The sequence below is a fragment of the Alcanivorax sp. MD8A genome (genome assembly GCF_002888555.1).
Taxonomy (GTDB): domain Bacteria; phylum Pseudomonadota; class Gammaproteobacteria; order Pseudomonadales; family Alcanivoracaceae; genus Alcanivorax.
This window is the reverse complement of record NZ_AQOQ01000001.1, coordinates 115343-173013: the sequence shown is the minus strand read 5'-3', so window position 1 is coordinate 173013 and position 57671 is coordinate 115343. Positions and strand designations below refer to the sequence as shown.

Annotated in this window: 56 protein-coding genes and 1 tRNA gene (1 of these 57 cut by a window edge); 27 read left to right on the top strand and 30 right to left on the bottom strand. The window is 58.3% G+C overall.

Annotated elements, in window-relative coordinates:
* Nucleotides 1-130: 130 nt before the first annotated feature.
* A complete protein-coding gene (gene hmpA, locus A15D_RS00705; protein WP_102790367.1) occupies nucleotides 131-1348 on the bottom strand; it encodes an NO-inducible flavohemoprotein in 1218 nt (405 codons plus the stop codon).
* A 114-nt stretch (nucleotides 1349-1462) separates the two neighbouring features.
* Here hmpA and A15D_RS00700 point away from each other — a divergent pair, with 114 nt between their 5' ends.
* From A15D_RS00700 to A15D_RS00640, 13 genes are all read left to right on the top strand, one after another.
* On the top strand, nucleotides 1463-1900 hold the full coding sequence (locus tag A15D_RS00700; protein ID WP_102790366.1) for an Rrf2 family transcriptional regulator: 438 nt from the start codon (nucleotides 1463-1465) through the stop codon (nucleotides 1898-1900).
* Between the two features lie 228 nt (nucleotides 1901-2128).
* Complete coding sequence (gene rnk, locus A15D_RS00695; protein WP_158245769.1) at nucleotides 2129-2509, top strand: nucleoside diphosphate kinase regulator; 381 nt, start codon at nucleotides 2129-2131, stop codon at nucleotides 2507-2509.
* A 70-nt stretch (nucleotides 2510-2579) separates the two neighbouring features.
* Nucleotides 2580-3110, top strand: a complete 531-nt coding sequence (locus A15D_RS00690; RefSeq protein ID WP_102790364.1) for a sigma-70 family RNA polymerase sigma factor — start codon at nucleotides 2580-2582, stop codon at nucleotides 3108-3110.
* Complete coding sequence (locus tag A15D_RS00685) at nucleotides 3111-4094, top strand: FecR domain-containing protein (RefSeq protein WP_102790363.1); 984 nt, start codon at nucleotides 3111-3113, stop codon at nucleotides 4092-4094.
* Between the two features lie 143 nt (nucleotides 4095-4237).
* On the top strand, nucleotides 4238-6625 hold the full coding sequence (locus tag A15D_RS00680; protein WP_102790362.1) for a TonB-dependent siderophore receptor: 2388 nt from the start codon (nucleotides 4238-4240) through the stop codon (nucleotides 6623-6625).
* Nucleotides 6626-6796: 171 nt separating this feature from the next.
* Complete coding sequence (locus A15D_RS00675; RefSeq protein ID WP_102790361.1) at nucleotides 6797-7369, top strand: sigma-70 family RNA polymerase sigma factor; 573 nt, start codon at nucleotides 6797-6799, stop codon at nucleotides 7367-7369.
* On the top strand, nucleotides 7369-8346 hold the full coding sequence (locus A15D_RS00670; protein ID WP_102790360.1) for a FecR domain-containing protein: 978 nt from the start codon (nucleotides 7369-7371) through the stop codon (nucleotides 8344-8346). Before A15D_RS00675 ends, A15D_RS00670 begins: the two co-directional genes overlap by 1 nt.
* A 219-nt stretch (nucleotides 8347-8565) precedes the next feature.
* On the top strand, nucleotides 8566-10791 hold the full coding sequence (locus A15D_RS00665) for a TonB-dependent receptor (protein ID WP_233191989.1): 2226 nt from the start codon (nucleotides 8566-8568) through the stop codon (nucleotides 10789-10791).
* Nucleotides 10792-11106: 315 nt separating this feature from the next.
* A complete protein-coding gene (locus tag A15D_RS00660) occupies nucleotides 11107-12804 on the top strand; it encodes a PepSY domain-containing protein (protein WP_199175718.1) in 1698 nt (565 codons plus the stop codon).
* Complete coding sequence (locus A15D_RS00655) at nucleotides 12801-13115, top strand: iron transporter (protein WP_102790359.1); 315 nt, start codon at nucleotides 12801-12803, stop codon at nucleotides 13113-13115. Before A15D_RS00660 ends, A15D_RS00655 begins: the two co-directional genes overlap by 4 nt.
* Complete coding sequence (locus A15D_RS00650; RefSeq protein ID WP_102790358.1) at nucleotides 13112-13939, top strand: DUF3325 domain-containing protein; 828 nt, start codon at nucleotides 13112-13114, stop codon at nucleotides 13937-13939. The genes A15D_RS00655 and A15D_RS00650 overlap by 4 nt, the downstream gene beginning before the upstream one ends.
* Nucleotides 13936-14271, top strand: coding sequence for a hypothetical protein (locus tag A15D_RS00645; protein ID WP_102790357.1), 336 nt, complete (start codon nucleotides 13936-13938; stop codon nucleotides 14269-14271). Before A15D_RS00650 ends, A15D_RS00645 begins: the two co-directional genes overlap by 4 nt.
* Nucleotides 14272-14425: 154 nt before the next feature.
* The gene (locus A15D_RS00640) at nucleotides 14426-14845 is read left to right on the top strand and encodes a hypothetical protein (RefSeq protein ID WP_102790356.1); all 420 of its coding nucleotides are present in this window, start codon (nucleotides 14426-14428) and stop codon (nucleotides 14843-14845) included.
* A 151-nt stretch (nucleotides 14846-14996) separates the two neighbouring features.
* Here the strand turns inward: A15D_RS00640 and A15D_RS00635 are convergent, their stop codons facing one another.
* Nucleotides 14997-15425 (bottom strand): hypothetical protein, encoded by a 429-nt coding sequence (locus A15D_RS00635; RefSeq protein WP_102790355.1) that lies wholly within the window; start codon nucleotides 15423-15425, stop codon nucleotides 14997-14999.
* Between the two features lie 316 nt (nucleotides 15426-15741).
* On the opposite strand from A15D_RS00635, the gene A15D_RS00630 reads away from it, so the two are divergent.
* The 3 genes from A15D_RS00630 to A15D_RS00620 all read left to right on the top strand — a co-directional run bounded on the left by A15D_RS00630 (nucleotide 15742) and on the right by A15D_RS00620 (nucleotide 20355).
* The gene (locus A15D_RS00630; protein WP_102790354.1) at nucleotides 15742-16791 is read left to right on the top strand and encodes an AraC family transcriptional regulator; all 1050 of its coding nucleotides are present in this window, start codon (nucleotides 15742-15744) and stop codon (nucleotides 16789-16791) included.
* Between the two features lie 565 nt (nucleotides 16792-17356).
* Complete coding sequence (locus A15D_RS00625) at nucleotides 17357-18979, top strand: parallel beta-helix domain-containing protein (protein WP_199175716.1); 1623 nt, start codon at nucleotides 17357-17359, stop codon at nucleotides 18977-18979.
* Nucleotides 18980-19068: 89 nt separating this feature from the next.
* The gene (locus A15D_RS00620) at nucleotides 19069-20355 is read left to right on the top strand and encodes an SO2930 family diheme c-type cytochrome (RefSeq protein ID WP_102790352.1); all 1287 of its coding nucleotides are present in this window, start codon (nucleotides 19069-19071) and stop codon (nucleotides 20353-20355) included.
* Nucleotides 20356-20490: 135 nt separating this feature from the next.
* Here A15D_RS00620 and A15D_RS17115 read toward each other — a convergent pair whose 3' ends face one another.
* Both A15D_RS17115 and A15D_RS00615 read right to left on the bottom strand, forming a co-directional pair.
* Nucleotides 20491-20928: a hypothetical protein gene (locus tag A15D_RS17115; protein ID WP_146026824.1), complete on the bottom strand. Its 438-nt coding sequence runs from the start codon at nucleotides 20926-20928 to the stop codon at nucleotides 20491-20493.
* Nucleotides 20929-21005: 77 nt separating this feature from the next.
* Complete coding sequence (locus A15D_RS00615) at nucleotides 21006-21986, bottom strand: transposase (RefSeq protein ID WP_102790351.1); 981 nt, start codon at nucleotides 21984-21986, stop codon at nucleotides 21006-21008.
* Nucleotides 21987-22216: 230 nt separating this feature from the next.
* On the opposite strand from A15D_RS00615, the gene mutS reads away from it, so the two are divergent.
* Both mutS and fdxA read left to right on the top strand, forming a co-directional pair.
* Nucleotides 22217-24769 (top strand): DNA mismatch repair protein MutS, encoded by a 2553-nt coding sequence (mutS, locus tag A15D_RS00610; RefSeq protein WP_102790350.1) that lies wholly within the window; start codon nucleotides 22217-22219, stop codon nucleotides 24767-24769.
* Between the two features lie 219 nt (nucleotides 24770-24988).
* The gene (gene fdxA / locus A15D_RS00605) at nucleotides 24989-25324 is read left to right on the top strand and encodes a ferredoxin FdxA (protein ID WP_102790349.1); all 336 of its coding nucleotides are present in this window, start codon (nucleotides 24989-24991) and stop codon (nucleotides 25322-25324) included.
* A gap of 612 nt (nucleotides 25325-25936) precedes the next feature.
* On the opposite strand, the gene A15D_RS00600 is transcribed toward fdxA, so the two are convergent.
* The 11 genes from A15D_RS00600 to A15D_RS00550 all read right to left on the bottom strand — a co-directional run bounded on the left by A15D_RS00600 (nucleotide 25937) and on the right by A15D_RS00550 (nucleotide 36929).
* Nucleotides 25937-26275 carry an Hpt domain-containing protein gene (locus A15D_RS00600; RefSeq protein ID WP_199175714.1) on the bottom strand — a complete coding sequence of 113 codons (339 nt, stop codon included), beginning with the start codon at nucleotides 26273-26275 and terminating at the stop codon, nucleotides 25937-25939.
* An 85-nt stretch (nucleotides 26276-26360) separates the two neighbouring features.
* Nucleotides 26361-27005 carry a TIGR04282 family arsenosugar biosynthesis glycosyltransferase gene (locus tag A15D_RS00595; RefSeq protein ID WP_102790348.1) on the bottom strand — a complete coding sequence of 215 codons (645 nt, stop codon included), beginning with the start codon at nucleotides 27003-27005 and terminating at the stop codon, nucleotides 26361-26363.
* Nucleotides 26992-27723 carry a TIGR04283 family arsenosugar biosynthesis glycosyltransferase gene (locus A15D_RS00590; RefSeq protein WP_102790347.1) on the bottom strand — a complete coding sequence of 244 codons (732 nt, stop codon included), beginning with the start codon at nucleotides 27721-27723 and terminating at the stop codon, nucleotides 26992-26994. Before A15D_RS00590 ends, A15D_RS00595 begins: the two co-directional genes overlap by 14 nt.
* Nucleotides 27720-28676: an arsenosugar biosynthesis radical SAM (seleno)protein ArsS gene (gene arsS, locus A15D_RS00585; RefSeq protein WP_102790346.1), complete on the bottom strand. Its 957-nt coding sequence runs from the start codon at nucleotides 28674-28676 to the stop codon at nucleotides 27720-27722. Before arsS ends, A15D_RS00590 begins: the two co-directional genes overlap by 4 nt.
* Nucleotides 28677-29013: 337 nt before the next feature.
* Complete coding sequence (gene nadA / locus A15D_RS00580) at nucleotides 29014-30063, bottom strand: quinolinate synthase NadA (protein ID WP_022983917.1); 1050 nt, start codon at nucleotides 30061-30063, stop codon at nucleotides 29014-29016.
* Nucleotides 30064-30270: 207 nt separating this feature from the next.
* Nucleotides 30271-31341 (bottom strand): cyclopropane-fatty-acyl-phospholipid synthase family protein, encoded by a 1071-nt coding sequence (locus tag A15D_RS00575; RefSeq protein ID WP_233191987.1) that lies wholly within the window; start codon nucleotides 31339-31341, stop codon nucleotides 30271-30273.
* 261 nt (nucleotides 31342-31602) lie between these two features.
* Nucleotides 31603-32370, bottom strand: a complete 768-nt coding sequence (locus A15D_RS00570; protein WP_102790345.1) for a DUF1365 domain-containing protein — start codon at nucleotides 32368-32370, stop codon at nucleotides 31603-31605.
* Nucleotides 32367-33623, bottom strand: coding sequence for an NAD(P)/FAD-dependent oxidoreductase (locus A15D_RS00565; protein ID WP_102790344.1), 1257 nt, complete (start codon nucleotides 33621-33623; stop codon nucleotides 32367-32369). The genes A15D_RS00570 and A15D_RS00565 overlap by 4 nt, the downstream gene beginning before the upstream one ends.
* The gene (locus A15D_RS00560) at nucleotides 33620-35065 is read right to left on the bottom strand and encodes a deoxyribodipyrimidine photo-lyase (protein ID WP_102790343.1); all 1446 of its coding nucleotides are present in this window, start codon (nucleotides 35063-35065) and stop codon (nucleotides 33620-33622) included. The genes A15D_RS00565 and A15D_RS00560 overlap by 4 nt, the downstream gene beginning before the upstream one ends.
* A complete protein-coding gene (locus tag A15D_RS17285; protein WP_199175712.1) occupies nucleotides 35062-35979 on the bottom strand; it encodes a MerR family transcriptional regulator in 918 nt (305 codons plus the stop codon). The genes A15D_RS00560 and A15D_RS17285 overlap by 4 nt, the downstream gene beginning before the upstream one ends.
* On the bottom strand, nucleotides 35976-36929 hold the full coding sequence (locus A15D_RS00550; RefSeq protein WP_102790342.1) for a DUF523 and DUF1722 domain-containing protein: 954 nt from the start codon (nucleotides 36927-36929) through the stop codon (nucleotides 35976-35978). Before A15D_RS00550 ends, A15D_RS17285 begins: the two co-directional genes overlap by 4 nt.
* Nucleotides 36930-37092: 163 nt before the next feature.
* Between A15D_RS00550 and A15D_RS00545 the strand changes: the two genes are divergently transcribed.
* Nucleotides 37093-37485 carry a DUF2493 domain-containing protein gene (locus tag A15D_RS00545; protein ID WP_102790341.1) on the top strand — a complete coding sequence of 131 codons (393 nt, stop codon included), beginning with the start codon at nucleotides 37093-37095 and terminating at the stop codon, nucleotides 37483-37485.
* Nucleotides 37486-37583: 98 nt separating this feature from the next.
* Here the strand turns inward: A15D_RS00545 and A15D_RS00540 are convergent.
* From A15D_RS00540 to aspS, 15 genes are all read right to left on the bottom strand, one after another.
* Nucleotides 37584-37659 (bottom strand) — tRNA-Lys (locus A15D_RS00540).
* A gap of 72 nt (nucleotides 37660-37731) precedes the next feature.
* The gene (queC, locus tag A15D_RS00535) at nucleotides 37732-38400 is read right to left on the bottom strand and encodes a 7-cyano-7-deazaguanine synthase QueC (protein WP_102790340.1); all 669 of its coding nucleotides are present in this window, start codon (nucleotides 38398-38400) and stop codon (nucleotides 37732-37734) included.
* A gap of 21 nt (nucleotides 38401-38421) precedes the next feature.
* Nucleotides 38422-39063, bottom strand: coding sequence for a 7-carboxy-7-deazaguanine synthase QueE (queE, locus tag A15D_RS00530; RefSeq protein ID WP_022983927.1), 642 nt, complete (start codon nucleotides 39061-39063; stop codon nucleotides 38422-38424).
* Between the two features lie 106 nt (nucleotides 39064-39169).
* Entirely contained in the window at nucleotides 39170-39928 is a 759-nt protein-coding gene (gene ybgF / locus A15D_RS00525) for a tol-pal system protein YbgF (RefSeq protein WP_233191986.1), read from the bottom strand.
* Between the two features lie 21 nt (nucleotides 39929-39949).
* Complete coding sequence (pal, locus tag A15D_RS00520) at nucleotides 39950-40519, bottom strand: peptidoglycan-associated lipoprotein Pal (RefSeq protein WP_102790338.1); 570 nt, start codon at nucleotides 40517-40519, stop codon at nucleotides 39950-39952.
* Between the two features lie 86 nt (nucleotides 40520-40605).
* A complete protein-coding gene (gene tolB / locus A15D_RS00515) occupies nucleotides 40606-41898 on the bottom strand; it encodes a Tol-Pal system beta propeller repeat protein TolB (RefSeq protein WP_102790422.1) in 1293 nt (430 codons plus the stop codon).
* 5 nt (nucleotides 41899-41903) lie between these two features.
* Nucleotides 41904-42686: a cell envelope integrity protein TolA gene (gene tolA / locus A15D_RS00510; protein ID WP_102790337.1), complete on the bottom strand. Its 783-nt coding sequence runs from the start codon at nucleotides 42684-42686 to the stop codon at nucleotides 41904-41906.
* A complete protein-coding gene (gene tolR, locus A15D_RS00505; RefSeq protein WP_102790336.1) occupies nucleotides 42679-43122 on the bottom strand; it encodes a protein TolR in 444 nt (147 codons plus the stop codon). The genes tolA and tolR overlap by 8 nt, the downstream gene beginning before the upstream one ends.
* Nucleotides 43123-43125: 3 nt before the next feature.
* On the bottom strand, nucleotides 43126-43812 hold the full coding sequence (gene tolQ, locus A15D_RS00500) for a protein TolQ (protein ID WP_102790335.1): 687 nt from the start codon (nucleotides 43810-43812) through the stop codon (nucleotides 43126-43128).
* Nucleotides 43805-44248 carry a tol-pal system-associated acyl-CoA thioesterase gene (gene ybgC, locus A15D_RS00495; RefSeq protein WP_102790334.1) on the bottom strand — a complete coding sequence of 148 codons (444 nt, stop codon included), beginning with the start codon at nucleotides 44246-44248 and terminating at the stop codon, nucleotides 43805-43807. Before ybgC ends, tolQ begins: the two co-directional genes overlap by 8 nt.
* On the bottom strand, nucleotides 44241-45269 hold the full coding sequence (gene ruvB / locus A15D_RS00490; protein WP_022983935.1) for a Holliday junction branch migration DNA helicase RuvB: 1029 nt from the start codon (nucleotides 45267-45269) through the stop codon (nucleotides 44241-44243). Before ruvB ends, ybgC begins: the two co-directional genes overlap by 8 nt.
* A gap of 145 nt (nucleotides 45270-45414) precedes the next feature.
* Nucleotides 45415-46014, bottom strand: coding sequence for a Holliday junction branch migration protein RuvA (gene ruvA, locus A15D_RS00485; RefSeq protein WP_022983936.1), 600 nt, complete (start codon nucleotides 46012-46014; stop codon nucleotides 45415-45417).
* 43 nt (nucleotides 46015-46057) lie between these two features.
* A complete protein-coding gene (ruvC, locus tag A15D_RS00480; RefSeq protein WP_022983937.1) occupies nucleotides 46058-46576 on the bottom strand; it encodes a crossover junction endodeoxyribonuclease RuvC in 519 nt (172 codons plus the stop codon).
* 220 nt (nucleotides 46577-46796) lie between these two features.
* Nucleotides 46797-47537: a YebC/PmpR family DNA-binding transcriptional regulator gene (locus tag A15D_RS00475; protein WP_102790333.1), complete on the bottom strand. Its 741-nt coding sequence runs from the start codon at nucleotides 47535-47537 to the stop codon at nucleotides 46797-46799.
* 174 nt (nucleotides 47538-47711) lie between these two features.
* Entirely contained in the window at nucleotides 47712-49475 is a 1764-nt protein-coding gene (gene aspS, locus A15D_RS00470; protein WP_102790332.1) for an aspartate--tRNA ligase, read from the bottom strand.
* A 401-nt stretch (nucleotides 49476-49876) separates the two neighbouring features.
* Here aspS and A15D_RS00465 point away from each other — a divergent pair, with 401 nt between their 5' ends.
* The 8 genes from A15D_RS00465 to A15D_RS00430 form a co-directional block, all read left to right on the top strand.
* Entirely contained in the window at nucleotides 49877-50251 is a 375-nt protein-coding gene (locus tag A15D_RS00465) for an HU family DNA-binding protein (RefSeq protein WP_022983940.1), read from the top strand.
* Nucleotides 50252-50436: 185 nt separating this feature from the next.
* On the top strand, nucleotides 50437-50736 hold the full coding sequence (locus A15D_RS00460) for a PA4642 family protein (RefSeq protein ID WP_102790331.1): 300 nt from the start codon (nucleotides 50437-50439) through the stop codon (nucleotides 50734-50736).
* A gap of 175 nt (nucleotides 50737-50911) precedes the next feature.
* On the top strand, nucleotides 50912-52132 hold the full coding sequence (locus tag A15D_RS00455) for a M48 family metallopeptidase (protein WP_102790330.1): 1221 nt from the start codon (nucleotides 50912-50914) through the stop codon (nucleotides 52130-52132).
* Nucleotides 52132-52749, top strand: coding sequence for a class I SAM-dependent methyltransferase (locus A15D_RS00450; RefSeq protein ID WP_102790329.1), 618 nt, complete (start codon nucleotides 52132-52134; stop codon nucleotides 52747-52749). The genes A15D_RS00455 and A15D_RS00450 overlap by 1 nt, the downstream gene beginning before the upstream one ends.
* Nucleotides 52750-52827: 78 nt before the next feature.
* Nucleotides 52828-54027, top strand: coding sequence for a HAMP domain-containing histidine kinase (locus tag A15D_RS00445; protein ID WP_102790328.1), 1200 nt, complete (start codon nucleotides 52828-52830; stop codon nucleotides 54025-54027).
* On the top strand, nucleotides 54024-54602 hold the full coding sequence (locus A15D_RS00440; protein WP_102790327.1) for a response regulator transcription factor: 579 nt from the start codon (nucleotides 54024-54026) through the stop codon (nucleotides 54600-54602). The genes A15D_RS00445 and A15D_RS00440 overlap by 4 nt, the downstream gene beginning before the upstream one ends.
* A 69-nt stretch (nucleotides 54603-54671) precedes the next feature.
* Complete coding sequence (locus A15D_RS00435; protein WP_102790326.1) at nucleotides 54672-56435, top strand: autotransporter assembly complex family protein; 1764 nt, start codon at nucleotides 54672-54674, stop codon at nucleotides 56433-56435.
* A protein-coding gene (locus tag A15D_RS00430; protein ID WP_102790325.1) for a translocation/assembly module TamB domain-containing protein crosses the window boundary here: on the top strand, nucleotides 56435-57671 show its start. Its footprint extends 2207 nt past the window's final position; 1237 of the gene's 3444 nt are visible here — the first part of the coding sequence; it begins with the start codon at nucleotides 56435-56437; the stop codon falls past the right edge of the window. Before A15D_RS00435 ends, A15D_RS00430 begins: the two co-directional genes overlap by 1 nt.

Below are 57671 nucleotides of genomic sequence, written 5' to 3'. Positions count from 1 at the left end.
CCAACCATCATGCGGGTTTTACCGCAAAAAACACTATGGAATTGGTTGTGTTTGGTAAGTGGCAGATCCAGAACAAACAAGGCCCCATCCGGGACCTTGTGTTTCAACGCAGTGGAAAATGCATCCTGCCTCAGGCGGTAATGTCTGTCGCCGGGCCAAAAAATTCGAACCGGATGTCTTCGCTCGCTACCCCACGCCCGGCAAGCAGCTGCCACCCCTGACGCAACATCGGCGCCGGCCCGCACAGGTAAAACGCCGGGGCCTGTTCGCCCACCAGCGAGTCCAGCAAAGCCGAATCCAGCAAGCCATGACTGACGCCTTGCTGCACGCTGTCCTCTGGTAACGGGTCGCTATAGCGCACGTGAACCCTCAGATGAGGAAAGTCTCCCTGCAACTGCGCCAGCTCACTGGCGAACGGACGCACCGCGCTATTCAAGACACACTGGACAAGCAACACCTCACGGTTCGGGTTAGCCTCCAGCGCCGCGTAGAGCATGGACAGCAACGGCGTGATCCCGACGCCACCCGCAATCAACACCAGCGCACGATCGTCCCCGGTATCCAGGGTGAACTCACCACAAGGTGGCGCCAGCTCCACCACATCGCCTTCCGCCAGCTGCTGGTGAATAAAGGAAGAACACACCCCGTCGGGCGCACCCGCTTCCCGTGTTCGCTCATGTTTCACACTAATGCGGTACTGGTCCGCGCCGGGCCGGTTAGACAGGCTGTAATTACGCATGATTGGTTCACCCCCCGCCTGTGGCGCTACCCGAACGGTGATGTATTGCCCCGGCAGATGCGGGTGCAGTGACTTGCCATCTTCCGGCGCCAGATACAGGGAACGAATCGTGTCGCTTTCAGTAACAGCGCGTTTGACCACGAAACGTTTGAAACCGGTCCAGCCATAATCCTGCTGATGGTGATCGTAGATCTGTTTTTCCCGGTGAATAAAGATATCCGCCAGCACGCCATAGGCAGCCCCCCAGGCATCAATTACCGCCGGGGTCGCAGCCTCGCCAAGCACTTCCTGAATAGAGGCCAACAGGTTGGCCCCAACAATGGGGTAATGCTCTGCCTGAATGCCCAACGACGCATGTTTCTGCGCGATCAACTCCACCGCACTGGCCAACGCCTCCGGTGTCTCGATGTTCTGCGCGTAGGCCAGCACGGCCCCGGCCAGCGCACGCTGCTGGGTGCCCGCTTTCTGATGGGCCGGGTTAAAGAACCGCAACACCTCGGGGTTTTCCCGAAACATACGCTCGTAGAAGTGACGAGTAAGCGCCTCGCCTCCTTCCTGCAGTACCGGAACAGTTTGCTTGATCACGGCCAGTTGGGACGCTGTGAGCATGGCGGTCTCCTTGGGGTAGTAGTCGCGCCGACTAAAAGTGGTATTTTACATGCCTATTTATAAAAGGCATATTAGATACCACTTTTAACGTGGTCAAGCCCCGGTACGAATGCCATGCAACTTTCCACTCATACGGATTACTCGCTGCGCACCTTGATTCACCTCTCCCTGCGTGGCGGAGATACTCCGGTAACGGTGCAGGAGATCGCCCGCGACTACGGCATTTCCGCCAACCATGTGGCCAAGGTCGCCCAGACCCTGTCGCAACTGGGCTACGTCAAAAGCTTGCGTGGTCGGGGTGGCGGCCTGGTGCTGGCGCAATCCCCGCAGGCAATCAATGTGGGGGGGCTGGTACGTCAAACCGAGAATCTGAAACTGTTGGAGTGCTTCGGCCCCAATCCCCCCTGCCCGATTGATCCGGCCTGCAAACTCAAACGCGTCCTGCAGCAGGCACAACAGGCATTTCTGGAAGTCCTTGATGGCTACACCCTGGACCAACTGGCACGGAACCGACGGGAACTGGAACAGCTACTTTTCAAAGGCCCCGCCTGAGCCAAAAACATCACTGGACAAAAACCGCCGACCGGCTAATCTGCCCCTATGAGAACACGCCTGACCCCCTGTCGCCGTCTGTGCGACCAACCCCTTTCTTTGTCAGCCTTCACCCCTGCGAAGGCTGCGAGCACCCCTGCCCGTCATTCCTGACGCCGAACGCCCGTGATGCAGGGAGTTCGGCGAAGCCCACATCCCTCTTTTCGGCTTTATACTCAGGAAAACACCATGACCACCTTACCCCCGATTACCGTTAGCCAACTGGACAGGGACCGGCTCTATGCATTGCTGGAGCGGCTCGACGACGAATCAGAGCAGATTGAATTTCTGTATCGAGAGCTTGAGCGGGCGACCGTTGTCGCCCCCGATATGCTGCCGGCCAACGTGGCCAGCCTGGGCAGCAAATTGACGTTCCGCAACGAAGATACCGGCAAGGAGCACGTTCGCATTCTGGTGATGCCCCGCGAGCTGGAACACTATCCAGACGGCATTTCCATCCTCACTCCTGCTGGCGCGGCAATGCTGGGTCTGGAAATCGGCGCCAGCATCCTCTGGCACCACCGGGGAAAGCCGTTAAACCTGACTCTTCTAGCCGTCAGCCGCAGCTGACATTGTAATGAGACCCATTCCCACTTAGGATGTGCAAACCTTACACTTTACCAATGCACAGGGAAGGCGGATGTCGCAGGGAACCTCGCCGGGTACGCAACCACTCGAAGCGCTCTACCATGAACATCACCCCTGGTTGCAGCGCTGGTTGCAGCGCCGACTGGGGTGCCATGCCCTGGCCGCAGACCTGGCTCAGGATACCTTTATCCGGATACTGACCCGGCCTCGCCCCCTGAATAACGTAAACACCGCGCGAAGCTACCTTCGAACCATTGCCGAGCGGCTATGCATTGACCTGTGGCGGCGGCAGTCCATCGAGCAGGCCTGGTTGGACGTTCTTGCATCCCGGCCACAAGAGATGGATATCTCTCCTGAAGACAGCGCCATCATCATTGAGACGTTTTGCGAACTCGACGACATGTTGCGCCGGCTGCCGGAGAAAGTGGCAACCGCTTTTATCCTCTCGCAAATTGAAGGCCTGACCTATCGGGATATCGCCCTGAAGCTGAACGTATCGGAACGCACGATCAAGAATTACATGGCCAGGGCCATGATGGAGTGCGTGTTGATCGAAGCTCGCTTCCATGAAGCGGTGAACTGAATGGCAACGCCGGCACTTCCCGATCATAAAATTCTGCAGGAAGCTGCACATTGGTTTGCCACTCTGGCTGATGAGAAGGCCAGTGCAGAAGACAGAGTGCAATGGCAGGCATGGCTCAATCAACATCCAGATCATCATCAGGCCTGGCAATATGTGGAACAGGTTGGACAGCGTTTTTTTACCGCCCAGCAACAGGCAGGCAGAGAGAATGCCAGCCAGATAATTCGCTCAACTCGTCAACGCCGAATTGGCCGGCGACAGGTACTGGGCGGCGGCGCCGCAGGGCTGGCAATGTGGTTGGTTTGGCGCCAAACCCCACTTGCCTCGGTCAGCCAGCGTCTCGCCAACAGCCTGAGCGCCGATCATCACACGACTATCGGCGAACAACGCCAGCTGATCTTGGCCGATGGTGGCCAGTTATGGCTCAACACCGCCACCGCTGTTGACATCCGCTACCAGGAAACCGGGCGAAACATTACCCTCCTGGACGGCGAGATCCTGATTGACACCGCCCCGGATGCATTGCAGCGATCTTTCGTCGTTCACACACCCCAAGGCAGCCTGCGCGCCCTGGGCACCCGCTTTGCAGTGCAACAACAGAGCTCCCGGGTGCTGCTGGCGGTGTATCAGGGTGCCGTAGAAATTCGAACCCAACAGGGCCAGTTTCTAACGGTGCAGGCCGGCCAGCAAAGTACCTTCAGTAACAGCCATATCGGCAAACCACAGCCTGCAGACAATGCCCGCCAAGCCTGGGCGAACGGCTTGATCATCGCCAACCACATTCCGTTGCGATCGTTGGTCGACGAACTGGCCCGTTATCGGCATGGCCACCTCTCCGTATCCCCCCAGGTTGCTGAACTTCAGGTCGTCGGCACCTACCCGACCGACCAACCCGACCACGCCCTGGCCATGCTGGAAGCCACCTTGCCAGTCAAAGTGGAGCGCCTGTTCCCCTGGTGGGTCACCATTTCACCAGAACAATGACACGAGACGTGCCTTAACGCTGTACCTGGTCAGGTGTGCAAACGACAAACCCTGAGACTTTTCTCCCCGGTGCTTTCCCTTTTTCTCTGCTCATTCGTGTAGAGACATAGAACTGTCAAATTACCCTGGAGGAAGGCCTCACCATGCAGCAAACATTCCCCACCATCCGGCACCGGCTAACACCGCTAGCCGTGGCGACCCACTTCACTTTCGGCAGCGCGTTCCTTGCCAGCATTGCGCTGCCGATCATGCTGCCGCAACAGGCCATGGCCGAAACCCAGTCCGTCACACTGAATATTCCCGCCGGCTCACTGGCTGCGGCGTTGAACACCTTTGCCGAACAGGCGGGGGTCTATCTCAGCACCAACGGCAAGCTGGTGGCAGGCAAGCAAAGCAACGGTCTTCAGGGCACTTTCAGTGTTGAACAGGGCCTGAACCAGCTGCTTCAAGGCAGCGGCCTCAGCTACCGGTTCTCTGACAACAATACCGTCTCGATCATCAGTGCTGAGCAGGACTCGGCCTCCACGCTCGATCCGATCCAGGTCAGTGCCGGTGCCCGCAATGGCGCCGCCCCATCCACCGAAAGCACCATGTCTTACACAAAAGAAGAAATCAGCTCCACCACCAAACTGCGACTCAGCCCACGGGAAACGCCGCAGATTGTTAACGTGGTAACCCATCAAGTGGCCGAGGATTTCGGCGCCCAGGATATGGAAGACATCCTTAATCTCGCGCCCGGCGTCAGTGTTGGACACACCGATGATGACCGCAGAAGCTACACCGCACGCGGCTATGCCATGGCCATTCAGTATGATGGCCTACCCTCCACCTCGGGTATTGATGGAGGGGTGGTCGCTGGCCCCGATAGCGCCCTGCTGGACAGCACCGAGATCCTGCTGGGGGCAGCGGGACTCATGAATGGGGCAGGACAACCCGGCGGCGTCATTAATATGAACTACAAACGTCCGACCCGTGACTATCAGGCGTCCGCCGAGCTGATGGCAGGGAGCTGGGATCTGCGTCGCATGGTGGTAGACGTCTCCGGCGGTCTGACCGAATCAGATCGTATCCGCGCTCGCGTGGTCGCCGTTGACCAGGCAGAAGAGTCCTTCCGGAATGTGGAGCGTGAAAAGAAAAAGGTCTTCTACTCCATCATCGAGGGCGACCTGACCGACAGCACCCTCCTCAGCCTGAGCATCCAGACGCAAGATATCTACGATAACGTCACTGACCGTAGCGGCCTCCCCTCTGACAATGCCGGTAACGACATGGACTGGAGCCGCTCCACCTTCCTGGCCCCCGCCTGGAATCGCTGGAACAAATATGCCACCACCTATCGTGCCAAGGTAGAACAACAGCTGCCGTCTGACTGGTTATTGATCGTGCAGGCCTCCACCATGAAATCCGAAGCAGACTGGCTGTTCGGCACCCTGTCGAGCTTTGATTCCGATACGGGAGACGCCACCTTCAGTCGGTGGGGGCAGTACAACAAGGAGACCAGTGACGATGCTGAGCTCTACCTGCGAGGCCCACTGGAATTATTCGGACGGAGCCATGAATTGGTGTTCGGCGGCAACTGGACAGAAAGGTTGTGGACCGGAATCTCCGGCGACGGCACGGATTACAGCACCAACCTGTATGGCTTTGATCCGCAGACCAGTGTCCCCGCCCCTGAGATAACACTCAATCAGCCCATCAACGATCAAATCACCCGCCAGTATGGCGGCTACGCTGCCGGTCACTTCACGGTAACAGACCGCCTTAAAGCGATCATTGGCAGTCGCCTGAGCTGGTATCACTACGAGTATTCCGGCACCGAACGGGACGAAGATCGCATCGTTACGCCTTATATGGGGCTGACCTATGACCTGAACAGCTGGGCCTCTGTTTACGCCAGTTATACGGATATCTTCAACCCGCAATCGGCCAAAGACACCAGTGGAAACACGCTGGACCCGGAGCTGGGCGCCAGCTACGAAGCAGGTTTCAAAGGAGAGTTTTACGACGGACTGCTCAACGCCTCCGTTACTGCCTTCAGAATCCGCAAAGACAACGAAGCACTACTGAACTCCAGCATTCCTTTTGATGCCAACAATGCTTGTGGTGGCTGGTGCTATGAAGCCAATGGCAAGACTACCACCGATGGCTTTGACCTTGGCCTGGCAGGACGAGTGACTGAAAGCATCCAGATCATGGGCGGTTTTACCCAGTACAAAAAAGACGACAACGACGAGACCGTTCGCATTACCAAACTCTCCGGTAGCTACACCCCGCCCAGTCAAAAATGGAGTACCGGCGTTAGCATCGATAACAGCACCAAAAGCTACGGCCAGTGGGGTATGTCGCAAGACGCCCGCACCCTCGTCGGCGCTTTCGGCCGTTACCAGATCAACCCGCAGCTGGACATCGCATTGAACCTGCACAACCTGCTTGACGAAGAGTATTACGCTAACGCCATTGATTCTGGTTATGGCCGCCAATACTGGGGGGAACCTCGTTCATGGACCGTTGCGCTAAGAGGAAAATGGTAAGCGAATCACGGTAAACTGGCTCTGCCCGGATGGCGGAGATCGGCATTCGCCGATTTCCGCCCGACTCGAGACGCTCCAACCGTGCCCCCTCCTACAACATCATTGTAATGATACCCATTCCCATTTAGACTGCCCGTTCATTATTTGGTCACAGACTCTGGGGGCGTGATCATGTCCGGGGCGATACAGGACTCCCTGTCCGTAGAAACGTTATACAGCGAATACCACGGCTGGTTGCACCAGGTGTTGCGGCGCCGGCTGGGCAATACCGATGATGCCGCCGACCTCGCGCACGACGCCTTTATTCGTCTACTCACCAAACCCCGATACCTGAACCAGTACACCGCCCGCGCCTACCTGAGCCGGATGGCACGGGGACTGTGTGTGGACTTGTGGCGACGCCGCGAAATCGAGCAGGCCTGGCTGGATACGCTGGCCAGCCATCCCGAGCAGGAAGCCCCCTCCGCCGAGCAACAGACCGCCGCCATGGAAGCCCTGATCGAAGTGGATGCCATGTTGCGACGCCTGCCCGAGCCCGTGGCCGACGCCTTCCTTCAATCCATGGTGCATGGCCTTACCGGCCGTGAAATCGCCCAACTGCTGAATGTCTCAGAACGCACCGTGCGCAACTATCTTTCCAAAGCCATGCTGGCCTGCCTGCGCCTGCAGGCGCGACTGGAAGGGCATATCCTTGGCGACGCTCCCGCAGAGACGATTGGCAATGCTGAGAAACGTATCTCGTGATGACAGACCACGCCCACATTGACCATCAGGTACTCAGTGATGCCGCCGACTGGTTCGCCCTGCTGCGTTCCGGCGATGCCAGCCCCAAGGACAACCAGCGCTGGCTGACCTGGCTGAAACAGCACCCGGACCACGTTTTGGGCTGGCAGCTGGTAGAGCGGATCGAACAGCAATTCAGTGCCGCCACCGGCAACCACCCCGATCACACCGAAGCCACCCTGCAACAGGCCAGAACCAACCGGGTGCAACGGCGCACCATGATCAAGGGCATGGGCGCGGCACTCGGCACGCTGGGACTGGGCTGGTTCAGCTGGCAACAGACATCGCTGCCACAAATCGCCGCAGCCTGGCAGGCGCAGTACCGCACCGGCACGGGCGACATTCAGCATTGGACGCTGGCTGACGGCACCCAGCTCTGGCTCAACACCGACTCCGCCGTGGACACTTTCATGGAAGGCCCGCTGCGTCAGATCCAGTTGATCCGTGGTGAGATTCTGATCCAGACGGGGGCAGACACCCGCCCGCTCGTGGTCTACACCCCGCAGGGAGAACTGCGCCCTCTGGGTACCCGTTTTTCTGTTCGCCAGGACGGCCGTGACACCTTCCTGTCGGTGTACGAAGGCGCTGTGGAAATCACCACCCGGCACCAGCAGCGCACCGTCGTAAAGCGGTTTGAACAGACCCGTTTCCGCCAGGGCCACATCGCCCCGCTGGAACCTGCGCGCCTGAGCCAGCAAGCCTGGCACAAGAAAAGGATCATCGCCGAAGACATCCGTCTGGCCGACCTGATTGATACATTGGGGCGTTACCAACACGGCCATATCCAGCTATCACCCCAGGTGGCCGATCTGCGCGTCTTTGGCGGCTTCCCGCTGGACAACCCCGAGCAGGCACTGGGCATGCTGGAGAACGCTCTCCCCATCCGCATCGACCAGCCCCTGCCGTGGTGGACCCGCATCGAACCCGCCACGCCCTAGGGCGGACATGGGCGCGAGCCCATCTCCGCCAGCGATGCCAAGATGACGGATGAGATCGGCATTCGCCCATTGCCACCCTGCCGCTACCACCGGCCACTCGCTCAACGGCACAAAAAACTGAAAAAAATTTTCCGCTTTTAGCCGCCTTGTTCGATATGTCAGTTAAACCCCGTCAAAAGGATGCGCCGGGGACATCCCATACTGACAAGAGGAGATACCGTGAAACGCTTTCAACGTACCCCTGCCGCCATGCGCGCCCTGACACTGAGTCTGGCCATGGGCCTGAGTGTGCCGCTGGCTCTGCCGCTGGCCGCCCATGCCGAAGAATCTGCTGGCGCGCAGCAATACAATATTCCGGCCGGTCCGCTGAACACCGTCCTCACCCAATTCTCCAGCGCCTCCGGCGTACTGATCGCTGGCGACATGCAACTGGCCGCTGGCAAACAAAGCCCCGGCTTGCAAGGCAGCTATACGCCAGAAGAAGCCCTTACCCGTCTGCTCTCCGGCACCGGTATGACCGCCAGCCGCCAGAGCGATGGTTCCTTTGCCCTGCGTGGTGCAGACGACAACGCCGCCAATGTCCTGGACCCGGTTAACGTGACCGTCACCCAGCAAAGTCCGCAAGACATCGTCGATTACGATTATTCCGACATCACCCGCCTGCAGCCCCAGGACACCAAAGACCTGTTCCGTAACGAAGCGTCTGTATCTGTGGGTGGCTCCATCCCCATTAACGAGAAAGTCTACGTACGTGGCGTGGAAGAAACCGCCCTGCTGGTGACTGTGGATGGCGCGCGCCAGAACAACAAGATCTTTCACCACAACGCCACCACGTTGATTGATCCTTCGCTGTTGAAATCTGTCAGCGCCTCTGCCGGTGTCGCCGCTGCCGACGACGGCCCTGGCGCACTGGGCGGTGCCCTGAAATATGAAACCGTCGACGTGGCTGACATGCTCGCCCCTGGCGATAACCTCGGGGGATTTCTGCATGGACGCTACGCGACCAACGGGGATGTATTGACCACCGCAGGCTCCCTGTTTGGCCGCAGCAATGGTTTTGAAGCACTGGGTTACGTGAAGCAGGTCGACGGTGACAACTACGAAGACGGCAATGGCGACGAAGTGCTCTATACCGAGCCAGCCCTGGTCAGTGGTTTGGCCAAACTGGCCTACGAAAACGAAGACATGGGCCGCATCGAATTGAGCCACGAACAGGTCAATGACGATTCCGAACGCCCCTATCGCGCCAACTTTTCCGGTCTCACCGCAGGGCGTCCAGTGCCGGATTCGCGCAACTACGACCTGACCCGCCAGAACACCGTGCTGGGGTACAGCCGTCTCACCGGCAGTGGTTTCTGGAATCCGGAGGTCACCGTTGCCAACAATGAAACCGAGCTGAAAACCAGCGAGAACCCGCTGGCCGCACCGACCACCACTGTGGTCTATACCGGCATCACCGAAAGCACCTCGGCTACGGCCAAGAACACCTTCCACACCGGTTTCGTGGATATCACCGCCGGTCTGGACTACTACGATGACAGTGCGGTGTTCCAGTTTGCCGGCGACCCGGATCTGGAAGAAAGCGCCGAAAACACCGGTGCCTTTGTGCAGTTCCGTCAGAATCTGTTCCAGCGCCTGGACCTCTCTTATGGCCTGCGCTATGACCAGCAAGACTTCACCGGCACCGACGACTCCAAACACGACGACGAAGGCACCAGCTCCAATGTGTTCGCCGAATTCCACTTCAACGAGCACTTTGCTATTAATGCCGGCTATGCCGATGTCTGGGGCGGTACCGCTCTTGCCGAAAACTTCATCCTCAACGGCGCCTGGGTTTACGGCGACATGATGCCGGTGAAGGCCCACAACCACACCGTCGGCTTCAAGGCCAACTGGAACGGTTTCTTCGCCGAAGCCAACCAGTTCGAAACTGGCATTCGTGATGCCCGGGTACCCACCTGGGGCGGCGGCCCGGATCTGTACTCCGATTTCGACATCGACGGCTTTGATGCCACCCTCGGCTACCGTGCTCCGCTCGGTCGCCTGGCAGTGACCTATGCCGACATCGATTCAAAAATGGACGATGAGTATGCCACCTCCTACGACGGCAACTACTTTACCGTCCCGCTGGGAGAGCAGGTTGCCATTAGCGGTGAGTTGAACTGGCCGAACACCCAGTGGGCACTGGGCCTGACCGCCGAAATCGCCCTGGAGAACGACGACCTTGAATCCCGGGGCCTCGGAGAGAAGCAGGACAGCTACACCGTGGTGGACGTGTACGTGAACTACACCCCCATTGACGCCCTGTCCCTGCGCCTGTCCGTGGACAACGTGAACAATGAGGAATACACCGAGCGTGCCAGCTACGGCCAGGAGTTCCCCACCGTGGAAACCCTGCTCGAACCCGGCCGCTCCATCAACATGGATGTGCGCTATAACTTCTGATGCCACCCTGATCAGACTGACCACGAAGGCAGCCCACGGGCTGCCTTCTGCGTTAAGCGGGGCCGACTCGACACAACGGGAACGCAATACAAGAGCAACATGGCCGTTACGTCGATCACTGGCACGCAATCAGGTCATCGCAGCGTCGCCCTGCACCTGCCACAAACCATCGACGGGACATGTCAATCTATCGGTCATAAGAAACTATAAAAAATATCAGGATTGGCTTCACCTTTTGCCCCTCTCGTTCGTCTATCTAATACGAGGGTAAGAAAACAAGAGGCCCAAACCCGATACACCCTCGGGCAAGCTCCTTTGACAAGCAACGCCCCGGCCACCCGGTCGGGGCGGTTTTTTATTGGTTATGAATACGAGGTCATCCCGCAGGGTATGAAAGAAGGTTTCCGACAAAGCATGGCCTGGCTGCACACCTGGACCGGACTGGTGGTGGGCTGGGTGCTGTTTTTCATGTTTGTGACCGGCACCGCCGGGTATTTCCACTACGAAATCACCCGCTGGATGGAACCGGAGCGTCCATTAGTGGAAGCGCTGCCCACCGCCGAGCGCGCGCAGATGATCTCGCTGGCCCTCGACCAGCTGGAACAGCGGGCACCCAACGCCGCGAACTGGGACATTACCCTGCCTCACTATTCCCCCCTCAGTCGCGGCTGGCAGGACTTCTCGATTCGCTGGGAGGATCTGCCCGAGCCCGGCCATGACCACGGCGCGCGGGGCAATGCCACCCTCAACCCGCTCACCGGCGAACATCTTGAAAGCACCCCGGTGCGGGCCACCGGCGGCGGCGAACTGCTCTATGAAATGCACTATCGCCTGCACTACATGGACCTGCTGCTGGCCTATTATCTGGTAGGCATCTGCACCCTGCTGATGTTCATGGCCATCATCACCGGGGTCATTACCCACAAAAAGATTTTCAAGGACTTCTTCACCTTCCGCCCCGGCAAAGGGCAACGCAGCTGGCTGGACGCACACAACGTGATCAGCGTGATGGCCCTGCCGTTCTTCATCATGATCACCTACTCCGGGCTGGTGTTCTTCGACACCACCTACATGCCCACCAGCATGGCTGTGCTGTACGGCCCGGACCGGGAAAGCCGCGATCAGTATTTCGATGATTTGTATGCCCAGAACCACGACCACCAGGCCGCACGCCGCCCGCAAGCGCCACTCAGCGAGATGCTGGCCAGTGCCGATGCCGCCTGGGGCGAAGGGCAGGTCAAATCCCTGCTGATCCAGCAAGACACCGGCGAAGCCCCCCGGGTAGAAATCAGCCGGATTGATGTGAACGAACTCCGCTGGTACGACGGCGAAAAACAGGTCTTTAACGCCGACACGGGCGAGGCATTGCCAAGCGCCCCCTACGGCACGCCCACCTCGCGTACCCGCCAGGTGATTACCGCCTTGCACGAAGGCCGCTTTGCCGGCCCCTGGCTGCGCTGGCTGTACTTTGCGGCAGGCCTGCTCGGCTGCGCCATGATCGCCACCGGCCTGGTGCTGTGGACGGTCAAACGCCGCAAGCAACACGAACTCCCCGGCACCGGCAGCATTAACATGCGCCTTATCGAAGCCCTCAACGTGGCGACCATCGCCGGCTTGCCACTCGGGGTCGCCGGCTACTTCTGGGCCAACCGCCTACTGCCGGTAGACATTGCCGAGCGCGCCAACTGGGAAGCCAATGTGCTGTTCCTGTTATGGGGCGAGGCCTTCCTCTATGCCTGCTTCCGCGACATCCGCAAAGCCTGGGTGGAAATTCTCTGGCTGGCCGCAGCCGCCTTTGCATTGATACCGCTACTCAACCTGCTCACCACCGACAAGCACCTGGGCCTCACCTTGCCCGCCGGAGAATGGGTGCTGGCCGGTTTTGATCTGAGCATGCTCGGTCTGGGTATCGCCTTCGGCTGGATGGCCATCAAGGTACGCCGCCGCTGGCTCGCCAATGAACGCAAGGCCAACCCGACGACACACCCGGCCCGGATGGAGAAATCCGCATGACCGCCCTGCTCCGCCGAGCCTTTACCGACAGTGCCCGCTACCGTTGGGCGGTATTTTCCCGGGTGCTGGCCGCATTTGTGGGCGGCTACGTGCTGTCCTCCCTGCTGTCTCTGTTGCTGGCACTGCTCTGGCCAATCCCCCAGGCCGAAGCCATTGGCGCCAGCACCATGCTCAGCTTTATCTTCTACGCGCTGATTATCATCTGGGCCTTCAATACCCGGCGGCTTCGCACGGTTTGGCTGGGCATCCTGCTCAGCAGTGTGCTGTGCCTTGCCCTGGTCTGGTGGCTGATGCCCGGAGGTGGCGTATGACCCTGTTGAATCTCGCGCTCTTACTGTGCGCCTTCGCCGGCTTTGTGGCACTGGCACTGGCCATGCCCAAGCACAGTAAACACCTGCTGCGGCGCAACTTGTCTCCGACTGCGGCCCGTCTGGCACGCTTGCTGGGTTGGGGGCTACTGGCCGTCGCCCTGAGCCTGGCCATTGTGCAATGGCGTTTCAGCATTGGTTCTGTCACCTGGTTCGGCTGGCTGTCCCTGGCCGGTGTCGCTCTGGTCTTTGCCCTGCCCCGCTGGCCCTGGCAACCGGTCAAACCCCAGCGCCCGGCGCGAAAAAACGCCGCCGGTAAAACGCGCATTCCCGTGGCCGCCGACCCGGTCCCGGCCGGCCCGGCAAAAATCGCCGTGGCCCTGACCGTCATTGCCCTGCCGCTAACCGTATTCGCCTGGCAACTGGCCGGCACCGGCCAGAAGCCGCTGCTGCGAGACGATGCCTTAAGCGGCGAGATCGGCCCCTGGACCTTCGTGATCGCAGAAAAAGAGCAGGCAGCACCGGACATTCTTGCCCTGGACGTGCCCCTGAAACAGTTCATGATCCGCTTCTGCGAGCGCTGCCAGGGCGAGATCCGCCAGGCCTTTCTCAAGGTACGCGAGCCTCGCAGCACTACCGCTGCTGGCAATGCCTTCTTTGGCCGCGGCGAAGAAAAGACCGTACAGATCCCCATCCCTGTGGCTGCCACCCTGGCCGATAGCCTGTGGCTAACGGTGGAAGGCAACGACGGCACTTTTCACCATCAGCCACTCGCCATCGAACGTCTGTCGCCAAGCCTGGCCACCTTTATCAAGGAGCGACCATGAAATTCGTCCCGCGGTTTTCCGCCCTGATTGTCACCCTGCTGCTGTGCGGTCAGGCGATCGCCCACACCCCGGTATGCCGCTGTGAACTCACCGGCACAGACATTACCTGCACCGGCCAATTCCATGACGGCAGCGCCGCCAATGGCATCGCCATGACCGTGCTGGACTACGACAACACCATCCTGGTGAACGACAAACTGGACAAGCAATCGCGCCTGCAATTCCCCCTGCCGAAGCAGCCCTTCTACATCATCATGGATGCCGGCCCAGGTGAAATGTTCGAAGTGGACTGGAAGGACGTCAAAGGCCTGGCGCCTTCGACCTATCCGTAACCCATAGTTTCAGAACACGCCTAAGCCGGGGTCCAGCACAGAACGAAAATTTTCCTTGAAACCGTTATCGGGTTGCGCGACCATCAATCGATAATGATTATCAACAATAACAACATCTCCGGTTATTGCCGGTGTCGACCCTCAGGAGAGCCACATGGAAAAGTGGAAGTTTGATACCCAGGCAGGCAACGCGGCCTTTGGCCAGGGCCACTACGACACCGCTGAGCGCCATTACCTGAGCGCCTGCGAACGGGCCAACACCCTGCTCCAGCACTGGCTGGACCCAGAAGAAATCGTTGCCGCCCTGGTCGTCGGCTACCAGAACCTGGCAGATCTGTACCGCCTTCAAGGCCATCACCATGGCGCCCTTGCCGCGCTACAAAAAGCTCACTCCAGCCTCACCCATGCCTTGGCGCAACCCAATCTAAGCCAGGAACGGCAGCAGGCCCTGACGCGGGGCAAAGGCCAGACCCGGCTGGAAATCATGCATACGCTGCACCGGTTAGGCCTGAGCACCCGGCATGTCAGCCAGGTACTCACGAACCAGCAAGAACATTCCCCAACGCTGCAATAGCAGGCCGGACTGGCAGCTTTCCCGCATGCTGGGGCACGATTCACCCGAAAAAGAGGATGGGTTGAAAGGGGCCTGGGACGCCCCTAACTCGTGGAGGTCGCCTACCAAGTCTTCTATCGCTGAGCGCCATCGACGGCAAGGAACCCGCCGTTCATTTTTCCAATGCGTTGCCACCCGTGACATTTCTTTTCATTCTCACAGAGGCAAGCAACAAAATTATCGACGTAATGAAAGGATAAAAGACACTATCAAGAATCCTCCCAAAGGGAGCGGGGATCGCTTCTGCCAGAGCACTTAATGACGCATCCGAGTCTAACACCAAGCTCAAAATTGCTGGAATGGAACGCTCATAGGGTATCAACCCAATACCCATCGAACACGCAGCAACTATCCCCACCCACCGCCAGCCAGTTTTCCCTCGAGAAAACCAAACGAAACCCCAAAAGAGCGCAATGGTAAGAAAAATATATCCTTCAATCGTATACAAGGTACTGGGATACAGGGTTTTTACACCATGAACCAACAGCAGCATAAAGAGGCAAAAAACACACCATATAGCGTTCAAAAACGTTAAAGCCACCCTTCTCTTCCTTAATCAGGGACACGCATAAATTGAATCAGCCATAACCATAATTTACCACCCAGCCCTCCCACTTTCGCTCCGTGTTTTGGGGCAGGACACCTGCCAATTCATAGGCTTCCCCGGTTAAGCCTAACTGTGATTGGCGAACACGAAGCGCATTCCCGAATCTGCCCTACTTACCGCTCAATGCTGTACCAGCCACTGGCCACACAAAGCGACAAGATCACCGTTTTCCCGGAAGCACGGAAAGATTCGCGAGCGTGTTTGGTGCTATTCTGGCGCTCCACAAGAACGAGAAAATGATTGAGTGAGCATGCAACTACTCACTGGCTTTAGTCTGGGCTGCCTTGCGGTTGTGTTTCTGGTGGTCCTGCGCGACTTCAGACACCTGCTGGTCGGCAAGGTCTTTCTTTGGGTGCTGATCGCCGCCGCCGCCTTCCTGCTGAGCCGTGTTGCAGAACCCGAATTCCAGTGGCTGCTGGGCGACGTGATGACAACCTTGCCTGCCGCATTCTGGTTGTTGTGCTTGCTTGCCTTTTCCCCCAAGCCCGAAGCAAAAGCGCACCGGGCCTGGGTAGCCCTGGCCCTGTACAGTTTTATTCCTCCAGCCTTGAGCCGGCCCTTCGGTGCGGCGGATCCTGACGCGGCCTGGTGGCTACACGGGCTGGGGTTCAAGATTCCCCAGTTCGCCGAGTACATTCTGATTCTCAGTGGCTTGTGGATCACCGCGATACACTGGCGCAATGATCTGGTCGAAGGCAGACGAAAACTGCGGATCGCCCTGCTGGTGTCCGTCGGGGCGACCCTGCTGTGCGTAACCGTGTCCCTCAATCACGGGCTGGATACCAGCCACCTGGTGGCCGGAATGGTCGGCGTTGCAACCCTGCTGGTCGGCTTTCTGTTGCTCAAAGGACAGGAAGGCGTGCTGCTGGATCTGCAGAAAGCGCCTCCGGTCTCTGCCAGCAGCGATGTTGAGGTTCTGCCAGGCACTGCCGAAGCAGAAAACCACACACAAGACGAAACCGATGAGATCGCAGCCCAGCTCAAACAGATCATGGAACAGGAACACTTCTATCGCACCGAGAAGCTGACCCTGAAAAAGCTGGCCGACCGGATGTCTCTTCCCGAATATCGGGTGCGAGCCATCATCAACGGGACCTTCAACTATCGTAACTTCAACGACTACGTGAACCAGATGCGCATTGAAGAAGCCTGCGATCGACTGGTCAGCGAACCGGCCACACCGATTCAGAACATCGCGCTGGATATCGGCTACCGCACGCTGAGCTCGTTCAACCGGGCCTTCAAGGAGCTCACACAGCAGACCCCAACCGAATATCGTCAGTCCCGCCAACAAGCGTGACCGCGTATTGCCCCTGCCCCCTTTGCCAGCACCCCAACCGTAAAGAAAGCGCCACCGGCCGACGACTAACCCTCACGTCACAAACCTGAAGGTTGGTTCTTCGCCGATTCCCGGGAAAACCCGCTCAATCCTCCCCCCTTTCCGTAGTCGCTCCGCTCACCCTTCGGGCCACCCTGCGGGCGTTCCTTCGCTACGCTCGGTGACGGCGCGATAGCTGCTGATACAGATTTACCGCAGGGCACACAGCGAAGGAACGCCAGACAAGGCGGGGAGCCCAGCGAGTAACCGGCACTGCTACGGAATGGTCTTTGTTTTGAGCCATTTCCATCAATCCGCAACAAACCTTAATTTTCCAATAAAAACATACAGTTAAAGGATTTGCTCAGTGATTTTTTAACTTTTGCATGGTGCCTGTCACGTATTGCACAGCGCTTTTCGGGTTTGCACAGCACTTCTCTTTGAGGCTGTCTCCCCGCGTTCTATAGGTTGTTTCTCCTAGTACAAAAGTCTTAGCGCCACCCTGGGCGCTCAGGCTGGAACAATAACAAGTCGGGAGAGAACCACCATGATAAAGATCCGGATGAGCCGCAAAGCATTGCCGGCACTGGCGGCTGGCATGTTGTCCAGCTCACTGATGCTGTCAGGCTGTGTCGAAGTAAACGATGGTGACGAGATCACCCACACTCAGAGCAGTGACAGTACCGGTAACTCAGGCACCGTCGAAAGCTGTGACGCTGGCGCCAGCACCTCAGGCTTCGCCTTTCCCTGTGACGCTATCTTTGTGGCCCCAGATGCCCAGAGTGGCGACGATATTACCGAAGCACTGCTGGTTGCCCTCTTCGAGGTACAGGAAAACGCCGTCGTGGTCCTCCCCCGAGGGGAATTTACGGTCTCTGAAACCATCACCGTCACCAGTGCCAGCGGCGTGGTCTTAACTGGCTACGGCATCAAAGAGACCAAGCTGGATTTCAGCAATTCCACCGGTGATGACTCCATCCGCTTTGAAGGTGGTACCAACCTGACCATCCGTGATTTTGGCGTGTATGAATCCAACAAAAACGCCATCAAGGTGACCAACGCCAGTGGTGTGCATTTCGCTTACACCGCCACCGTCTGGGAAGGGCCGCTGGAATCGGATAATGGCGCCTATGGCCTGTATCCGCTGCAGTCGCAGAATGTCCTGCTGGAAAACAACTATGCCGCTGGCTCTGCGGATGCAGGTATTTATGTCGGCCAGTCCAGAGATGTGGTCATCCGTGACAATGTTGCCGTACGCAATGTGGCCGGCATCGAAGTGGAAAACACCCTCAATGCCGATGTGTATAACAACATGGCCACCGGGAACACCGCTGGCATTCTGGTATTTGACCTGCCAGGCCTGACTAATGCCTATGGTGGCAACGTCCGTGTCTTCAATAACACCGCCTACGCCAACAATGCTCCCAATGTCGGGGCCGGCGCGGTAGCCATTGCGCCTCCGGGCACCGGTATCCTGGTTTTCGCCACCAGTGATGTGGAAATTTATAACAACGACATCACCGATAATGAAACCACCGCGATCGCTATCGCCAGCTATTTGCTGGCTGACGACGACCTGGCCAACTACCCCAGCAAGTACGGGCAAGCCATGACCAATGGCTGGACCCCACTGGTCCGCAACGTCTATGCGCACAACAACTTCATTGCCCGTAACAGCACCAACCCGCAAGGCACGCTGTTGATGGATATCATCAACGGCTATACCTCCCCGTATAACGCCAGCGGCATGGCCCAGGTGTTCCCCGCCATTCTCTATGATGGTGTGGGTGAACTGCTCGCCAACGCCGGGCAACTGGCAGCGTTCCAGGACTTCATTCCTGCAGGCTCACAAGCTGAGGCAGACGGCGTGAGCTATCAGCCCTACGGCCAGGAAGACCAGATCTGTGCCAACAATAATGTCAACGGCAACCCGGCCACCACCTACGACGACGTCAACACCGGCCAGGTTTTCGGCACCGATCCCCTGGATCCCAACAACTGGAATGCGGGTTTCACTGCCCCCGTTCCGAGCTTGCTGATCGAGCCCATGATCGGCTCCTCTCTCCTGAACTGCGCGCACAATCGCCTGCCCCCTGCCACCGTCAGCATCAACGGTGTGGCTTACGGCTGTACTGGTGATGATCTTTCTGAAGCGGCTTGCGCACTTTAATCCCGCTGGCGTGTGCATGAGGCGAACAGACGTTCGCCTCTGATCAGCCACACCATGCGCAACGAGAATTGATTGAGTGAGTGGTTACCATGAGCAACTCAAAATTTAGCAACCCAGCACGCAAAGCCCTGGTCTTTGCAATAGCGGTGTCTGCTCTCGCAGCCTGTGATGTCGACATCGGTAAAGACGGGCTCACCATTAATAAAGATGACGACGTCACCTATGTGCCCGGCACGCCTTCTGAACCGACCGAAAGCGCCGAATGCGGGGGCACCCGTTCAGGTGTGAACTGGGGCGCCCTGCTGAGCGAGAACTGCCCCAAACTATCGGACTACAACTTGTTCGTAGACAGTGCCGACCCGACCCGGAACCCGAACACCGGCGGCATTCCCTATGACCTATCGACCCCGCTGTTCACAGACTACGCGAGCAAATACCGGTTTGTGTTCATTCCTGAAGGGGAAAAAGCCACCTACAGTGGACACGAAGCCTTCGATTTCCCCGTGGGCACCGTGTTGGTGAAAACCTTTGCCATGCCGGCGGACACCGCCAACCGTGGCGAGAACGAAACCATCATCGAAACCCGCCTGCTGATTCACCGTGACAACGGTTGGGTCGCACGCCCGTATTACTGGGACTCGGAAGCGGATGCGTCTCTGGCCATCGCTGGCAAAAGCGTCGAGAACATGACCACGCAGCATAACGGTCAGACACTGACATTCACCTATGCGGTGCCCAAAGCCTCGTCCTGTACCTCCTGTCACTCGGTGGTACCGCTGCTGCAAGGCTCAGAGGATCAGCGTCAACCGATCTTCAAACCCATCGGTCCAAAGGCCCGGTACCTGAACAAAGACTTCGACTATGAAGGCTACAACAGGAACCAGCTGGCTTACTGGGAAGAACAGGGTGTGTTGGAGGGTTTGCCTGAATCCATGAGCGAGGTGTCACAAGCGCCGCTCTTCAGCAACGCCCAGGACCCCGCACTGCTGGCGCCGGAAGCCCTGCATGATGCCGCCAAGGCCTATCTGGACATCAACTGTGCCCACTGTCACCGCTCCGAACTGACCCTGCCTGAGCCCCTGTACGCAGGCCCGGCCGGCAGCAGTGGTTTGCAGATGGAATACAACCGCGAATACGCAGATGACCCGACCCGATTCGGCGCCTGCAAGATTCCGGTTGCCGGTGGCAGCCCGGATTACCCCCTGGGCGATGTAGTCCCCGGCGCAGCGGAGGAGTCCTACCTGTTGTTCCGCATGAACACCACCGACCCACGACACAAGATGCCGGAACTGGGCCGCAGTGTGATCCATCAAGAAGGCGTTGCCCTGATCCGTGAGTGGATCAATCAACTGCCGGATGCGGCTTGTTCACCCTGATTAACAAGGATGAGGACGCGCGCTGCGCGTCCTTTTGATTTTCAGTCACTGAGTGATCCGGAAGCAGCATGGGAGCGGACCTGAGCCAGCATACGCTAATGATGCATGGGTGTGTTTAGGCTTATTTAAAAGGGTTTACGACAGTTGATTTTCATCTTCAATACCAGAGCCTACACCAGCGCAGTGGATTGTAGCGGACCAAGATGGACGGTGACAGGAAACAAAGAAAGTGCCCTGTACCGCCAGAGAGACACTGAAAGCAAGGTGTGGAATCCAGAAATACCTAGGTTGAGCGAGCACGCACCTTGTAAGACATTCCCGCAATTGATGCGTGTCCTCGATTATTCTCAGTAAATTAAGAGGCACAGACGTAATAGCGGTAGCTAAATTTTTAAAAAACTCTTTAATAATTGAATCTGCAATTTTTTCATAGTTAGACGGCGGTGGGCGTTGGTTTTTTTCAATAGGCGCACCCGTTCTGCCATTCCTTCCAGACATATCGGTAGTCCCACTTCTATTGATAGGCTCACCGCTTTGACCAGCCAAATCAAAGCTATTAACCGGATCATTCAACACATACCCATACAAATTACGCAACTTAGAGGACACAACTTAGAGGACACGCATAAATTCAATCACCCAACAATACATTACCATCCTCCAAGACTCTGCCCCCAAACCCATTTTCGCCCCGTCGCTTCCGCAAACTCCTTCAGTTTATCAAGCGCCCCAACTGCAACAGGCTGGTGTCGCTTTCTTGGCCGCATATGGGACAGCCATGCAACCTCATCAATACCCAGCCGATCCAGCACTCCCGCTGCTTGGTCGGATATCGCTCCTCGCTTGTCATCCCGTACCGCCCGACCCGTGCTATCCACTAATTCCAGATAATCCATCAATCTGAATCGGCATACAGTTTCTTCTTCATCTGCATCAATCGTGTGGGCATTAACCAGCGGCATAAGAGAGGGTTTCTTGCTGTCTTTGGCTGTTTGACTGATAGCCTGCGAGCGCTGCTGAATGGAGGTGTAGTCCGACTCTTCCGGGTTGGCCGCCATCTCTGCCCGGACGGGATTTAAGTCCACATAGGCCATGCACTGAAGTACCGCTTTTTCATCCAGCAGGGCCTGACACTTGTAACGGCTTTCCCAAAACCGGCCTTTGCAGCAATCTTCTTCGTTGGCTCGGCGGGCGAGGTATTCATTCAGGCACTTCATGAACCAGCCCAGGTCATAGAGGCGCTCTCGCCATTGAGCAACAATTTCACGTGCTTTCAGCGATTCTGCTTCATTCAACTGCCCTGCCAACCACCGTTTCACGATCAGTGGTCCGCTGAACAGCTGCATCCAGCGCGCTGCCACCTCTTCCTCTGTCCACGACAGCGCCTTCTTTTGGTTGATGTGAAGCACAAGGTGGTAGTGATTCGACATCACCGCATAAGCACACAGATCAATGGCAAAGACCTTTGCCAATACGGCAAGCCGATCCACCACCCACTGACGACGGTGTTCATAATCCTGCCCAGAGTAGTGGTCCTTGCCACACAGAAAAGCACGACGTACACAGCGGCAGATGCAGTGATAGTACGAAGTAGAATCCAAGGATACCTGGGTATAGCGTGCTCGGGTCATGGGTTGCCTCCTTGCGTTACCATGACCACAGGATACTGATCATATGAACAGTTCAATATCAGAGACTAGCCGCAAAGAGTGTAGGATATTCGCCAATTTATGGGTGTCCCTGATTAGAAGAGGAATGGGCCATGATTCCCTTGGGTAATCCCTATATCATGCCTGTTTTCATTTATTGAGCGGATTCCCCCGGAGGTAAAGTGAGCGCGGATCTGAGCCAACATACGCCAATGATGCAGCAATACCTGGCGATCAAGGCCGAGCACCCGGACCAGCTGGTGTTCTACCGCATGGGGGATTTTTACGAACTGTTCTTTGGCGATGCCCAGAAGGCCTCCCGGCTGCTGGACATTACCCTCACCCAACGCGGCCAGAGTGCGGGCAAGCCGATTCCCATGGCCGGCATCCCCTACCATGCCGCCGAAGGCTACCTGGCACGGCTGGTGAAGCTGGGTGAATCCGTGGCCATTGCCGAGCAGATTGGCGACCCGGCGCTGGCGAAAGGACCGGTGGAGCGCAAGGTGGTGCGCATCGTTACCCCAGGTACCGTGAGTGACGAGGCGCTGCTGGAAGAGCGACGCGACAACCTGCTATGTGCCGTCTATGAGACCAAGGGCCAGCATGGCTGCGCCAGCCTGGATGTGGCCGCCGGGCGTTTTGTGGTCACGCAGGTGGAAGGCAGCGAACAATTGCAGGCACTGCTGGAGCGTTGGTCTCCCGCGGAGCTGCTCTACAGCGAAGACAAATCCCTGCCCGGCCGCTGGGGCGACAAAGCCGGCAGCCGCAAGCGCCCGGACTGGGAATTTGATGAAGAATCCGCCCGCCGCCAGTTGTGCCAGCAGTTTCAGGTACAGGATCTGGCCGGCTTTGGTGAACCCACTCCAGTGGCCGTAGCCGCCGCCGGCGCCCTGCTCGGTTACGCCAGAGAAACCCAGCGCGGCGAGCTGCCCCATGTCACCGGCCTGACGGTAGAGAGCTTCGACGACACCGTGGCCATGGATGCGGCCACCCGCCGCAACCTGGAACTGACCGAAACCCTGGATGGCCAGGAGCAGCATACCCTCGCCTGGGTGCTGGACAGCACCAAGACCGCCATGGGCGCCCGTCAGCTGAAGCGCTGGGTACACCAACCCATGCGCAACCGCACCACCCTCAAACAGCGCCAGGACCAGATTGAAGCCCTGCGCCAGGGCTGGTGTTTCGAGTCGACCCGCGATGTGCTGAATGACATCGGCGACATGGAGCGGATTCTCGGCCGGGTGGCGCTGCGCTCCGCCCGCCCGCGGGATCTGACGCGTCTGCATGCCAGCCTCAAGTCCCTGCCGGCCCTGATTGGCACCTTGCCTGCCAGCGATGCCTTTTATGAGCTGATCGAACGCATTGGCCAGTTCCCGGAGCAAGTGGAACTGCTCGGCAACGCGGTGATCGAGAACCCGCCCATGCTGATTCGCGATGGCGGCGTGATCGCCCCCGGCTACAGCCCGGAGCTGGATGAGCTACGCTCCATCAGCGAAAACGCCGGCCAGGTGCTGGTGGATATCGAGACCCGCGAGCGCGAACGCACCGGCTTCTCTACCCTGCGGGTGAAGTACAACAAGGTCCACGGCTATTACATCGAACTGTCGCGTCGGGAAGCAGACGATGCCCCGGTGGATTACCAGCGTCGCCAAACCCTCAAGAATGCCGAACGGTTCATCACCCCCGAGCTGAAGGAGTTCGAGGACAAGGCGCTGTCCGCCTCCAGCAAGGCGCTGAGCCTGGAGAAGCGTCTATACGAAGCGCTACTGGAAAAAGTGGCCGCCGAGCTGCACCCGCTGCAACGCTGCGCCGCGGCGGTGGCCGAGCTGGATGTCTTGGCGGCACTGGCCGAGCGTGCCGAGGCGCTGAACTGGGTGCGCCCGCAGCTGGTGGATGAAGAGGCCATCATCGAGATCGTGGATGGCCGTCACCCGGTCGTCGAACAGGTGCTGGACGACGCCTTTGTGCCCAACAGCCTGCATCTGGATGATGCCCGCCGCATGGTGATCATCACCGGCCCGAACATGGGCGGTAAATCGACCTACATGCGTCAGACCGCGCTGATTGCCCTGCTGGCTCATCTGGGCAGCTGCGTGCCTGCGGCCAGCGCCCGCATCGGCAATCTGGATCGGATCTTTACCCGTATCGGCTCCTCGGATGACCTGGCCGGTGGCCGCTCTACGTTCATGGTGGAAATGTCAGAAACCGCCAACATCCTCAACAACGCCACCGCCAAGAGCCTGGTGCTGATGGACGAGATTGGCCGCGGCACCAGCACCTTCGATGGCCTGAGCCTGGCCTGGGCCGCCGCCGAACATCTGGCCCGCAACCTGAAGGCCTTCACCCTGTTCGCCACCCATTATTTCGAGTTGACTCAGCTACCGGAGCAACTGCCCGGCATCTACAACGCCCACCTTACCGCCAGCGAGCACGACAACCGTATCGTGTTCCTGCACCGGGTACAGGAAGGCCCGGCGAGCCGCAGTTACGGCCTGCAGGTGGCCCAACTGGCGGGGGTGCCTGCCGGAGTCATTCAGCAAGCCGGCGAGAAGCTGCGAGAGCTGGAAGCCGGGCAAACCCTGACGGTGAACGATGCACCGCCCACGGTGATTGCCTCCGCCAGCACCCCGAGCACCGCACCGGCCCAGGCCAGTCTTTTTGCCGAGCCCAGCGCCGCCGAGCAGGCCCTGGCAGAACTGGACCCGGATGAGCTGACGCCCAAGCAGGCGCTGGAAGCGCTGTATAAGCTGAGAGGACTCCTTTAAGGGTTGCAGGAGCGCCGCATGAGGCGCGCCTGCGGAGTCAAGCCGCCGCGGACTGTCTTCTCCGGCCATCGCAGGGTATTACCTTATATCAAGTCTTCGTTTGCCTGCCTCAGGCCATGCCGCTAGACTACCGCCACCCCAAGCGAGACCGCGTTTAATCCTGCTATAATCGGAGGGTTGACGCTGTATGAAGATCACGACACCTGGCGAGGACAGGCTATGACGTTCGTAGTAGGTGAAAACTGCATTAACTGCAAACACACCGATTGTGTGGAAGTGTGCCCGGTAGACTGTTTCTACGAAGGCCCTAACTTCCTGGTAATCCACCCGGACGAGTGCATCGACTGTGCACTGTGTGAGCCGGAGTGCCCGGTGAATGCCATTTTCTCCGAAGATGAGCTGCCGGATGATCAGCAGGACTTCCTGGAGATCAATGCGGATCTGGCCGAGAAATGGCCGAACATTACCGAAATGAAAGACGCGCCGGACGACGCTGAAGAGTGGGATGGCGTTGAAGGCAAACGCGACAAGCTGGTTCGCGAGTGGGAAGGCTAAGGCCTTCCTGCTGCTCCTGAAGCCTAAACGGTTTTCAGCAGACAAAATAAAAGGGCGGCATCCTGCCGCCCTTTTTGCGTCGAGTCGTCCTGACCCTTTTTTGCGCTCACCGTGACTTCCGTGTCTTGCGATCCTTGCTTGTCCCTGTGCTCTTGTCCTTGAACACGACTCCACTATAGCAACGGTTTTTTCCCGATTGGGTAAAAAAAATATTAAAACTCAGTGCAAAAAACACGCACCAAAACAAAACCGTTAACTATCAATGCTTTACATTAAAACACATGCGTTTTGTGCGCCTTTATTCGGCAAAAAATACCAATATTTCCTACACGCTTGTAAGAGATCTCTTACAAAACAGGCAATGCCAGCCAAGGCACTCCAGCGGAAAATACACTGACGCCGTAAAAGCCGGCCAAGTTTTTACATTTTCTCACCCGTTTTTACAGCACCTGATGGCACTTATGGTTAGCATGATTTCCATGAGGTTCAGGGTAACCCCCGGCTTCAACCGCTATCCCCCCAAGGCGCTAGCAATAGCGCTCACAACCCCCCTCTTCCACCCCATTTTGGAAGAGGGTTTTTTTTGCCCGCAATAAACACACAGCCAAGAAATTACAGGGCATTAAGCGCGTCACAGGCTTGTTTGAATGTGCCATCAAGGCGCTCAAGAACAGTAACCGCCCGGGAGAGGTTCCCCTCATTGGCCAGGGCTTCCAGCTCCATACACAGGGTACAGACCTGAACGGCGCCCAAATTACCGCTGCTGCCTTTAAAGGAATGGGCTTCCCGGCGAAAGCGCTCGGTATCTCCGGCATCCAGCGCAGCCGTCAGGGCGGCCAGGCGCTGCCTGCCATCACGTTCGAAGGACTCCACCAGCACAGAAAAGTCGTTACCCATGACATCCTGTAGCTCGGCGACTACGTCCGAGTCGATCATTGCTGAGTCTTGCATGCTGGCTCCGTCATCCATTACGGGGAAATCATACCGTCTACGAAATATAGCGTATGTGTACCAGATCCGGTATTCAGTTCGTCGGCTACTGTCTTCCGCCAGCCTGGCTCAAGAAGGTGGCCGGTAACAGCCTCAACTCACAGGCCCGTGATACATCATCTGGCAGATCCACATCCCACAGCGGGGGTAGAACACACTGTTTTACCTCGGAAAAGGCCTCTCGGCTCTGTTGCAACGCGTACTGGCTGCCCCATTGGACGCCCTTGAATGGCTGCGGGTTCCACAACCCGGCAGAGGATGAGCCCAGCAGCACGTATCCCCCGTCTTCGCTGGCGCCGAATACGACTTTGTTAGTATCCAGTGCCGTCAATGCTTGCTCGAAATAGCCCTGGTCCAGCACCGGGCAATCGCTCCCCACCAGCAGCACCTTGTGCGACACCTGCAACGACTGATGAAGTGCGTGAGACATTCTCTCGCCAAGGTTGTCACCACATTGAATCGACAGGCCCCAACCCCGATCCGCGGCAAGCCGGCCAAGTGCCGGGTCAGGCTGGTCAGCCCACAGCGTTACCTGTCCTGGGAAGGTCGCTGCTGCGTCACAGGTCCGCTGCAGCAAATGGCGGTAAATGGCCAGAGCACCATCCGCACCGTAGGCTGGGATCAATCGTGTCTTGACCTTTCCCGCCTGCAGCCCCCGGGCGAAAATCAGCAATTGATCAGCGCAGGCCATCGGGCCCCCCGCGCTCGCGCATACCCTGCTCCACTTGCTGACTTGCGCCGTAGTAGGCCCGGTGAAGACTCGCCGGGTCTTCACCCCGCCAGTAGCGGTATCGCAGGCGCCACATCAACCCGATAGTTCGCCACACGCCGTTGCTCTGCCAGCGACGGGCACTGGTGCGCATCACCGGGCGCAGACACACGGGCCGCGAATGACGGCGAAGACATGCCGACAATGCCACATCCTCCATCAAGGGCTGGGGCGGGAATCCCCCTACCGCCTCAAACAGAGAACGGCGAACAAACAGGGCCTGGTCACCGGTGGCGATCCCCGTGATGCGGGAGCGAAGCGAAATCAGTTGGCCGATGGTGGCGAACAACAGCCCCGGCGCATCCAGACACACATCAAAGCGCCCCCAGCCTGCGTCGCCAGACAGTGCCGACAGCGCCTGCCGGTGCGACGGCAACACCAGGTTATCCGCATGGATGAACCACAACCATTCGCCACGGGCTTCGGCCGCCCCGGCATTCATCTGCCCGGCACGCTGTGCAGGGTGGGTCAGCAACCGATCGGCCAGCGGCGCTGCAAGCGCGGCGCTGGAGTCCGAGCTTCCGCCATCCACCACGATCAATTCGTCCCCCTCGCGCAGCGCCGCCCGAATCCCCGTGAGAGTCTCCTGTATGCGCCCCGCTTCATTCAGCAGAGGCACGATCACGCTGACGGAGGTCACTCCAACGCGCCCCCGCAGCTACTACCGGCACCCGCCGTGCAACCAAAGCAATGGTCCGCCACATAAATCGCCTCGCCCCTCACATCATCATCGAGCAATGTCGAGAGATGACGGTGCGAAGACTCATGCCCCATGGGCATATGCAGCATCTGATTAAAGTCACAATCGTACAGGTAGCCCTGATAATCCACGCTCACCGTATTGCGACACATGACTGCAGGCAGGGTGTCGCGGTTGAAGCTGTCTCGGAGCAATTGCATGTAGTCGTTGAACTGCTCATGGGCCAGTAACACAGCGCCGAATCGGCTGATCGGCATATTGGTAATGGTCAGCAGACTGTTGAAACGCAGCCCGAAACGGGCCGCTAACTCGCGTTTGTAGTCCGCCTCCAGCGCGACCTGGGGCGGCGGAAGACTGGGACCGGTGGGGTTATAAACCAGATCCAGCGTCAACGATGCGCCATAACCCACGGCGTTCAGACGACGTATCGCTTCCATGCTGCCCTGATACACGCCCTTGCCACGCTGCTTGTTCACATTGTCTTCAAGGTAACAGGGCAGCGATGCCACAACATGAACCTGCTGCTCCGCCAGAAATTCAGGAAGATCCTGATAGCCGTCCTCGAGCAGGATAGTGAGGTTACAACGGTCGATGACCTCGACCCCCATGGCCCGCGCCTCACGCACCAGATAACGAAAATGCGGGTTCATTTCCGGGGCCCCGCCTGTCAGGTCCAGCACCTGGATACCCCTTTGACGAATAACCTCAAGCACCGTTTCGATGGTGGCAAGCTCCATGAGCTCTGTACGATTGGGGCCAGCATTCACGTGGCAGTGCACACAACTGAGGTTACACAAGTAGCCAAGGTTGACCTGCAGGATGCGAGTCGTATCGCGCCGCAGGGCGGGGAAATCGGTGGTGCTGCGCACCAGTAGATCATGGGTATCCTGCATAAGACTTCACGGCTGAATGGGTTCGGATTGCAATGTATTGATGGCAATCAGGTTACCAATTGGATGCGTCCTTGTCGCAAAGGTTACGTGAAGGAAGAAAACCCATTGCTGACGCCCGTCATCCAGGGCTAACCGGTATCACCAATCTCGATCGAACCATCTCCCCAGCACGAACAATGAGGGAGCGAGCGGGAAAGACTGAAAAGCAGGGTTATGGGGGTATCTCGGCTTTCCGGGAATAGGCTGAGCGCACGCCTGTGCGCAGGAGCGTCGGTTATTCGCTCCTACGGCAAGCAGGGAGCAGTCAATCGGGCTTTTCCACAACTGCTCGATGAGCCTATTTTTTCAGGCTCTGGCCAAAATCCAGCATGCGGTTCAGCGGCACCATGGCTTTTTCAGCCAGCACCGGGTCCACAAAGATCTCCTGGCCCATACCATTATCGTCTTCCAGCACCGCTACCATGTTTTGCAAGCCATTCATGGCCATCCATGGGCAGTGGGCACAGCTTCGGCAAGTGGCACCGGAACCCGCGGTAGGAGCTTCCAGGAAGGTTTTCTCGGGGGCCAGCTGCTGCATCTTGTAGAAGATGCCTTTGTCGGTGGCCACGATGAAGGCATCGTTATCCATCTCGCAGGCCGCCTTGATCAGCTGCGAGGTGGAACCTACCACATCGGCAATCTCTACCACCGACGCCGGTGATTCGGGATGCACCAGCACCGCCGCATCCGGGTAGGCTTTTTTCAGGTCCAGAACCCCCTGGGCCTTGAACTCTTCATGGACGATGCAGGCTCCGTCCCAGCACAACACGTCGGCACCCGCCTTGTCGCGCACATAACTGCCCAGATGCTTGTCTGGCGCCCACAGGATTTTCTCGCCGTTACGGTCCAGATGCTCGATCAGCTCGACGGCGATGGAAGAGGTTACCACCCAGTCTGCCCGGGCTTTCACCGCCGCAGAGGTGTTGGCATACACCACCACGGTACGGTCCGGGTGCTGGTCGCAGAAGTCAGAGAATTCCTGTTCCGGACAGCCGATATCCAGCGAGCAGGTGGCTTCCAGGGTCGGCATGAAGACGCGTTTTTCGGGGCTGAGGATCTTGGCGGTTTCGCCCATGAACTTCACGCCGGCCACAATCAACGTGGACGCCGGGTGATCCTTGCCGAAACGGGCCATTTCCAGGGAATCGGAGACGCAACCCCCGGTTTCTTCCGCCAGCGACTGGATTTCCGGATCGGTGTAATAGTGCGCCACCAGCACAGCGTCACGCTCACGCAACAATGTCTTGATACGTTCACGATACGCCAAACGCTGCTCTTCACTGAGCGTGTCGTCCTGCACCACCTTTGCCAGGTGCGCTTGTACCAGTGCCTGTGCCTCTGCAGTCATCGGCCTCACCGCCCGGGGTTTTCCCCTGATATCAATAACTTAGCGAAAATGACCCAAATTTGAGGCGGGCATCATACCACATTGTGGCCAGCGCGGTGCTGACGGAATCAGCCGCCGGCCGCTGAATGCCCCTGTACTCATAAAAATGCGCCCGACGGGGGCGCATTTCAATGGTTGATCACGACACGGCTCGACAAAGAAGCCTGGTCAGCTACCTCGCCATTCCGGCCCTGCCGCCACCAGATGCACCGTACTGATCGCTCGCTCAATAAAGGCGCCCTCGCAATAGCAGAGGTAGTAATTCCACATGCGGAGAAAATGCTCATCGAAGCCGAGGGCACGAATGTCTGGCAGCGCAGCAATATACCGTTCACGCCAGTGATGCAGAGTACGGGCATAGTCCATGCCGATATCGGCAAGCTCGGTGGTCACCAGAGACGTATGCCGCGTCAGGTGTTCCTGCATCACTGAAACGCTGGGCAGGAAACCACCCGGGAAGATATAGCGCTTGATAAAATCCACCTGGCGACGGGCATGATCGTAACGCTGGTCTGGCACCGTAATCGCCTGCAACAGCAACTTGCCGTCCGGCTTCAGGCGCTCGCCCAGCATGCGGAAATACCCTGGTAGAAACTCTGCCCCCACCGCTTCGATCATTTCCACCGACACCACCCTGTCGTACTGCCCCTCCAGCTCACGGTAGTCTTTTTCCAGAATGGTGATGCGGTCCGTCAAACCGGCACGGGCCACCTGCTCACGGGCATAACGGGCCTGCTCGCGGGAAATCGTTGTCGTCGTGACATGCACACCATGATGGCGTGCCGCGTGCAGCGCCAACCCTCCCCAACCGGTACCCACTTCCAGCAATGACATGCCGGGCTGGAGTTCAAGACGCTGACAGATCTGCTCCATCTTGTACTCTGAGGCGTCCTCTAACGAAGTGTCTGCAGAAGGAAAGATGGCGCTGGAATACATCATGGTGCGATCAAGAAAGAGGGCAAAAAAATCATTCCCGAGATCGTAGTGAGCCGCGATATTTCGCCGTGATCCCTGAAGGGAATTACGGTTATGGCGGTGCAGCAGCGCCAACGCCGGTTTCGACAACCGCGCGAGACCGCTTTCCAGCGATTTCATGGCATTAATGTTGGCGGCAAAAAAACGCACGACACGCACCAGATCCGGGCTGTCCCAACACTTCTCCATGTAGGCTTCCGCCGCTCCCAGCGCCCCTCCGCTCATCATCATGGAATAGGTTCGCCAGTCCTTCAGCACAATCACGCCACCTTCTGGCCCCGTTCCGGGCTGCCCGACATGAACCGTATTCCCATCGGGTTCCTCAATGCGAAGCTGTCCGCCGGGAAGGCGGTTCAATCGCTGCAGAACCATTTTGCGTGCGAATGCGCAAAAGCCGGTAGCGGCCCCTCGGGATCGCGATGACGGTTGTTGGATATTCTCACTGGTCTGCATGTCGCTTGCTGCTCCCTTCGTCTTCACCGCCGCCCGGCATGAACGCCGAACAACAATCCTCGCCTGTCGTGATTACCGCTTGCGGCTGGATGCCTTTTGTTTGTCCGGGTGCGAATGAAAAACCGCGCCCTTGCGCCAGAGACGCCAAGCCTGCCAATAAATGCCTCGCAAGGTTGCCAATCCACGGGCGCCAAACTGCCAGATCACACGATTCATGGTTGCCGGCGTCGGCTCCTGCAAGGAGAGCTGCAACCCTGCCGTAAAGACCGGCTGTTCGTTGTCTCTGTCTTCCAACACTATCCGCAGCTCGGGTAAGGCCACGTGAAGACGCCAGTGATAACGCAATGCCATGGGCAAAAAAGGTGACACATGAAATTCTTTTGAGTGGTCAGCCTGCAGGCTTCCATCACGCTGGGAGCACAGGGGAACTGCATAAAAATGACGCTGTTTCCACGGGGTATTCTGGACTTCAGCAAGCAGGCTATCGGGCAGATCCTCTCCATCCGCAAAATGCAGGTACAACACCAGCGGGTTAAATAACGACCCCAGCGTGCGCCACTGCCCCAGCATGATGACGCGACCGTGATGCCAATCCAGCCCTTGCAGCTTGGCTTTTTCTCTTACCTTTTCATCAAGTGGACGGTCGCTGCCATCCACAAAGTCCTGGTGGCGAAACACCACGGGCCGCCAACGGTCACCCCACAGCCAATGCCGGGAAAGCAACGGTGAAATATCCGAAATATCACACCACACCAACCACACAGGGTAAGAGAAATGGTGATCAAACGGTTGGTGGCGTCGATGCCAGACGTTGCCACGGGCAATGGCATGGCGTATCACAGCGGCCCACCTTCGCCGGTGATGCCCTTCACCACATTGAGCGCGGAAACCACACCGTCTTCATGGAACCCATTTCTGCACCAAGCCCCGGCATACCAGGTCCGATGACGACCATTGCCTTCGAGCAGAGTCTCTCTGGCCTGCTCGGTTTCCGGTGTGAACAGTGGGTGAGCAAAGTGCCGAGTGGCCAGTACCCGGTCCGGGTCGATACGATCGGTGGCATTCAGGGTGACGCAAAAAGTGTCGGGCGCTTCGATACCCTGGAGGATATTCATATTGTAGGTGACCTGTACTTGCTGCTGAGGGGCATCATCAAGCAACGCATTCCAGCTCGACCAGACCCGCTGACGTTTTGGCAACAGCCGGGTATCCGTGTGCAAGACCACCTCATTATTCTGGTAGCCCAACAACGGTAACGTGGTTTTCTCACGTGTATCCGGGTTTGCCAGCAGCGGCAGAATCTGGTCACTGTGGCAGGCGAATATCACTTGATCGAAAATTCTTTCCTCATCACCGGCCAGTACCCTCACCTGTTGCTCTGAACGTTCGACGCGTGTCACCGGCGTTGCAACATGGAAGGTCGCCGGGCACTGCCTGGCAAGACGAGCCACGTACTCTCGCGAACCACCGGGAACCACATACCACTGTGGCCGGTTACGGAGTGACAGCAATCCATGGTGATCAAAAAAGCGAATAAAAAACCGGGCAGGAAAGGCCTCCATTTGTGCCAGTGAACAGGACCAGATTGCCCCGCCCATGGCCAGCACATAATCCCGACGAAAACGTTCGCTGTAGCCGTTACGGTCGAGATAGGTTCCCAACGGCATGTCGGCATCAGGGTCATCGAGCAACGCAGGGGCTTCACGATTAAAACGCAGAATCTCGGAGACAAAACGCCAGTGGGCAGGACTGAACCAATGTCGTTTTTGGGCGAACACCCCACCCAGGCCGTCACCACAGTATTCCAGACCATTACGCTGATCACTTACGGCAAACCCCATGGGAGTGGGCTGACCCTGCAATCCAAATTCCTGTAGCAGCCTTTCGAAATTCGGGTAGGTACGATCGTTGAAAACGATAAAACCCATATCGATAGCGTACTGGCCATGGGGGCGCGACACCGGCATGGTGCAAGTGTGACCACCCAGCTGATCAGCGGCCTCAAACAATTCCACATCGTGGTTTCTGGACAGGTACCAGGCAGCCGTGAGCCCACTGATACCGCCACCGACAATCGCAATCCGTTGTTTCATTCGTGCGCACTCCCCAGCTCGTCGTACATTTTTTTTGCGCTCTTGAATGATTCGGTAACCGCTTCGCGCACGCCCTGGTGAGGGACGATGGGCGGCGGGTATTCCCCTGCCAGCAAAGGCTGCTTCCACGGCTCGTGAATCGTCTTGTTGTCGAGATGCCTCAGCTCTGGCACCCAGCGGGCAATGAACTCACCTTCCGGGTCAAAGCGCTGGCTCTGACGGATCGGGTTAAACACGCGGAAATACGGAACCGCGTCGGTACCGGAAGACGCGCTCCACTGCCAGCCACCATTGTTGGCGGCAAAATCCCCATCCATCAGATGCTCCATGAAAAAGGCTTCTCCCCGGCGCCAGTCGAGCCACAGGTGTTTGCTCAAGAACATGGCCGTGACCATGCGTAATCGATTGTGCATCCAGCCTGTCGCTACCAGTTGGCGCATGGCTGCATCCACCAGCGGGTAGCCGGTTCTGCCTTCACACCAGGCCAGAAAATGATCCTCGTCACGACGCCATTGCAGCCATTCGGTTTCCGGCCGGAACGCCCCTCCCCGGCTTAGACGGGGAAACTGGGCCATGATCTGGCGGTAGAAATCCCGCCAGGCCAGCTCACCGATCCAGCAAGCCGCCCCTTCACGCATACCCGCATCGGCCATGGCCTCACGCGCCGCTTGATAGCAACTGGCCACAGAGAGGGTGCCTGCCGACAAGGCCGCCGAGAGTCCACTGGTACCTGTCAGCGCCGGGAAATCCCGCTGTTTTTGATAGCCTGCCAGTTGCCGCGTCACGAAACGGTCAAGCTGCTGACGAGCCGCTTTCTCACCGGGCTCCCACTGGCCAGTCAGCGATTCGGATACAGGCACTCGAGTCAACGCTTGCTCTACCACCGCACGGTCATGAAAGACGCCATCACGATGGGTATCGGCGATCTCAGTAAGGGCGGGGGGCTGAAAATGGCTGTCCAGCCAGGCATCCCAGCGCCGTTTGTACGCCCCAAACACGGTGTAGGGCGTCCCCTTGCCTGTGCGCAGAACCCGCGGTGGTACCAGCACACTGTCGTCCACGCCGTGAATGGCCACATCCAGCTCGGCCATGGCTGCGGCAACCGCCTCGTCCCGACGTCGCTCATTCAACGGATATTCCCGGGTACAGAAAATCTGCCGGACACCCAGCTCTCTTACGCGCTGCGTCAATAACGACGGGATGGCCGTGAAGGTACCGGCATCCACGATCTCCAACTCGATCCCCATCCTTGCCAGTTGTTCGCCAAGCTCGAGCAGGCTGTGCAGGACATACCAACGCCGCAAGGGAGCCACTTGATGGGTGTCCCACTGTTTTTCACAAAGAAAGTACAACGCGGTCACCGGCCCATCCTCTGACAGGGCCTGCTGTAAGGCGCGATGGGCATTAACACGCAGGTCATTGCGGAACCAGACAAGATTCATGGACGACTCCTGCTTTTCTGCGGGGCAGGCAGTGGCGGCAACTGACTTGCCACTTCCTTGCGTGTCCCCGTTATCACCCAATCGGATGGCATCAGGGTACTGGCAAGCGGCCCCCACGCCCTGACAGGGAAGGCTGGCTGCGCCTGTGGCAGCCATTTCTCCCGCTGTGCTGCTGTCGGCATGGCATCCACCCACCACAGCACCCCGCATCCCTTTCGCGCCATCGCCTGCTGAGCCAGCGCCTGAGCCGCCACAGGCCCCGACAGGCACCAGACCGGCGACGACATCACCATGGCCAGCTCCAGTACGCCAAGCGGATCCCCGAACGGCACCAACAACCAGCCTGACTCTCGCCGGCCGGGCACCAGCGACAATGCGCGTGCAGACCACTTCTGCATGAGTACGCTGTCCAGCAAAGCCCTCTGCATGGCCAGTGAAGCCGACGCCGCCAGCTGCTGCCGTAACGGATCACTTAACTGTGAAATCACTGCCTCGTGACCGTAATCACGCAAAAGGCGATTCAGGCACTGCTCGATCCGCTGCGCGTTGAGATCCTGCAAGGCGGCGAGCATTTCCCGATGGGCAGCCTGCCACACCTCGCCCTGCCCCCCGTTTTCTTGTGTAGGACTTTCGTCTCCGGCTGATTCCGTGTTCGGCCTGGCGGAGTCAGCCTGGCGATCAAGAAGATCCCGGACCTGACGAATGGGCACCCCCTTGTTCAGCCATTCCACAATGGCCTGGACCCTCTCGACCTGGGCAGGGGTGTATCGGCGATGCCCCTTGGCCGTTCGCTCAGGTTGTATCAGCCCGTATCGGCGCTCCCAGGCCCGCAGGGTCACCGCATTCACGCCACATCGCTCGCTGACGCCCTGAATGGTCAGGAGCGGCAGGGTCTGCCGTTCAGGCATTGTCATACCCGATTCCTCAGCCCCAATGCATCCGGGTACGGTGTCAGATATCGCTGTGCCTGAACGTAGGGGAGATGCACCTTGCGCAGCGCGCCGCGCAACAATGTCATCGGCACAACCAAAGGCACCTCTTCGCGTAGATACGCCTGAATCTGATCGTTGATCAGGGTGCGATCTTCCTGGCTGAGATCCTCACGCAGAAAACCGGCCAGATGCTGCAAGGTGTTGACGTGAGCGCCACGGGAAACCTGCTTTTTCATGGCGCCCATGAACGCGTGAATATACTGTTCGGCAATGTCCTCCAGAGCGTCATTCTTGAGATTCCCCAACAAGGGGCCAAGACGGCGGTAGGTTTTCTGACAATGCGCGAGTAGCTGGAATTTGTGGCGACTGTGAAACGCGATCAACCCTTTCGCCGTTAGTCCGCTCTCAACACTCTGGCACCAGTCATCGTAGAGAAAAACCCGTTCGATAAAGTTTTCACGCAAGGCGTCATCATTCAAACGACCCGCCTCCTCTAACGGCATCAAGGGGTACTCTCGCTTGAGGGCGGCCGCAAACAAACCCTCCCCATCGCGGTGCAGAACATTACCATCGGATGTGTAGTGCCGGATCCGTTCCATTCCGCAACTGGGCGACTTGGCCGTCAGAATAAAGCCTCTCAGCGATGACAGTTCCGGCACCGTGCGCTGGATGAAATCGTTCATTAAGGGCGTCACATCACGCTGGCCATCGGTGGTTTCCATGCGCACCAGACCGTCCTCTTCGGTCAGATGCATGGCCTTTCTGGGCGCACTCATGCCCGCGCCCATCTCAGGACAGAGCGACCGGAAGGTAAAATACCGGGACAGAACATCAGTGCAGTACCGCGAGCGTTTGTGGCCCTTGTCATGGCGGACTTCCATGCCCAGCAGGCAGGCACTTATACCAACAGGGATTTTGGCGTTGTGTGTCATGGCTAAACCTGTACATTCGACCAATTTTGTACAAGTTTAGCCCGGACATCAGTCAAGGGTTCGTGAAGAAACGTCATCACCCGGCCAAACAGCGGTAACACGGGTGCAATCACTGCCATGCAGGCTTATACTTTTATTTATTACTGACCATACGGACAGCTTTATGCGTATTCTGGTTTGTGGTGGACGGGATTTTCGTGACACCGCACTGGTGCATCGCAGCCTGCAGCGACTGCAGCGCCACAATCTTCTCAGCCTGCTGATTCACGGTGACGCCAGCGGCGCGGACCGACTCGCCAGCCAATGGGCTTACCAGGTGGGCGTTGACCAGGTGAGCTATCCGGCCAACTGGACCGCCCATGGCCGTGCTGCCGGCCCCATGCGAAACCGCCGCATGCTGCAACATGGGCGCCCTCAAGCCGTTCTGGCCTTTGCTGGGGGCCGAGGCACGGCCGATATGATCCATATTGCTGAGCAGGCGGCCTTGCCGGTATGGCAGCCCTGCGAAGAAGAGGACATTCCCTGGCTGGAGCCAAATGCGATGATGGCACGCTGACAGACACGGGAAGCGAGCGACGGGCATTTCTGCTTTAGGCGCAGCGGGCACTGACCCGGAACGAAAAAAGGCTGCCTGAAAGGCAGCCTTTTTGAAGATGGTGGGTCGTGCTGGATTCGAACCAGCGACCAATTGGTTAAAAGCCAACTGCTCTACCAACTGAGCTAACGACCCGCTCCCGAAGGAGGCGCAAATAATACGGATTTATTTCTGGCTGACAAGGGGGTAAGCGAATTTTTTTCCGCTTTACTGATAGTTTGTTGGATCTTTAACCAGTGCCTCATCGAAACCCTGCTTGCGCAAGCGGCAGCTGTCGCATTTGCCACAGGCATTGCCGTTTTCGTCAGCCTGGTAACAGGATACCGTGAGCCCGTAATCCAGCCCCAATGCCGTGCCCGCCTGAATGATTTGCGCCTTGCTCAAGTGCATCAGCGGCGTTTCGATGGTCACCGGGCGCCCCTCTACCCCGGCCTTGGTCGCCAGACCTGCCATTGCCTGAAACGCCTCGATAAAGGCTGGCCGACAATCCGGGTAGCCGGAGTAATCGACGGCATTCACGCCGATATAAATGGCCTCGGCATCCACCACCTCTGCCAACCCCAGCGCCAGTGACAGGAATACCGTATTGCGGGCCGGCACGTAGGTGACGGGAATGCCGTCGCCCCCCTCTTCAGGCACCTCAATGGAGTGGTCGGTCAACGCAGAACCACCGATATTGCCCATCCCCAGCTCAATGACCCGGTGGCTGACAGCCCCGAGGGCCGCCGAGACACGCTTGGCGGCATCCAGCTCAGAGCGGGTCCGCTGGCCGTAATCAAAGGCAATGGTATAGCACTGGTAGCCCTGATCCCTTGCCATGGCCAGGCAAGTGGCAGAATCCAGACCGCCGGATAACAACACCACGGCTTTTTTCATTACGGTCTCCTCATCCCGGGTTCAACGGCCCCGGGCGTCATTCCAAAGCAATTTATGAAGCTGTAGCTGAAAGCGTACCGGCAACCGGTCGGCAACGATCCAGTCAGCCAGCTCCCCTGGGGCCAGGGTGCCCTGTACGGGAGAAAACAATACGTCGCTGACGCGCTTGTGCAACTGATGCTGGTCCAGCATAAACCTTGCCCAGTCGTAGTCTCGGCGGTCAGCGAGTACAAACTTCACCTGATGATTGGGGCGCAAATGGGGAATATTCTCCAGGCGGTTATTATGCTGCTCGCCCGACCCTGGCGCCTTGAGATCCATGACCACGGACACCCTCTCATCCACCCCGGCAATATCCATGGCGCCACCGGTCTCCAGGCTCACTTCATAACCCTGATCGCACAGGGCGGTGAGCAAAGGCAGACAGTTGGGCTGCGCCAACGGTTCCCCGCCAGTCACCGTGACACAGCCAGCGCCGTGGCGGGCAACCTCTGCAAGGATCGCTTCCAGCGTCCATTTCTCACCGCCGGAGAACGCATATTCGGTATCACACCAGACACAGCGCTGCGGGCAGCCGGTCAGGCGCACGAATACCGTTGGCCGACCGACGGTACGGGCCTCGCCCTGAAGGGAATGAAAGATTTCGGTAAGACGGAGCTCCACAGCCTCTCCTGACCAACGCGACCCGCCACGGGAATGTGGCGGGCCTGAGCGGAAATGCCGCGGATTCTATCACCTTTACCGGGGAATGTGCCCGGCTAGCGCTTGATCAGCTGCCTAACTGGTCCAGCAGGGACTTGGCCTTGCCGGCTTCGGAGGCATCCGGGTACTGCTTGATCAGCTTGTGCAGGTTGATCTTGGCTTCAGACACCTTGCCATCACGGGCCTGCATGGTAGCCAATGCATAAAGACTGGTGGGTGCCTTGCTGTGATCAGGGTAATCGTCGACGACTGCCTGGAACTGCGCCATGGCCTTGTCGTTCTGAGGGGTTTTCTGATTGCTGTAGACCTGTCCCAGCCAGAAGTGCGCGTGGGCACGAAACTGACCATTGGGAAAATCCTTCAGGTAGCCTTCGAAGGCCTTGGCTGCAGCATCAAAATCGCGGCGCACCAGGTTATCCTTGGCGGCCTTGTAGGCGGCACGGTCCGCTTCGGGATCATTGTCTCCGCCAGCGGCCTGCTCATCTGGCTGCTCAGTCTTGCCTTGCTCAGCCAGCGTATTGATTCGGGTATCCAGATCCAGATAACGCTCACGTTCAGCGTCTTTCATGATTTGCAGCTCATGGCGCAGCTCTTCAATCTGCCCATTCAACTGCTGGATCTGTTCTTCAAACTGTTGTTGTTGCTGCATCAACATCATCAAGCCGTCCTGGCTGATGGAGGATGATGCACCTGCCGACGGACTGGCAGAGGCAACAGGGGCCTGTTGTCGGGACAGGCTACGATCTTCTACCGCCAGCGGCCCGGTACCCTGTGCATGCGCACAGAGTACCAGGGAGCTGAACAAGGCGCCTGCAAGCAGGCGCATTGAGTTCACTACCTTCATCGCTTACGGAGTACCAGCGGTGTAGTTGATTTCTACACGACGGTTCTTGGCCCAATCCATTTCGGAGTGGCCAGAAGCAGCCGGCTTCTCTTCACCGTAGGAAACCACTTCGATCTGGGAGGAAGAAACGCCCTGAACGCGCAGGAACTTCTCTACCGCCTGGGAACGACGCTCAGACAGGGCAACGTTGTACTCGCGGGTACCGCGCTCGTCAGCGTGACCTTCCAGACGCACCTTGGCGTTGGAGTTGTTCTTCAGGTAGGTAGCGTGAGCACGCAGGGTTTCGAAAGCCGCAGCCGGAACGGTGTTGCTGTCGAACGCGAAGTAGATCACGCGGGTGTCAGTGGTGCCATCGTAGTTGGACGGATGGTTGTAGAAGTTGTCAGCGGTCAGCGGAATGCTGCTGGTATCCGGCTTGACAGGCTCGGCCGGCTCAACCGGGGTTACCGGAGAGGTATCGGTCGGCTCAGGTGCAGTAGTAGCGGAAGAATCATCTTCTGCCGGGGTGCTGGAACACGCTGCCAGAACAGCTGCCAACATCAGGGCAAACAGCGGATTGAGAAATGAACGCATGCGAAAAGCTCCTATTAATTTCCTAGTTTGGACTCCGAGAACCAGAAGAGCGTCAGGTGACTCCTTGAACACCTGGCGACCCTCTATCAGAGGAACGGCGACCATGCCGGCTCTCTGACTTCCCCTTCCTTCGAGGGCAGTTCAACCTTGACCCTGCCATCGATGGATACGGCTTGCAGAACCCCGGTTCCCCCGTCTTGCGTCCCGTAAATTACCATACTTCCATTGGGTGCAACACTGGGAGACTCATCCATGTCGGTGCGGGTAACAATGTTGAATGTTCCCCGCTGGAGGTCCTGCACACCGACATTGAAACTTCCATTTCGTCGGTGCACATAAACAAGATAACGCCCATCCGGGGTCACGTCAGAGCGCGCATTATAGGCACCCTGGAACGAAACCCGCCGGACCGACTTATCATTTATGTTCAGTTTGTAGATCTGTGGGCCACCGGAACGGCTGGAGGTGAACACCAGACTCTTGCCGTCAGGCAGCCAGCGTGGCTCGGTATCAATGCCGTAATGTTGGGTCAGTCGCGTCAGCGCCTTGGTATTGAGATCGAGCATGTAAATTTCCGGGTTCCCGTCACGGGACAACGTCAGCGCCAGCTTCTGGCCATCCGGTGACCAGTCCGGTGCCCCATTGATGCCCTTGAAGCTCGATACCCTTTCACGCTGGGTAGTGGCGAGTTCGTGCACATAAATGGAGGGCAGCCCCTTGTTCTCGAAAGACACATACGCCACCTTGCGGCCGTCCGGCGACCAGGTGGGGCTCATAATCGGCTCTTTGCTGCGCAGGATCGTCGTGACCCGGTGACCGTCGGCATCCGCATACTGAAGCTGATAGGGGTTCTTGCCGTCATTACGGTTATAGGTGACGTAAAGAATCTTGGTAGAGAACGCACCGGGAATACCGGTGAGCTGCTCATAGATACGGTCACTAATGGCGTGGGCCACATCACGCAGTTGCGAGGCCGGAGGGCGGTACGATTCTTCCAGCAGCTTTACCTGACGGGACACATCAAACAGGGCGTATTTGACTTCATAGCCGCCGCTTTCCAGCGCCTTCATACTGCCGGTCACCACATACTCCATGCCCAGCACACGAAAATCCCGGTAAATCATCTCGCTTTCATTACTGGGGCGACTGAGCATGTCTTCCGCGGGCAGCGGCTTGAATTGACCACTACGGTGCAGGTCAGCCTCGACAATCTGCGAAACATCTTCGGGCGCACCCTGTGCACCGGCAAAGGGCACCACCGCAATCGGCACGGCATCCACTCGGCCTTCAGTCACACGAATCAACAGCTCGGCAGAGGCAGAGCCTGCCCACAACATAGCCAGCATGACCATGACAGCCTGAATACTACGATGCTTCATCAACTTCATTGCGCCACCTTCGGATCAAATTCCATTACCAGCGATCGAAACTGCTTGTCGAACATGGGGCCATCCGGCACCGGCAAGGGGCTGGACAGTTTCACCGCGTTCATTACCGACTCGTCAAAGTCCGGATAACCGCTGCTCTCCACCACCGACACATTAATGACCTCACCACCGGGGATCATTTGTATGCGCACCCGCGTGGTAATGTCATCGCGGTTGCGATAGTTACCCGGAATCCGCCACCGTTGCCCGACATGGGCAGAGATCGCGTCGGTATAGCTGGCCACTTCAACGTCCGACTGGTCGGCATTGCTGGCCTGCTCCTGGTCCTCATCTGCGGCGGCTTCGACCTCTTTTTCCATTGCAAGTTCTTCGTCCGCCAACATTTCTTCAATGCTGGGCTCATCAATCTCAGGCGCCACCGGTTTCGGCTCCGGCCTTTTCTCCGGTTTTGGGGCAGGCGCCGGTTTGGGATCCGGTTTTGGAGCCGGTTTGGGTTTGGGTTTTGGCTCGGGTTTCGGCTCCGGCTTTGGCTTCGGCTCTTGCTTGGGTTTCGGCTTGGGCTTGGGTTCTGGCTTAGGTGCCGGTTTCTTTTCCGGCTTGGGCTTCGCCACCGGAGGCTTCTTCTGCTTGGAGGTCTCCACCATGGTCGCTTTCACATGGGGGGGAACCACCGGCGCCTTGTGCAGGGTCGGATCCGTGCTCCAGCTGAACACCAGCAGCCCAAACACCACAAGGTGAATGAACAGGGTAAAGGCAAGAGCAACCTTACGATCACTCATTGCGCCCCTGCGGCTCTGTCACCAGGCCAAGCTGTGTAATCCCCGCCTCCTGCAGGGCACCCATCAACGACACCACCCGGGCATAAGGCACATTGCTGTCACCTTCCACCAGAAACAGCGTAGATGGCTTGTGCTTGTGAATCCGCAGCACATGGCCCTTTACCGTTTCCAGGGTCGCTGATTTCTGGCTTTCACCGTCGCTACCCACATCAATGTAGTAGCTGCCGTCTGCTGTGACCGAAATAATCACAGGCTCACTCTTGGTGGTATCCAGCGGTTCGCTGTTGCTGTCTGGCAGGTCAACGTTGATACCCTGGGTCATCATTGGTGCCGTCGCCATAAAGATCACCAGCAACACCAACATGACATCGATGTAGGGCACCACATTCATTTCTGCCACCAGCTTGCGCGGCACCCGAACCTTTACGCCACTCATGGCTCAGGCCTCGCGTCCGTGAGCCTGACGGTGCAGTACCGAGGAGAATTCTTCCGCAAACATCTCGTTCTCGGTAAGCAAGGCATCGCTCTGGGCGGAAAAGCGGTTATAGGCCATGACAGCAGGAATCGCGGCAAACAGACCAATGGCGGTCGCAATCAAGGCTTCCGCAATGCCCGGCGCCACCACACTCAGCGTCGCCTGCTTCACATTGGCCAGGGCCATAAAGGAATTCATGATGCCCCACACGGTCCCGAACAGACCAACATAGGGGCTGGTTGACCCCACTGTCGCGAGGAAGGGCAAATGCTTGGTAAGACGGGTATGCTCGCGCTGCAAGGCCACACGCATGGCGCGCTGGCTGCCATCCATGACCGCACCCGCCCCTTTGGTGGATTTGGACAGACGCACAAACTCCTGAAACCCGGCGCGGAAAATGGCCTCGGTACCGGAGTCAGGATTGGGATCTTTGCGGCTCTGGGTATACAGGGACGCCAGATCGTCACTGGACCAGAACTTTTCTTCGAACGCGCGACCCGCCTTGTGAGCACGACCCAGCACCCGGTACCGTCCAACAATCATGTACCAGGAAGTCAGCGACGCCAGAATCAGGAGCGCCATCACCAGTTGCACCACAATGGTGGCGTGACTGATCAGACTGACCACGGACATACTGGATGCCTCAACCATTGATCCCTTCTCCTTCGCTGGCCGCGTTGAATTTGTTATACAGTGCCGCCGGAATACCGGTCGGCTTCATTGAATCCGCTGCCACACAGGCCACCTTGATATCGGCCTGGCAGAGCAATTCGTTATTGCGACTCACCCGCTGTTCAAACAACAGGGTCGCCTTGCCCAGCCTTTTCAGTCGGGCGCTGACCTCAAGGGCATCGTCGATTCGAGCCGGTTTGCGGTACTGCACGTTGGCCGAATGCACCACAAACTGGAAATTCTCGTCGGCGAGGGCATAGTGTTGATAGCCCAGCGTGCGCAAATATTCCGTCCGTGCCCGCTCCATGAACTTCAGATAATTCACGTAATAGACGATGCCGCCGGCGTCAGTGTCTTCGATGTAGACGCGCACTGGCAGGGTAAATTCCCCGTTTTTCTGTATTTTTTCAATCATTAAACAAATCCCCGTCGCGACGGGGGGCCGCCAGGCCGAAATGACGCCAGGCATGACTGGTAACGGCACGGCCACGGGAGGTTCGCTGGATAAACCCCTGCTGAATCAGATAGGGCTCCACCACTTCTTCCAGAGTTCCGGCATCTTCATTCAGGGCGGCAGCCAGTGATTCCAGGCCGACCGGACCACCATCAAATTTGTGCATGATCATGTCTAGCAGGCGACGATCGGTACCATCAAGCCCGCAGCTGTCGACTTCCAGCATATCCAGCGCCCGCTGGGCCATCACCTCGGTAATGCAGCCATCACCTTTGACCTGGGCATAGTCTCGCACCCGGCGCAGCAGACGGTTGGCAATCCGCGGCGTGCCACGGGAACGCCGGGCCACTTCCAGCGCCCCCGCCGCATCAATAGGAATCGCCAGAATCTCGCAGGCTCTTTGCACAATCCCTGCCAGATCTTCGACACCATAGAATTCCAGTCGCTGAACAATCCCGAAGCGATCGCGGAGCGGTGCCGTCAGCAACCCGGCACGGGTGGTCGCCCCAACCAGGGTAAAAGGAGGCAAATCCAGCTTGATGGAACGGGCAGCCGGGCCTTCACCAATCATGATATCCAGCTGGTAGTCTTCCATCGCCGGATAGAGGATCTCTTCGACTACCGGGGAAAGGCGATGAATTTCGTCGACGAACAGGACGTCGCCTTCCTCCAGATTGGTCAGAATGGCCGCCAGATCACCGGCTTTCTCAAGCACCGGACCGGAGGTGGATTTGAGCTCGCAGCCCATTTCCCGGGCAATAATATGGGCAAGAGTGGTCTTGCCCAGACCGGGCGGACCGAAGATAAGGGTGTGATCCAGCGCTTCCTGGCGGCCGCGAGCCGCATCGATGAAGATTTCCATCCGCTCACGGACCTTGGCCTGGCCATGGTAGTCCGCAAGGCTGGCCGGGCGAATCGCCCGATCCTGCTGGTCTTCCTGACTGCCGACACTGCCGGCAGTAATCAGTCGTTCGTTATCCATGCTCGCGGTGGATCCGCCTCAACCAGATGAGTTGTGTGGGCAAGGCCCTTAAACAGCTAGCGTAACGCAGCAGGCCACCCGGCGGCTATTGGTATCATCACAATTGTGCAAGGAGGGATTGCCGGTCGTTTGGTAAAAAGGAACCTCAACGCGCCAGGCTTTTCAGCGCAAGGCGAATCAGTTGTTCGCTGCTGGCGCCCTCTTCTGCCACCTTGCCCACCGCCGCCGCGGCATCCTTGTTGCGATAGCCCAAGGCTTCCAGCGCAGCAACGGCATCACTGCGGGCATCATCCGGGGCGTTAATGGCGACTCTGCCGGGCAGATTGGCCGGCGCACCGTCAATCTTGTCCAGCCGGTCGCTCATTTCGATGACCAGCCGCTCCGCGGTTTTCTTGCCGATACCGGGCACCTTCACCAACGTGGTGCTGTCCTGATCATGAATACACTGAGCCAACCGGTCCGCTTCGATACCGGAGAGGATCGCCAGCCCCATTTTCGGCCCCACCCCGTTCACCTTGATCAATGCCCGGAACAACTCCCGTTCATAACGGCTGGAAAAGCCATACAGCAACTGGGCATCTTCCCGCACCACGAAGTGGGTATGCAGCGTCAGCGGTTGCCCCACCTCCGGCAGGTCATAAAACACGGTCATGGGGGCTTCGATTTCATAACCGACCCCGTTCACGTCCAGCAGCAGCTGCGGAGGGCGCTTTTCCAGCAGGGTGCCACGCAATTGTCCAATCATGCTGAATCCTTAATGACTGTGTTGTTGATGTTGGTGCATTGAATTACCGGATACGGCGGTTGCGCACCGCCGTGGCGCCCGCCATTCTCGCCAGCGAGACACGCATGTGGGCATGACACAGTGCAATCGCCAATGCATCGGCGGCATCTTCCTGGGGGCGTTTATCCAACCCCAGCAAATGACGCACCATCTCCCCGACCTGAATCTTTTCCGCACTCCCCTTGCCCACCACTGCCTGCTTGACCTGGCGAGCCGAATATTCAAATACCGGAATTGACGCCTGCATCACTGCCGCAATGGCCGCACCCCGCGCCTGGCCCAGCTTGAGCGCCGAATCCGCATTGCGGGCCATGAAGACCTTCTCGATACTCACTTCCGCAGGGCCATATTCTTTTACCACCTGATCAATGCCGGCAAAGATTTCTCCCAGCCTGGGAGGCATTTCCTTATGGGAAGTCGAGATAGTGCCAAACGCCACCGCCCGGGACCGATTACCCACATGCTCCACCAGCCCATAGCCGGTGTGGCGCGAACCGGGGTCGATACCGAGAATCAATGCCATAACTGTCTGACCACAAATAGAAAATCTGCGTCAGTTGTACCGAAAGACTGTCCAAATGTCCAGTTAGCCAGAGAGGCGCTTCACGCAGCACGCCAGCCCACGTCGCTTGCAAGCAAGCTTCTACAACAAAGCCATAGGGAGCCCACCCTACTCCCTCCAAAAAACAAAAACCCCGGATAAATCCGGGGTTTTGCTTTTCCTGGAAGCTCATAGCTCGTAGCTATTCTTCTTGTGCCGGCCAACTGGCGTTGGTGTAGACGTTCTGGACATCATCCAGGTCTTCCAGCATGTCGATCATCTTCTGGACCGTTTCCGCGGTGTCCGTATCCATTTCGGTTTCGGTGGACGCATGCATGGTCACTTCAGCGTCAGCAAACTCCAGCTCTGCCGCACGCAAGGCATCCACCACTTCACCGAACTGTTTGTCCGGCGAGGTAATGACCAGGAAACCGCCGCCGTCGATCTCTTCTACATCCTCGGCTCCGGCTTCGAGCGCCACTTCCATGAGTTTTTCTTCGTCGACACTTTCCGGCTCGAAGTAAATTTCACCGCGCTTGGTGAACAGGAACGCCACTGAACCACTGGTGCCCAGATTGCCGGCGAACTTGGTGAAGGCATGACGGACTTCCGCCACGGTGCGGTTCACGTTATCGGTCATGGTTTCTACCAACACCGCAACACCACCCTTGCCGTAGCCTTCATAGGTGATTTCGTCCATGTTGCCGCCATCGTCACCACCGGCGCCACGCTTGATGGCACGGTCGATGGTGTCGCGGGTCATGTTGGCACCCAGCGCCTTGTCCATGGCGGCCCGCAGCCGCGGGTTATCCGCCGGCTCACCGCCACCCATCTTGGCGGCGACAGTCAGCTCACGAATCAGTTTGGTAAAAATCTTGCCGCGCTTGGCGTCCTGGGCCGCTTTGCGGTGTTTGATATTGGCCCATTTACTGTGTCCTGCCATATTTCCTCCGCTTGCTTACTGGAGGTCAGACGTCTGACGCCGGACGCCAAACCCTGTGTCCAAACGTTTGGCCGTGTTTCCTGTCAATTTCTCTCTGAGCCGACAGGAAACACACCAAGAATTGCAGCATCGGGTTAAGCGTCCGACGTCAGACAGCCGACGTCCGACCCCTCATCAGTCTTCTTCTTTACGTACCTGTACGCCCACTTCCCGCAGTTGTTTGTTGTCCACCGGGGACGGGGCATTGGTCATCATGCAGGCTGCAGTCTGGGTTTTCGGGAAAGCAATAACATCACGGATGGAATCGCAACCGGTCATCAGCATGACCATGCGATCCAGACCGAACGCCAGACCGCCATGGGGCGGCGCACCGTACTTCAGACCATCCAGCAGGAAGCCGAATTTTTCATCCGCTTCTTCATCAGAGATGCCCAATGCTTCAAACACCGCACGCTGCATGGCCGGGTTGTGGATACGGATGGAACCACCACCCAGCTCCGTGCCGTTGAGGACCATGTCGTAGGCACGGGACAAGGCGCCTTCCGGATTGCTCTTCAGCTCTTCCGGGCTGCAGCTGGGCATGGTGAACGGATGATGCAGGGCATGGAACTGGCCGTCTTCCTCTTCAAACATGGGGAAGTCCACCACCCACAGCGGGGCCCAGTCGCCTTCCACCAGATTCAGGTCGTGACCTACCTTGACTCGCAGGGCGCCCAGCGCTTCGTTCACGATCTTCGCCTTGTCTGCCCCGAAGAAGATCAGGTCGCCCGTCTCGGCGCCGGTGCGCTCGAGAATGCCCTGAATGGCCTCATCGGTGAGGAACTTGAGGATCGGGGACTGCAGGCCTTCCGCGCCAGCGGCAAGATCATTGACCTTGATGTAGGCGAGCCCCTTGGCGCCGTAGATGCTGACGTACTTGGTGTAGCCGTCGATATCCTTGCGGGACAGGCTGCAACCGCCCGGGACTTTCATGGCTGCCACACGCCCTTTGGGGTCGTTGGCCGGCCCGGAGAACACTTTGAAATCCACACCGGCCAGCAAATCGGCAATGTCGATCAGCTCCAGCGGAATACGCAGGTCTGGCTTGTCGGAGCCAAAGCGGCGCATGGCTTCAGAGAACGGCATGCGCGGGAAGTCCGGCAGCTCGACCTGCAGCAATTCCTTGAACAGGCTGCGCACCATGGTTTCGGTGATCCCCATGATGTCCTCTTCTTCAACAAAAGAGGCTTCCAGGTCGATCTGGGTGAATTCCGGCTGACGGTCAGCACGCAGGTCTTCATCCCGGAAACACTTGGCAATCTGGTAGTAACGATCGAAACCGGCCACCATCAGCAACTGCTTGAACAGCTGGGGCGATTGCGGCAGCGCAAAGAAGCTGCCGGCATGGGTCCGGCTGGGCACCAGATAATCACGGGCCCCTTCCGGGGTCGCACGGGTCAGGATCGGGGTTTCCACATCCATGAAGCCCTGGCCTTCCAGGAAAGCGCGGACCGCGTGAGTCAGGCGCGAGCGGAACTGGAAGTTACGCAGCTGCTCGGGGCGACGCAGGTCCATGTAGCGATACTTGAGCCGCACTTCCTCACCGGCACCACCGTGCTCATCCAGCTCGAACGGCGGGGTGGCCGCTTCGTTAAGGATCGTCAGGGCCTTGCCCAGCACCTCGATATCCCCGGTGGCCATCTTGCTGTTACGCACGGCTTCATCACGCATGCGCACCCGGCCAGTCACTTTCACCACGTATTCGCTGCGTACCTTGTCGGCCAGTGCGAAGGCGTCCACGGTGTCCGGGTCGAACACCACCTGCACCAGGCCATTACGGTCACGCAGGTCGAGGAAGATCACCCCGCCATGGTCACGACGGCGGTGTACCCAACCGCACAGCTCAACAGTTTCTCCGTCGTGGGACGCTCTTAAATCACCGCAATAATGGCTACGCATGCTCTCTGTCCGTTCGTATTTCTGAGTGTACGACCCGCAGCCAGACAACCTGTCTGCAGCCCCGGCACCGGGTCATAGAAAAAAGGCGCCACAGTATAGCGATTCCACCCGCTGCGAGCCATGCCGCCGGCACAATGCACACCAAACCGCCTCTCAAGCCGTAAAATTTTGCTGAAACCCGCGAAAAATAGTGGTTTCAGCGCTTGTGAACTGGATTTTCCTGACTTATAAAAGATGCGAACCACATCAGTGACCCTCTGAGTTGGCAAAGTCGTGTGCTGCTCACCGCACCGCTTCCAGCACGCAGTCCAGGGGCGAACCTGATCAGGGAAGCATCACCGGTGCCCAACCAGAAGGCACCATCACAACTCAGGAAGACACCAAAAAGGGGTAAGCTATCCATGGCTGCAAAGAAGAAAACCGCTGCCAAAGCCGCCAGCACCACTGCTGCGCGCAAAGTAAAGACTGTCACCGAACCGATGAACAAAACCCAGATCGTTAACCAGATCGCCGACACCACCGGCCTGACCAAGAAAGACGTCAATGCCGTGTTTGATGAGCTGGGCGTGATCATCGAAGGACACATCAAAAAGCGTGGCGCCGGCCAGTTCACCCTGCCGGGCCTGATGAAAATCGTGACCCAGAAGAAGCCCGCTACCAAGGCTCGCAAGGGCATCAACCCCTTCACTGGCGAAGAGACCACCTTCGCGGCCAAGCCGGCCCGTACCATGGTCAAGATCCGTCCGCTGAAGAAACTGAAAGACATGGCCTCCTGATGGCCCGCCGCCGGGCTCTGCCCGGCGGCATCTTCCCTTCGCTCCCCTCGCTCTGCGGCTGCACTGGCCCAAGGCAATCTCCACCCTCTATAATGCGCCCCCAACCGGACAGGGTGCCGACGTTGCGATCATGCGCCTCCGCCCTTCATCAGCCTTTCCCGTGAGCGGATTCCAAGGAGCCTGCAATGGCAGAACGTAAAGACAAGAAGAAGATCATCGGCGAGCCGATGACCGATGAACAGATCAAGGTATTTCTCGATTTTCCTGCTGAAGAGGGGGTAAACCCTGATTTTCACGTACTGGAAAAGGCCTACCGGGCCCTGCGGGCAGAAGATTTCGAGCGGTTTGTCGCCTTCTTCCAGGCACAAGGCCGTGACCTTAACAGCCGAGATCCGGAAAACCGGACCCTGTTGACCGTCATTACCCAACACCCACGCTGCGAAGACTACGCTGACGTCCTGCGCAAGGCCGGCGGTACCGCCTGATTTTTGCTTCCGCCACCCGGCGCCCCGGGTGGCAACCCCTCAGATACAAAACCCAACGGGAATACATACCGGGGAGAACTTGTTCACCGCCCCGCCCCATGGCATTGTTAGGTCATAGGGGCCCTGCGATATATCTTTCGCCCGATAATAAACAACAACAAGAGCCGTACTACTCATGGCAGCTACCTCCCAACCCTTCTGGCGCAGCCTGTGCCTGATTGTGCTTTGTGCTATCAGCTTGCAAGCCCAGGCAGCCCGCGACGACGACGTCGATGACGAAATGGATGAAGTCACCCCGGAAGAACTGCAAATGCAGGAAATCCCGGTGGATGAGCGCATCTTCGTGGAAAAATGGAACGACGTTCCCTACAAGAAAAGCTTCTTTACCTACACCGACCAGCAGATCCGTGAAAAGTGGGAATACCTGATGCGGGGGCTGAAAGTGCCCTACCCCTCAGCAGCCTACATGAAGAAGAACTTCGAGAAGTATCCCTTCATGAAGGAAGGTATTACGGACTGGAATGGGGATTATCAGGTACTGGAGACCCGCAGCCTGCAGGTCTGGCGCCTGTTTTTCTCGGGTGATTTCCAGAAAGCCCGGGAAGAAGGCCTGAAACTGGGCCCCATGGGCGAGATTCCTGCCCTCTTCTCCCAATTGATGTATGCCATCTACCTGACCGACCGTCAGAGCATCAAATATATGATGCTGCAGGACGTGGCGAACCGGGCAGAAGACTATTTTGAAGTGATGGCGGAAGCCGAGGATGATCCGGAGGTCGCTCCGATTGTCGCCTCCGTGAAACTGGGTTATGCCTACGCCATTGCCCGCATTGCCGAGGAATCGCCCGTACCCGTTGTTGTGGCCCGCCGCTATATCGGCAAGATCAAGAACAGCGCCGAGGAAGTGGTCGCAATCATGCCCGAACAGCCACTGGCACACGCATTTCGTGCTGGGGTGGATGCCGGCATCATGCGCAGGGTGGGTAAATTCACCGGTCGCATGACCTACGGCGCGCGCACCACCACGGTGGAAGAGTCCTTTTCCGACGCCCTGCAACTGGCCCCGGACATCCCCATCGTCAACTACGAATACGCCAACGCCCTGATCTACATGAACCGCAAGCGTGACCTCAATGAGGCCATCAGCTATCTGGAAAAAGCCATGAAGATCCGTCCGGAATTTTCCATGGACGCACTGGACGTGATGTATTCCTACAAGCGTTTGCAGGAAGTCCGGCTCTATGCGCTCAACTTCCGCAGTTTCCGCAAGTTCGAAAAACTGCGCCGCAAGTTCAGCAAAAAGACCGACCGCAACCTGACCAGCGTGCTTAGTGAGCCACTGACGATGGATATGCTCAACAACCCGGATAACTATGTGCTTCCGGAACGCAATTAATGTCCCTCTATGAAGACAAGGTCTTCCCGGTACTGCTGGACTGGGCCACCCGTCCACTGTACCGGAACCGCCAGCACCTAATCCGCCAGGCCCATGGTAAGGTGCTGGAACTGGGCGTCGGCACCGGCGCCAACTTCCCACTCTATTCTGATCTCGCAAGCGAAATACACGGCATTGAGCCCGCCGAGGCCCTGCTGGAGCTGGCGGCTGACACCGCACGCCAGTGCAGCCAACCTGAACGTTTTCACCTTCAGGTCGCTGGCGCCGAGCAATTGCCCTATGGCGACAACAGCTTTGATACCGTCATCGCCTGCCTGGTGTTTTGCACTATCCCGGACCCGGATGCCGCCGCCCGGGAAGCCTTTCGGGTACTCAAGCCCGGCGGCACCCTGCTGACACTGGAACACGTACGCAGCGAGAAGCGTTGGACCCAACGCCTGCAAGGGGCCATGAACCCCGCTTGGAAACACCTGGCCTGCGGTTGCCAACTCACCCGCAACACCGCAGCAACGCTTCGCCAAGCGGGCTTTCGACTTCACAAGGCCAGCCATCATCAGCACCCCAAACTGCCCCGGTTCGCCGCCCAGCTTTTGGAAGGGGCAATGCTGAAACCCTGATTATCAGGTCGGCGGCATGATGCAGAACGAGGCAAACTGCCGCACCCCTTCCTGCGTATTTCCCTCTACAATAACGCCATGACAAACCGTCCCCCATTGCTGAACTGGCGACTGCGCCTGATCTGGCTGCGCAGCCTGCTGGTGCTGGCCATTACCCTTGCCCTGATTTTGCTACAAAGTCTGGGGCATAGTGGCTATCACATTCCCGAACTGGGTTGGTTGGCGGCCTTGCTGCTGCCGAGTCTGGTGACCCTTTGCACCTGGCGGCTGCTGCCCCGCCATCACGGCACCTTGCTTACCCTTGAGCTGGCTCTGGATACGGTGCTGTTCGCCGGGCTGATACAGAATTTTGGCGGAGCGGGTAATCCGCTCGCGTTTTACCTGCTGGTCCCTGCGCTACTCGCTTCCCTGACCCTGCCTCTTCGCGGAGCCATGACGGTGGCATCACTGGCTCTGGCCGGCTATCTGGTCACCATGAACTGGTATCACATGCCCGCCAGCGATACCCCATTGCATGCGTTGAGCCACCAGCTCAGTGGTCTTCATGGCGTCGGCATGGCCGCCATCTTCACCGCCATGCTGGTGATGCTGACCCTGCTGGGGCAAGTCATTCAAAGGCTGATGCAAGACCAACAGCGTCAACAGGAGCAGGCCCTGGACCTGGCCGGTCGACGGGAGCACATGTACCAGATCGCTGCGACATTGGCGGACCAGGCGCATGAGCTGAACACACCGCTCGGCACCCTGGTCATGCTGGCAGACAACCTGCGCCATTCCCCGGCTCTCCCGGACAGCCTTCACCGCGAGGTCGAGCAAATGGAACAACTGGCCCGCCAAGTGGCCAGCAGACTCAAGCGCGGCAGTGGCGAACACACCCTTGCCAACCAGCCATTGAGTGCTCTGCTGGAACACCTGCGACAGCATCTACGCCATCTTGCCCCCACCCTGACACTGGAAATGGATCTGCAGGAAGATCCGCTTCTGGCAAACGCCGAGGGCTGGTTTCGGGTGCTCAGCAATCTGGGCTATAACGCCATGGATGCCGGCGCCAGCCGCTGGATTATCAGCAGTTTTGGCGATGAGCAGTCCCACGGTCTACAGATCAGCGATGATGGCCCCGCCCATCAGGATTCTGAACGGGAAGGACTGGGTATGGGCATGATCCTGGTGACCACCACCCTCGAGCAGATGGGCGCCAGCCTGAGTCTTGAGTTTGGCGCCCAGTGGACCCAGGCGCACATTCGCTGGCCCCGCACTCGCCAGGAGAACATCGCATGACCAACCTGCTGCTGGTGGAAGACGACGAACTGCTTGCCGAACAAACCCGCCAGGCGCTCAGCCGACATGGCGTCCAGGTTACTGTGGCCCACAACGGCCCAGCCACACTGGCCGTACTGCAACAGCTCAACCAACTGGATGCGGCAGTGCTGGACCAAAACCTAGGGCCCGACAATGGCCTGGATCTGATCGCACCGATCCTGGAACGCTTTCCCGGCTGCCGGGTGTTATTGCTAACCGGGTACGGCAGTATTGCCGCGGCCGTCGCGGCCACCCATCGGGGCGCCCACAATTATCTGACCAAACCGGCGACCCCGAGAGACATTCTGGAGGCGCTGGCCGCCGATCCCTCCAGCCTGGCCCCCGCCCTGCCACAAACGCCGCCGTCGTTGCAGCGACTGGAATGGGAACACATCCAGCGCACGCTCGACGCCCATGATGGCAACATTTCCCGGGCAGCAGACGCGCTGGGGATTCACCGCCGCACCCTGCAGCGTCGCCTGAAAAAGCGCCCCAGCGCCAGCGAATACCAACGCGAAAAAGGCCAGCAGACGACGCCGGACAACGATAATTAGGGCATACCGGTACAGAGAACTCCTGCCGACCGTTCTCGTCCCTGCTTGCTTCGCTTACACTGTGGCGCAATGACTGACAGGGACACCCGATTGAAGCGTACGCCACGCACAGGCTGGATTGCCGTTTTGCTGCTCTGCCTGCCGCTGACCGTGTTGGCCGCCCGCGAGGAGCCAGAGCTGCGTATTACCGGCAACGCCGACAAGGCCGTAGTCGACAATATCCGCGCCCTGATCGATCTGTCACGCTATCCTTGCCAGCCTCCCCCGGCCCAATATGGATTGATCCGTCGCCAAGTGCTGGCCAACGCCACCGAAGCACTTCAGGCCATGGGCTACTACGACAGTACGCTGACCCTGACCGCAGAGCCCCGGAACGAGCACTGCACCCAGGCAACCCTGGACGTACAAACCGGCCAGCCGGTGATTCTCAAGCGTGCGGACATACGCATCAGTGGCGATGCCGCCAGCGATCCGGCATTCCAGCAACTGGTCGATCAGGCACAGCTACGACTCGACGAGCGGCTGGAACACGATCAGTACACCACGCTGAAAAAGGCTTTGCAGCAGAACCTGATCAACCGGGGGTACCTGGAAGGCAGCCTTACCCGCCACGCCCTGACGGTCGACACCCGTGCCCGTCAGGCCACCATCCAACTGGAAGTGCAAAGTGGGCCTCGCTATCACTTTGGTGAGGTCTCCCTCACCGGCAGCAGCCTGAACGACAAACTGGTACGCGCCTACGTGCGATTTGAAGAAGGTGAGCCCTACGACAGCAAGCTGGTCTTGCAGACCCAGCAAGGCATGCTTGGGGCAGGTTACTTCAGTGCCGTGCGCATCGAAAAAGGTACCCCCGACCGGGACCAGCACCGTATCCCGCTGGCCATTACGGTCACCGACAATAACCGCTGGTCACTGCTGACGGGACTGGGCTTCAGTACCGATACCGGCCCGCGCGTCCGGCTCGGTATAGAGAACCGTCGGGTGAACCGCTTCGGCCACCGTTTCCGCGCGGAAACCGAACTCTCTGAAGTCCAGCAAGGCGCAGGGGCGACCTACCAGATTCCACTTAGCGATCCGCTTCGTGAGCGCCTGGATCTGCATACCAGTTATGTCAACGAAGACACCGACAGCAACACCAATGAACGCTGGAGCACAGGCACTGACTATATCCGCGAACTGGACAACAAGTGGGTCAGTACCGTGTCACTGGAGTACCTGCGCGAAACCTGGCAAGTGGCCAACGAGGTCGACCAGGCCGAGCTGCTCATCCCCGGCTACCAGCTCAGTCGCATCAAGGCCAATGACCCGGTTTACCCCACCTTCGGCTGGCGCCTCAGCGGCAAGATCCGCTTTGCCCACGAAGGGCTTTCCTCGACCGCATCGTTCCTGCAATTCACACCGAGCGGAAAACTGGTGTTTCCGCTTGCCGGCGGCAGAGTGTTGATTCGCGGCGATCTTGGCTACACCGAAGTCACCGACGTGACGGAACTGCCTGCCTCCATTCGTTTCTTCGCGGGCGGCGATTCCAGTGTGCGAGGCTTCGCCTATGAATCCCTAGGCCCCACCGACGCCAACGGCGACGTAATTGGGGGCCGTCATCTGGCCACAGGTTCACTGGAATTTGATCACCCCATCACCCAACGCTGGCACCTGGCGGCCTTCACCGATGCCGGTAACGCCTTCAATACCATGAATGAATTCGAGCCCCGCCACAGTGCCGGGCTCGGTGTACGCTGGCGCTCCCCCCTGGGCCCCATTCGCCTGGACGTAGCGCGTGCCATTGATGAGCATCGCAACTGGCGGATCCACCTGTCCATGGGGCCAGACCTGTGATGTCACGAACCGTGCAGTTTTTACTCCGTTCTCTGCTGGTACTGCTACTGGTGCTCAGTACAACGGTATGGCTGTTACTGGGCACCAGCACCGGCAACCGTTGGCTACTGGAACAGGCAGGCCAATGGATTCCCGGCGAACTGACCGTGGATCACTGGGAGGGACACCTGCTCGACACGGTGGAGCTCGAAGGGGTCCACTATCACAATGGCACGCTGGACGTGCGTCTGGACCGTGGCAGTCTCGCCCTGCTCCCGCGCAGTCTGCCCCAGGGATGGCTGGATCTGGAGTATCTGACGCTTGGGTCGCTGCGGATCACAACCGGGGCGCCCGAACAGACGGACAAACCGGACCCTGTCACGCTGCCAGAACAACTTACCCTGCCCTTCGGGCTGCGTATTGAAACCCTGGACGTTGCCCAGGTACGTGTTAACGACACCCCCCTGGTCAGTGACCTACACGGCCGCCGGCTGGTGGCCTGGCGGCGATTTCAGATCGCACACTTGAGCACCACCACCCTCGCCGACGCCCAGATCACTCTCAGTGGTCAAGGCTCACTAACCGGCCCCATCACGGTTGATGCCAATGCCGACTGGACACTGCCACTGCCGCCGTCAGATACCCTGACCGCCCGCCAGGCCACCGGCCAACTGCAAGTGAAAGGCGCCCTGGATGACTTGCACGTTGTCCATCAGCTGCAGCAGCCCGCCACCGTGCACAGCGAAGGCACCGTGCAATGGCAAGATGGCCAGCCCGTGCTGGCACTGGCCCATGAGTGGCCCACCCAGCCGCTACCACTGAACCAGACACCACCACTGACCCTGACAGAGGGCACCCTGCACACTCGGGGCAATCTCGACACCCTGCAGCTTGATGCTCAGACCGGTCTGATCCGCGATGACCTGACCGTGAGCATCGACCTGAAAGGTGCTCGCATTCGTGATGGTCTGGCTCTGGACACCCTGACGCTCAAGCAAGGCAAGCAAACCTTGCAGGCCAAGGGGCAACTGCTCTACGGCCCGCTGCGCTGGGACCTGAAGATTCAGGGCAACCTTGATCCGGAAATCCTGTCCCCGGCGCTACCCGGTCAACTGGCGATCGATGGCAGCAGCCAGGGCCGATACGATAACGGCCAATGGCAGCTGTCCCCCAGCCACCTTCAGATCAGCGGGCAACTGCGACAGCAGCCTGTGACCCTGCAAGCCAACGTGCACAGCCAGCAACAGCGGCTGGCCC

Excerpts from the sequence above, each read along its gene's own strand:
- A15D_RS00600 (WP_199175714.1), bottom strand. The coding sequence starts at position 26,275 with ATGCAAGACTCAGCAATGATCGACTCGGACGTAGTCGCCGAGCTACAG.
- A15D_RS17285 (WP_199175712.1), bottom strand. The coding sequence starts at position 35,979 with ATGACAATGCCTGAACGGCAGACCCTGCCGCTCCTGACCATTCAGGGC.
- tolA (WP_102790337.1), bottom strand. The coding sequence starts at position 42,686 with ATGAGTGATCGTAAGGTTGCTCTTGCCTTTACCCTGTTCATTCACCTT.
- A15D_RS00450 (WP_102790329.1), top strand. The coding sequence starts at position 52,132 with ATGTCCCTCTATGAAGACAAGGTCTTCCCGGTACTGCTGGACTGGGCC.
- aspS (WP_102790332.1), bottom strand. The coding sequence starts at position 49,475 with ATGCGTAGCCATTATTGCGGTGATTTAAGAGCGTCCCACGACGGAGAA.
- A15D_RS00645 (WP_102790357.1), top strand. The coding sequence starts at position 13,936 with ATGAAATTCGTCCCGCGGTTTTCCGCCCTGATTGTCACCCTGCTGCTG.
- A15D_RS00640 (WP_102790356.1), top strand. The coding sequence starts at position 14,426 with ATGGAAAAGTGGAAGTTTGATACCCAGGCAGGCAACGCGGCCTTTGGC.
- tolR (WP_102790336.1), bottom strand. The coding sequence starts at position 43,122 with ATGAGTGGCGTAAAGGTTCGGGTGCCGCGCAAGCTGGTGGCAGAAATG.
- tolB (WP_102790422.1), bottom strand. The coding sequence starts at position 41,898 with ATGAAGCATCGTAGTATTCAGGCTGTCATGGTCATGCTGGCTATGTTG.
- ruvB (WP_022983935.1), bottom strand. The coding sequence starts at position 45,269 with ATGGATAACGAACGACTGATTACTGCCGGCAGTGTCGGCAGTCAGGAA.
- A15D_RS00630 (WP_102790354.1), top strand. The coding sequence starts at position 15,742 with ATGCAACTACTCACTGGCTTTAGTCTGGGCTGCCTTGCGGTTGTGTTT.
- A15D_RS00560 (WP_102790343.1), bottom strand. The coding sequence starts at position 35,065 with ATGAATCTTGTCTGGTTCCGCAATGACCTGCGTGTTAATGCCCATCGC.
- A15D_RS00670 (WP_102790360.1), top strand. The coding sequence starts at position 7,369 with ATGACAGACCACGCCCACATTGACCATCAGGTACTCAGTGATGCCGCC.
- A15D_RS00595 (WP_102790348.1), bottom strand. The coding sequence starts at position 27,005 with ATGGCCTGCGCTGATCAATTGCTGATTTTCGCCCGGGGGCTGCAGGCG.
- A15D_RS00625 (WP_199175716.1), top strand. The coding sequence starts at position 17,357 with ATGATAAAGATCCGGATGAGCCGCAAAGCATTGCCGGCACTGGCGGCT.
- A15D_RS00475 (WP_102790333.1), bottom strand. The coding sequence starts at position 47,537 with ATGGCAGGACACAGTAAATGGGCCAATATCAAACACCGCAAAGCGGCC.
- A15D_RS00675 (WP_102790361.1), top strand. The coding sequence starts at position 6,797 with ATGTCCGGGGCGATACAGGACTCCCTGTCCGTAGAAACGTTATACAGC.
- hmpA (WP_102790367.1), bottom strand. The coding sequence starts at position 1,348 with ATGCTCACAGCGTCCCAACTGGCCGTGATCAAGCAAACTGTTCCGGTA.
- A15D_RS00435 (WP_102790326.1), top strand. The coding sequence starts at position 54,672 with ATGACTGACAGGGACACCCGATTGAAGCGTACGCCACGCACAGGCTGG.
- A15D_RS00690 (WP_102790364.1), top strand. The coding sequence starts at position 2,580 with ATGTCGCAGGGAACCTCGCCGGGTACGCAACCACTCGAAGCGCTCTAC.
- A15D_RS00550 (WP_102790342.1), bottom strand. The coding sequence starts at position 36,929 with ATGACACACAACGCCAAAATCCCTGTTGGTATAAGTGCCTGCCTGCTG.
- A15D_RS00460 (WP_102790331.1), top strand. The coding sequence starts at position 50,437 with ATGGCAGAACGTAAAGACAAGAAGAAGATCATCGGCGAGCCGATGACC.
- pal (WP_102790338.1), bottom strand. The coding sequence starts at position 40,519 with ATGCGTTCATTTCTCAATCCGCTGTTTGCCCTGATGTTGGCAGCTGTT.
- A15D_RS00685 (WP_102790363.1), top strand. The coding sequence starts at position 3,111 with ATGGCAACGCCGGCACTTCCCGATCATAAAATTCTGCAGGAAGCTGCA.
- tolQ (WP_102790335.1), bottom strand. The coding sequence starts at position 43,812 with ATGGTTGAGGCATCCAGTATGTCCGTGGTCAGTCTGATCAGTCACGCC.
- A15D_RS00565 (WP_102790344.1), bottom strand. The coding sequence starts at position 33,623 with ATGAAACAACGGATTGCGATTGTCGGTGGCGGTATCAGTGGGCTCACG.
- arsS (WP_102790346.1), bottom strand. The coding sequence starts at position 28,676 with ATGCAGGATACCCATGATCTACTGGTGCGCAGCACCACCGATTTCCCC.
- ruvC (WP_022983937.1), bottom strand. The coding sequence starts at position 46,576 with ATGGCATTGATTCTCGGTATCGACCCCGGTTCGCGCCACACCGGCTAT.
- fdxA (WP_102790349.1), top strand. The coding sequence starts at position 24,989 with ATGACGTTCGTAGTAGGTGAAAACTGCATTAACTGCAAACACACCGAT.
- A15D_RS00455 (WP_102790330.1), top strand. The coding sequence starts at position 50,912 with ATGGCAGCTACCTCCCAACCCTTCTGGCGCAGCCTGTGCCTGATTGTG.
- ybgF (WP_233191986.1), bottom strand. The coding sequence starts at position 39,928 with ATGCGCCTGCTTGCAGGCGCCTTGTTCAGCTCCCTGGTACTCTGTGCG.
- A15D_RS00650 (WP_102790358.1), top strand. The coding sequence starts at position 13,112 with ATGACCCTGTTGAATCTCGCGCTCTTACTGTGCGCCTTCGCCGGCTTT.
- A15D_RS00680 (WP_102790362.1), top strand. The coding sequence starts at position 4,238 with ATGCAGCAAACATTCCCCACCATCCGGCACCGGCTAACACCGCTAGCC.
- A15D_RS00700 (WP_102790366.1), top strand. The coding sequence starts at position 1,463 with ATGCAACTTTCCACTCATACGGATTACTCGCTGCGCACCTTGATTCAC.
- mutS (WP_102790350.1), top strand. The coding sequence starts at position 22,217 with ATGATGCAGCAATACCTGGCGATCAAGGCCGAGCACCCGGACCAGCTG.
- queC (WP_102790340.1), bottom strand. The coding sequence starts at position 38,400 with ATGAAAAAAGCCGTGGTGTTGTTATCCGGCGGTCTGGATTCTGCCACT.
- ybgC (WP_102790334.1), bottom strand. The coding sequence starts at position 44,248 with ATGATTGAAAAAATACAGAAAAACGGGGAATTTACCCTGCCAGTGCGC.
- A15D_RS00440 (WP_102790327.1), top strand. The coding sequence starts at position 54,024 with ATGACCAACCTGCTGCTGGTGGAAGACGACGAACTGCTTGCCGAACAA.
- nadA (WP_022983917.1), bottom strand. The coding sequence starts at position 30,063 with ATGACTGCAGAGGCACAGGCACTGGTACAAGCGCACCTGGCAAAGGTG.
- A15D_RS00655 (WP_102790359.1), top strand. The coding sequence starts at position 12,801 with ATGACCGCCCTGCTCCGCCGAGCCTTTACCGACAGTGCCCGCTACCGT.
- A15D_RS00615 (WP_102790351.1), bottom strand. The coding sequence starts at position 21,986 with ATGACCCGAGCACGCTATACCCAGGTATCCTTGGATTCTACTTCGTAC.
- A15D_RS00465 (WP_022983940.1), top strand. The coding sequence starts at position 49,877 with ATGGCTGCAAAGAAGAAAACCGCTGCCAAAGCCGCCAGCACCACTGCT.
- A15D_RS00620 (WP_102790352.1), top strand. The coding sequence starts at position 19,069 with ATGAGCAACTCAAAATTTAGCAACCCAGCACGCAAAGCCCTGGTCTTT.
- rnk (WP_158245769.1), top strand. The coding sequence starts at position 2,129 with ATGACCACCTTACCCCCGATTACCGTTAGCCAACTGGACAGGGACCGG.
- ruvA (WP_022983936.1), bottom strand. The coding sequence starts at position 46,014 with ATGATTGGACAATTGCGTGGCACCCTGCTGGAAAAGCGCCCTCCGCAG.
- A15D_RS00545 (WP_102790341.1), top strand. The coding sequence starts at position 37,093 with ATGCGTATTCTGGTTTGTGGTGGACGGGATTTTCGTGACACCGCACTG.
- A15D_RS00445 (WP_102790328.1), top strand. The coding sequence starts at position 52,828 with ATGACAAACCGTCCCCCATTGCTGAACTGGCGACTGCGCCTGATCTGG.